This window comes from Pseudovibrio sp. Ad5, assembly GCF_001623095.1.
Lineage (GTDB): Bacteria > Pseudomonadota > Alphaproteobacteria > Rhizobiales > Stappiaceae > Pseudovibrio.
Window position 1 is genome coordinate 1 of record NZ_LMCH01000001.1, and the last position, 57,671, is coordinate 57,671.

43 protein-coding genes (1 of these 43 running past the window's edge) are annotated in these 57,671 nt (G+C 50.5%); 29 read left to right on the plus strand and 14 right to left on the minus strand.

Annotation, left to right across the window (positions count from 1 at the left end; all coding sequences use genetic code 11):
• Positions 1–750: 750 nt before the first annotated feature.
• The 4 genes from PsAD5_RS00005 to PsAD5_RS00015 all read right to left on the minus strand — a co-directional run bounded on the left by PsAD5_RS00005 (position 751) and on the right by PsAD5_RS00015 (position 5,294).
• A complete protein-coding gene (locus tag PsAD5_RS00005; RefSeq protein WP_063290590.1) occupies positions 751–1,896 on the minus strand; it encodes an HlyD family secretion protein in 1,146 nt (381 codons plus the stop codon).
• Entirely contained in the window at positions 1,893–2,105 is a 213-nt protein-coding gene (locus PsAD5_RS27475; RefSeq protein WP_082596670.1) for a DUF1656 domain-containing protein, read from the minus strand. The genes PsAD5_RS00005 and PsAD5_RS27475 overlap by 4 nt, the downstream gene beginning before the upstream one ends.
• Positions 2,106–2,119: 14 nt before the next feature.
• Positions 2,120–4,270: an FUSC family protein gene (locus PsAD5_RS00010; RefSeq protein WP_063290591.1), complete on the minus strand. Its 2,151-nt coding sequence runs from the start codon at positions 4,268–4,270 to the stop codon at positions 2,120–2,122.
• A gap of 145 nt (positions 4,271–4,415) precedes the next feature.
• Positions 4,416–5,294, minus strand: coding sequence for a LysR family transcriptional regulator (locus PsAD5_RS00015; protein ID WP_063290592.1), 879 nt, complete (start codon positions 5,292–5,294; stop codon positions 4,416–4,418).
• A 277-nt stretch (positions 5,295–5,571) separates the two neighbouring features.
• On the opposite strand from PsAD5_RS00015, the gene blaPSV reads away from it, so the two are divergent.
• Positions 5,572–6,426 (plus strand): PSV family class A beta-lactamase, encoded by an 855-nt coding sequence (blaPSV, locus tag PsAD5_RS00020; protein WP_063290593.1) that lies wholly within the window; start codon positions 5,572–5,574, stop codon positions 6,424–6,426.
• Positions 6,427–6,484: 58 nt separating this feature from the next.
• Here blaPSV and PsAD5_RS00025 read toward each other — a convergent pair whose 3' ends face one another.
• Positions 6,485–7,999, minus strand: coding sequence for an alkaline phosphatase family protein (locus PsAD5_RS00025; protein ID WP_063290594.1), 1,515 nt, complete (start codon positions 7,997–7,999; stop codon positions 6,485–6,487).
• A gap of 214 nt (positions 8,000–8,213) precedes the next feature.
• Between PsAD5_RS00025 and PsAD5_RS00030 the strand changes: the two genes are divergently transcribed.
• The 7 genes from PsAD5_RS00030 (at position 8,214) to PsAD5_RS00060 (ending at position 16,477) form a co-directional block, all read left to right on the plus strand.
• Positions 8,214–8,987 (plus strand): DeoR/GlpR family DNA-binding transcription regulator, encoded by a 774-nt coding sequence (locus PsAD5_RS00030; protein WP_063290595.1) that lies wholly within the window; start codon positions 8,214–8,216, stop codon positions 8,985–8,987.
• Between the two features lie 232 nt (positions 8,988–9,219).
• Positions 9,220–10,041, plus strand: a complete 822-nt coding sequence (locus tag PsAD5_RS00035) for an EamA family transporter (protein ID WP_063289343.1) — start codon at positions 9,220–9,222, stop codon at positions 10,039–10,041.
• 205 nt (positions 10,042–10,246) lie between these two features.
• Positions 10,247–11,143, plus strand: a complete 897-nt coding sequence (locus tag PsAD5_RS00040) for a LysR family transcriptional regulator (RefSeq protein ID WP_063290596.1) — start codon at positions 10,247–10,249, stop codon at positions 11,141–11,143.
• Positions 11,144–11,247: 104 nt separating this feature from the next.
• Positions 11,248–11,724, plus strand: coding sequence for a formate dehydrogenase subunit gamma (locus PsAD5_RS00045; protein ID WP_057463683.1), 477 nt, complete (start codon positions 11,248–11,250; stop codon positions 11,722–11,724).
• Positions 11,724–13,280, plus strand: a complete 1,557-nt coding sequence (locus tag PsAD5_RS00050) for a formate dehydrogenase beta subunit (protein ID WP_063290597.1) — start codon at positions 11,724–11,726, stop codon at positions 13,278–13,280. The genes PsAD5_RS00045 and PsAD5_RS00050 overlap by 1 nt, the downstream gene beginning before the upstream one ends.
• Before the next feature lie 4 nt (positions 13,281–13,284).
• A complete protein-coding gene (gene fdhF / locus PsAD5_RS00055; protein ID WP_063290598.1) occupies positions 13,285–16,155 on the plus strand; it encodes a formate dehydrogenase subunit alpha in 2,871 nt (956 codons plus the stop codon).
• A 103-nt stretch (positions 16,156–16,258) separates the two neighbouring features.
• A complete protein-coding gene (locus tag PsAD5_RS00060) occupies positions 16,259–16,477 on the plus strand; it encodes a formate dehydrogenase subunit delta (RefSeq protein ID WP_057463687.1) in 219 nt (72 codons plus the stop codon).
• A gap of 78 nt (positions 16,478–16,555) precedes the next feature.
• On the opposite strand, the gene PsAD5_RS00065 is transcribed toward PsAD5_RS00060, so the two are convergent.
• From PsAD5_RS00065 to PsAD5_RS00075, 3 genes are all read right to left on the minus strand, one after another.
• Positions 16,556–17,353: an enoyl-CoA hydratase-related protein gene (locus tag PsAD5_RS00065; RefSeq protein WP_063290599.1), complete on the minus strand. Its 798-nt coding sequence runs from the start codon at positions 17,351–17,353 to the stop codon at positions 16,556–16,558.
• A gap of 73 nt (positions 17,354–17,426) precedes the next feature.
• Entirely contained in the window at positions 17,427–18,278 is an 852-nt protein-coding gene (locus PsAD5_RS00070) for a carbon-nitrogen hydrolase family protein (protein WP_063290600.1), read from the minus strand.
• Between the two features lie 24 nt (positions 18,279–18,302).
• Entirely contained in the window at positions 18,303–19,181 is an 879-nt protein-coding gene (locus PsAD5_RS00075; protein ID WP_063290601.1) for a MurR/RpiR family transcriptional regulator, read from the minus strand.
• A gap of 604 nt (positions 19,182–19,785) precedes the next feature.
• Between PsAD5_RS00075 and dctP the strand changes: the two genes are divergently transcribed.
• From dctP to PsAD5_RS00120, 8 genes are all read left to right on the plus strand, one after another.
• Positions 19,786–20,820, plus strand: coding sequence for a TRAP transporter substrate-binding protein DctP (gene dctP / locus PsAD5_RS00085; RefSeq protein ID WP_063289337.1), 1,035 nt, complete (start codon positions 19,786–19,788; stop codon positions 20,818–20,820).
• Between the two features lie 85 nt (positions 20,821–20,905).
• On the plus strand, positions 20,906–21,508 hold the full coding sequence (locus PsAD5_RS00090) for a TRAP transporter small permease (RefSeq protein ID WP_063290603.1): 603 nt from the start codon (positions 20,906–20,908) through the stop codon (positions 21,506–21,508).
• Complete coding sequence (locus PsAD5_RS00095) at positions 21,505–22,794, plus strand: TRAP transporter large permease (protein ID WP_063290604.1); 1,290 nt, start codon at positions 21,505–21,507, stop codon at positions 22,792–22,794. The genes PsAD5_RS00090 and PsAD5_RS00095 overlap by 4 nt, the downstream gene beginning before the upstream one ends.
• Before the next feature lie 655 nt (positions 22,795–23,449).
• Positions 23,450–24,814, plus strand: coding sequence for a TolC family outer membrane protein (locus PsAD5_RS00100; RefSeq protein ID WP_063290605.1), 1,365 nt, complete (start codon positions 23,450–23,452; stop codon positions 24,812–24,814).
• Between the two features lie 88 nt (positions 24,815–24,902).
• Positions 24,903–27,080, plus strand: coding sequence for a type I secretion system permease/ATPase (locus PsAD5_RS00105; RefSeq protein WP_063290606.1), 2,178 nt, complete (start codon positions 24,903–24,905; stop codon positions 27,078–27,080).
• A 1-nt stretch (position 27,081) separates the two neighbouring features.
• Positions 27,082–28,389, plus strand: coding sequence for an HlyD family type I secretion periplasmic adaptor subunit (locus PsAD5_RS00110; protein WP_063290607.1), 1,308 nt, complete (start codon positions 27,082–27,084; stop codon positions 28,387–28,389).
• 28 nt (positions 28,390–28,417) lie between these two features.
• Positions 28,418–29,323, plus strand: a complete 906-nt coding sequence (locus PsAD5_RS00115) for a transglutaminase-like cysteine peptidase (RefSeq protein WP_063290608.1) — start codon at positions 28,418–28,420, stop codon at positions 29,321–29,323.
• Between the two features lie 370 nt (positions 29,324–29,693).
• Positions 29,694–39,758, plus strand: coding sequence for a DUF5801 repeats-in-toxin domain-containing protein (locus PsAD5_RS00120; protein ID WP_063290609.1), 10,065 nt, complete (start codon positions 29,694–29,696; stop codon positions 39,756–39,758).
• Positions 39,759–39,837: 79 nt separating this feature from the next.
• On the opposite strand, the gene PsAD5_RS00125 is transcribed toward PsAD5_RS00120, so the two are convergent.
• The 6 genes from PsAD5_RS00125 to PsAD5_RS00150 all read right to left on the minus strand — a co-directional run bounded on the left by PsAD5_RS00125 (position 39,838) and on the right by PsAD5_RS00150 (position 45,725).
• The gene (locus PsAD5_RS00125) at positions 39,838–42,063 is read right to left on the minus strand and encodes an FHA domain-containing protein (RefSeq protein WP_063290610.1); all 2,226 of its coding nucleotides are present in this window, start codon (positions 42,061–42,063) and stop codon (positions 39,838–39,840) included.
• A 181-nt stretch (positions 42,064–42,244) separates the two neighbouring features.
• A complete protein-coding gene (locus PsAD5_RS00130) occupies positions 42,245–42,535 on the minus strand; it encodes a hypothetical protein (RefSeq protein WP_063290611.1) in 291 nt (96 codons plus the stop codon).
• A 27-nt stretch (positions 42,536–42,562) separates the two neighbouring features.
• Entirely contained in the window at positions 42,563–42,802 is a 240-nt protein-coding gene (locus PsAD5_RS00135; protein ID WP_063290612.1) for an EscE/YscE/SsaE family type III secretion system needle protein co-chaperone, read from the minus strand.
• A 35-nt stretch (positions 42,803–42,837) separates the two neighbouring features.
• The gene (locus PsAD5_RS00140; RefSeq protein ID WP_057463702.1) at positions 42,838–43,623 is read right to left on the minus strand and encodes a Crp/Fnr family transcriptional regulator; all 786 of its coding nucleotides are present in this window, start codon (positions 43,621–43,623) and stop codon (positions 42,838–42,840) included.
• A gap of 372 nt (positions 43,624–43,995) precedes the next feature.
• Positions 43,996–44,370, minus strand: a complete 375-nt coding sequence (locus PsAD5_RS00145) for a hypothetical protein (RefSeq protein WP_063290613.1) — start codon at positions 44,368–44,370, stop codon at positions 43,996–43,998.
• A 65-nt stretch (positions 44,371–44,435) separates the two neighbouring features.
• Positions 44,436–45,725: an HrpJ domain-containing protein gene (locus PsAD5_RS00150; protein WP_063290614.1), complete on the minus strand. Its 1,290-nt coding sequence runs from the start codon at positions 45,723–45,725 to the stop codon at positions 44,436–44,438.
• 213 nt (positions 45,726–45,938) lie between these two features.
• Here PsAD5_RS00150 and PsAD5_RS00155 point away from each other — a divergent pair, with 213 nt between their 5' ends.
• The 13 genes from PsAD5_RS00155 to gspD form a co-directional block, all read left to right on the plus strand.
• Positions 45,939–46,337 carry a hypothetical protein gene (locus PsAD5_RS00155; RefSeq protein ID WP_063289325.1) on the plus strand — a complete coding sequence of 133 codons (399 nt, stop codon included), beginning with the start codon at positions 45,939–45,941 and terminating at the stop codon, positions 46,335–46,337.
• A gap of 15 nt (positions 46,338–46,352) precedes the next feature.
• The gene (locus PsAD5_RS00160; protein WP_208988419.1) at positions 46,353–47,990 is read left to right on the plus strand and encodes a hypothetical protein; all 1,638 of its coding nucleotides are present in this window, start codon (positions 46,353–46,355) and stop codon (positions 47,988–47,990) included.
• Positions 47,991–48,066: 76 nt separating this feature from the next.
• A complete protein-coding gene (locus PsAD5_RS00165) occupies positions 48,067–48,447 on the plus strand; it encodes a type III secretion apparatus assembly protein SctX (protein ID WP_063290616.1) in 381 nt (126 codons plus the stop codon).
• 5 nt (positions 48,448–48,452) lie between these two features.
• Positions 48,453–48,827, plus strand: coding sequence for a hypothetical protein (locus tag PsAD5_RS00170; RefSeq protein ID WP_057463707.1), 375 nt, complete (start codon positions 48,453–48,455; stop codon positions 48,825–48,827).
• 233 nt (positions 48,828–49,060) lie between these two features.
• On the plus strand, positions 49,061–49,612 hold the full coding sequence (locus PsAD5_RS00175) for a hypothetical protein (RefSeq protein WP_063289322.1): 552 nt from the start codon (positions 49,061–49,063) through the stop codon (positions 49,610–49,612).
• Between the two features lie 41 nt (positions 49,613–49,653).
• A complete protein-coding gene (locus PsAD5_RS00180) occupies positions 49,654–50,718 on the plus strand; it encodes a hypothetical protein (RefSeq protein WP_063290617.1) in 1,065 nt (354 codons plus the stop codon).
• A 12-nt stretch (positions 50,719–50,730) separates the two neighbouring features.
• Positions 50,731–51,717: a hypothetical protein gene (locus PsAD5_RS00185; protein WP_063290618.1), complete on the plus strand. Its 987-nt coding sequence runs from the start codon at positions 50,731–50,733 to the stop codon at positions 51,715–51,717.
• A 100-nt stretch (positions 51,718–51,817) separates the two neighbouring features.
• Positions 51,818–52,315, plus strand: a complete 498-nt coding sequence (locus PsAD5_RS00190; protein WP_208988421.1) for a type III secretion system chaperone — start codon at positions 51,818–51,820, stop codon at positions 52,313–52,315.
• Positions 52,316–52,371: 56 nt separating this feature from the next.
• Positions 52,372–52,839 (plus strand): tetratricopeptide repeat protein, encoded by a 468-nt coding sequence (locus tag PsAD5_RS00195; protein ID WP_057463711.1) that lies wholly within the window; start codon positions 52,372–52,374, stop codon positions 52,837–52,839.
• A 45-nt stretch (positions 52,840–52,884) separates the two neighbouring features.
• Complete coding sequence (locus PsAD5_RS00200) at positions 52,885–53,478, plus strand: hypothetical protein (protein WP_063290620.1); 594 nt, start codon at positions 52,885–52,887, stop codon at positions 53,476–53,478.
• Positions 53,475–54,152 carry a hypothetical protein gene (locus PsAD5_RS00205; protein ID WP_063290621.1) on the plus strand — a complete coding sequence of 226 codons (678 nt, stop codon included), beginning with the start codon at positions 53,475–53,477 and terminating at the stop codon, positions 54,150–54,152. Before PsAD5_RS00200 ends, PsAD5_RS00205 begins: the two co-directional genes overlap by 4 nt.
• A gap of 235 nt (positions 54,153–54,387) precedes the next feature.
• Positions 54,388–55,383 carry a hypothetical protein gene (locus tag PsAD5_RS00210; protein WP_063290622.1) on the plus strand — a complete coding sequence of 332 codons (996 nt, stop codon included), beginning with the start codon at positions 54,388–54,390 and terminating at the stop codon, positions 55,381–55,383.
• 100 nt (positions 55,384–55,483) lie between these two features.
• Positions 55,484–57,671: the 5' portion of a type II secretion system secretin GspD gene (gspD, locus tag PsAD5_RS00215; protein WP_208988423.1), read on the plus strand. 80 nt of this gene lie beyond the right edge of the window; the window shows 2,188 of its 2,268 coding nt (coding positions 1–2,188); the start codon lies at positions 55,484–55,486; its stop codon lies beyond the right edge, outside the window.

A 57,671-nucleotide genomic window follows, 5' to 3' on the forward strand; every position in this document is an offset into this window, starting at 1 on the left:
GAAGTGAAACGCCCCTGCGCCAATGGTACTTCGTCTTAAGACGCGGGAGAGTAGGGCGCCGCCGGGCATGAATAATACACACCGACAAATCTCTACAAAATAAAACAGAACAACATATCAGACAAAAAGCCCTCAATGCATAATGCATGGGGGCTTTTTGTCGTTTTGGGATTAGGCCGTCTTGAATGAGAGGGCTGAAAACACTGCGAGTAAAGCTCCAAACCGCCTAGAACCGAGGCACTCCCTTATCCCTGAATATACAGCCTCAAGTTTGCCTCAGTGAAACCGCAGCAATGGCTTCAAGGGATGGAAACGCTTAGCCTAACGATGCTGTGATGAGACAAACGCTGCAGCAGCCCATGTATCACAATGAGAAGGAGGGTGAGCCTGTGGGAAGGGCACATCTCATGCCCCAACCAAATTAGTGATAAGTGAACGAGAGGCGATGGTTATTAGCTGATGCCCTTCGCTAGGTGAATGTGTTCAGCTGTAGTCGGAACGACGTTGCGCTGCTATCTGCGTTCGTTGGCGGTATTTGCACTCGAATTTGTGCTGCTAAGTCGGTGAGATGGTGAAAGTGAACATACCTTGACCTAAGGGGCATTGTACTGGTTGCGAAGAAAGTATGCATAGGAGTCACACAGGCTTTAATTGCTGTAAGGGGTGAGAGAAAAGATATCCCCTCGTGTCCCAATGAGCCTCAAAGATTTCTTTGAAATGAACAGGGGGATAGAGGGGGAATAACTTGCTTTACTGAAACAATAGCGGTGCTGGGGGTTCATCTGGGGTGGTTTTGTCGGCGGCGGTGTTGGTTAGGACCAGGACGGATACGGTGGTGCCGACGCGGAGGAGGATGTCTTTGGGGATGTCTGCGATTTTGACTCGGACCGGGATGCGTTGGGCGAGGCGTATCCACTCGAAGGTCGGGTTGATGTTAGGGAGCAGGTCGGAGCCTGTGCTGCCATCGGATTGAGAAATGCCCCAGCCGATGCTTTCGACCTCTCCGTGAACCACCTGATCAGGATAGGCCATCAGGGTCATGATGACTTTATCGCCGATGTTGATCCTGCTGATTTTTGTTTCTGGAAAGTAGGCGTCGATCCAGAAGCTGGTAATATCTACGAGGGCAAGGGCTGGCTCATTTTCAACGGTTTGACTGCCCAGGCGTAGGTTAAGGTTGGTGACGTAGCCGGATACAGGTGCAGATACACGAGAGAAGCCAAGGTCTAACTCAGCCATGCGTAACGCTGCTTTTGCAGAGCGGAGTTGTGCGTTTTCATCGCCTGTTGCGCCAAGTGTTGCAATGACCTTGGCAAGGGAGGCTTGAGCTTCTACAAGAGCTGCTTCTGCTTGAGCGAGACCTGACTGAGCTTTTTCGGTGTCTGAGAGGGCGACGATATAGCTCTTTTCAATCTGATCATATGTGCGCTGCGTGACATAACCGTCTTTGAGCAGCTTGGCGTTCCGGTCCAGATTTCCCTTGATGTTTTTCAGGGTGGCGATGGAGGAGCGAAGTTCTGAACTGGCTTGCTCCACGTTCGAGCGATACTGGGCAACGTTTGCTTCTGAGGCTTCGCGTTCTTTTCCAAGCGCGTTGAGTTGATCGATCGTTTGATCAAGATCCGCTTTCTTCTCAGCAAAGGTTGCTTCAAATGTTCTTGGATCGATGCGGAAAAGCAGTTGCCCTGCTTGGACGCTTTGATTGTCTTTGATTGGAAGGTCTACGATTGGGCCGGAAACGCGGGTTGCGATTTGGATAACGTTCGCTCTGACCTGACCATCGCGTGTCCATGGATTTTGCAAGTAGGCATAATATTTATAAGCGAAGGCGAGAACTGCGACGCCAACGATCGTGCCCGTTATCATTGCTTTATGTATGGGTTTCAATGCTCTCATATCGGAATGACCCAACTTCCAATTACTGCGGTGTAGATGACGGCCAAAGCCAGGAAGACGCCGGGTGGATAGAGGAGGAATCTGGAAAGCCGGTATCTGTTTAACAAACGTGATGTGATCCAGCTGAGAAGCAAACCTAAGAAAGACGCGATCAGAAATGGGGGGAAGTAAACGGCCCCAATGGCCCATTCACCAGGATATCCATTCATTGACGCATACTCCTTTAGAAACGAGCTTCTTTCAGATAAGGCCAATCGACTTTTTGAGATTGCTCTTCATAGTCTTCTAATGCCTGATAAACACTGCGAATACCTCCAAGAATGCGATAGATATTTAATCTTTCCCCTAACTCTCCATCATATTTACTCTGTTCTTGCTCTGCCTTTGAGATTTTATCTTCTATTTCCGGGAGTCTTGTTTCGCGTAGTTTTAAAGTCGCTTCTAACGTTTCACATGAGGGCTCTTCCACCAGTTTTGTGAAGTCAGTCATCAGCTGAGTGCTCCAGCCATGAATGTCATGCTTTAGCGTCTCATAAAGTTGGCTGTTTTCAGCAGTTTTGAACTCATCCATCAGGACTGACAGGCGAATGGAAAGTGCCTCAAGAACAACGGTGATCTTGATCAGTTCACTTTTCTCAATGTCTTGAGAGATCTCCGGTATCCAGCCTCGAATGATATGAGGGATGTTTTCGATCTCGTTTATGTAGTGTCGTCTGAGGTAGCGTTGCCAGGCGGAATCCTTTGTTGTGTGTTTGTTTTTCTGATCTGACAAAAGATAGCTCGCACCTTTAAAGAAGCGGCGTAGCAGGTTGAGATATTGAACCTCTGGGCGCAGGTTAAATGTGAATGTAGACACACACGCAAAAATTGCCACGACTATGATGAAAACGAGTAATTGATCGACTGCATAATTGAAGCTGTATGTCTGGGTGTTGCTTATGCCTGTTGTCATTACGAAATTCGCCAAGCCAAACATTCTTCCCAAAGTTGCCTCAGGTGAATGAAAGAAATAGGAGATGGAAAATACTGATATGAAAATGACAGCCCCAAGAGACCAGAAACTATGCAAATGCGGCATTATCAAAAGGTAGATGCAGGCTGCGAATATGTTTGATGAAACGCCAATCTTCAACAACCTGAGAGGCCTGATATACGGGTCGGTTGATAGGGAGATGCTATACACGCCTACTAAGATCAAAAGTACGGGGCCAGTTGGAAGATTTGGGGAATAGATATAGGCGATATAAGCGATCCAAAGACACAGGAAGGCGCGAAAAGCCCCCTTCAAAGCGCCGATATTTATGATGTGCTTTTTAGGCGTAGGCGCGACTTTAAAGGTGGTGTCAGTACGTTGGCGCAAGCCAAATATGACGGCGTTTATCTCATATAGCTGATATGTAATATGTTCGATGTTTCTGAGTTGATTGACGTAAAGTGACAGGGCTGCTTTTTCGAGTTGCTTGAGACCTGCAGTATTGGTTTTATTGATATGAAGTTCGCGTTGTGGGCTGGTGTAGTCCGAATGCTCTCCCAAAGACATCTTGGTGATAGCCGTTAAGCGCTGCTCTACTTCATTGATGTATTGGGTGCGCCAAGGCAGGTGTTTTTTAAGCTCAATTGTTTGAACGTCACCTATGTTTTGCCGGCACGCTTCTATTGCCCGTTCGTAATCAACCCACAGTTTCGCGGCATCTTTCCATAAATCGTGAACCTCCCAGATTTCATAGTTTTCGAGTTGGGCAATATTGGAAAGCTCCTCGAATCTGGCCTGTAATGATGAGAAGTCACCTTGTTGCTTCAGGTACTGTTGGGGAGCGCGTGAGAACCCGTTGTCCAATGTTTCTTGAAAAATCCCAAGAGCAGCGTGGCTCAGGTGACTGGCTGTGCTGTAAAGCGCTTTCGCTGATGTCTTAGGCCAAAGGACAGCTGAGACCACACTGTAGGTGATCACACCTAAGGCAGTCTCCTCAATCCGCAGCATTGCGGTATAGAAGGCAGGCTCATTGCTTGTTGATGAATCCACAACCACAATAATTGTTACGAAAGCTGCCACGTTCCAAAAATAGGCGTTGCGTGTTGTGCTCTTCATATAGGTGCAAACTAAAACAAAGCTGGATAAGACAAGCATAAACATCCAGCGTTGTTGCGGATAGAGGGAGAGGATCAGGAGTGCTGCGACCGCTGCAAGGAGTGTTCCGGCAATGCGCTGCGCACCCTTGTTGAAGGATTGTCCTGATGTTTCCAGCGAGATAAATGCAACGGCTAGACCAGCCCAATACGGGCGGTCCCAATCCATGTAGAGCGCAATGGCGTAGGCGATCACCATTGCTAACCCAACCTTAATTGAATCCTTTGCTCTGTCGCTGAGAAACATATCCTCACTCGCTGACGTTTCCAGTCATGCCTGAAAAGCACTTCAGCCAAGATAGGTTGAAGAGGTGTGAGATAGGTTTTGGTTTTTCTTTCAATTCGTTGCGTTGTTTTATCAAGACACGGACGGTGACTTGGATTGAGTTTCCTTAAGGAGCGGGCTTCGGTGCATCAGCGAGTAGCCAGTTTTTGAAGAGGGTGGTTGCTGGGGTGGCGGATTTGGATTTGAGGTGGGTGAGCCAGTATTTGCCGGTTGTGACTTCGAGGGGGAACGGTCTGACGAGGCGACCTTCTGACATTCTGCGCTTGAACATATCATGGGGCAGAAGGGCGATGCCTAAACCTGCTTCAACCATGTCGGCCATGGCGAGGGATGAATCGAAGACTGGGCCTGTGATTTTGGGGCAGGCTGACGCTGCGTGTTGGAACCATAACTCCCATTCATCTGAACGATAGGATCTGAAAAGCGTGTGATTGGTGAGGTCCTGAGGGGTTTTGAGAGAGAGGCCGATATCTGGTGAACACAATGGGGTTAAAGGGGTGGTCAGCAATGGTGTTGCTTGCAGGCCCGGCCAGAGGCCTTCGCCAAATCGTATTGCGATATCAAGACCTTCTTTGGTGATGTCGACGCGGTTGTTGTTGGTGAACAGGCGCAGGTTCACACCGGGATGCTTTTGCTGAAAGTCCGGCAGGCGCTCGATGAGATAGCCAGTTGCAAAGGTGGTCACGACGCCGACATTGAGGGTTTCCTGATAGCGACCATCAAGGAAACGGTCGAGGATGTTTCCGATCCTGTCGAAGCTTTGGGTGAGGATGGGGTGTAAGGCTGTGCCTTCATCGGTGAGAATCAGGCCTTTCGGGGTGCGGTGGAAAAGAGGTGTTCCCAGTAGTTCTTCCAGAGCGATAAGTTGATGACTTACAGCGGCTTGTGTGACTCTCAGCTCGATTGCTGCGCGGGTAAAACTGCCTTGCCGGGCGGCGACTTCGAAGGCGCGGAGGGCGTTGAGGGGGATGTTTGGTCGGTCCATGCCTATTAGTTTTTCTAATATTTGTGTCGAGAATTAGTCGTTTGTGGCTCTACCTAAAAGTGTTTAGGTCTGAGGATGCATCTGATTATACCGGTGCTCACCACATTAAATTTCTAGCTTAAGCGCTGGTTTTGGCGAATTTATGCTGCTGAGTGTTCTGCTTTACAGCAGGGGATAGGCTGTACCTGTTTCATGAAATTTATTTGTTGATGGGGCCGCTGCTCACCATGAAAGGAATTGGAGAATGTTGCGTTTTTTAGAGGAAAGCTGCGTTCCTATGAGACGGTTTGCATGTGCGTTGGCCTTCACGTTGAGCTTGCCCTTAGCCAGCGAGGCGGGGCCACTGATGGATACAGTCAGTCAGTTAGAGACTGAGGTTGGAGGGCGCATTGGTGTGGTGCTGCGCCATACCGGATCTGACTGGGCCGTTGAGCATCGGGCGGATGAGCGGTTTCCTATGGCCAGCACGTTTAAGGCATTGCTCTGCGGAGCCGTTTTAAGCCGTGTTGATCGCGGTGAAGAGAGCCTTGGTGATCTTGTCACTTACAAAGCAACCGAGCTTGTCTCTTATTCTCCTATTACGGAGAACCATGTGGCTTCTGGAATGAGTGTTGGTCAGCTGTGTGAAGCGACGGTCACCATGAGCGATAACAGTGCTGCAAACTTGCTTTTGAAACGCGTTGATGGGCCGGAAGGGCTGACCAGATTCTTACGTGGGCTTGGTGATCGGGTGACGCGTCTGGACCGGAATGAGCCAGCTATGAACGAAGCCAGGCACGGAGATCCCCGTGATACTACTTCGCCTTCTGCTGTGCTCAAGACATTGGACAGGTTGCTGTTTGAGGATGTGTTGCTTCCGTCTTCCCGCGCACAGCTGCAGCAGTGGATGGTGGATGACAAGGTTGCGGATGAGTTGATCCGAAAGCATCTGCCGAAGGGCTGGCGCATTGCAGACAAGAGCGGTGGAGGTCAGAATGGTTCGCGTGGGATTATCAGTGTTATCTGGCCGGATGCAGGAGCACCATATTTGGCTTCGGTTTATATGATGGGCAGTGATGCGAGTTTTAGGCAGCGCAATGCGGTGATCGCTGAGATTGGTAAGGCGATGATTGAGGAGATTAAACAGCGTTGATCAGCTGCTGTCTGTTTGTGGTGAAAAACGGGGCATGGTGTGATGCCCCGTTCCTAGGTCAGTGTTTCGGGCCGTCTGTGGTGATCATCCAGTTGGACAGGGTCTTGTCCATGTTCTTCATACGATGGCGGAGGAGTTCGCGGGTCATACGTGCCAGTGTTAGAGCATGCTCTGGCTTTTGCGTCAGATTTTCCATTTCACCTTTGCCCTTAGCATCAAACAGCATGGGGGGCAGATCTGCTGCAAACTCCACAAGTGTGAAACGCTCATCGCGCAAGATGCTCAGGCAGGAGTTGTCCAGTTTGGTTCCAAGCTGTTGCTGCCAGAGTGTTGGCTGTAACGGGTCAGCGAAGTCCAGCTCTGACATGGAGACCGTGCGCCAGTTCTCAGGTGTTTCACCTTGGAGGAACGGGAGCAGGGACTTGCCATCCACGGAGCCTGGAACATCCTGCCCGACCCATTCCAGAATGGTTGGCATGATATCGATGGACTCGGTGATCTTTGAGACCTGCGTTCCGTGCTCTCCGTCTGGCATGCGGATGATGAGAGGGGTGTGGTAGGCCGCATCATAAACGGTCATTTTCCCCCAGCTGTGATGGTCGCCCAGCATTTCGCCATGGTCAGCTGTGATTATCACCATGGTATCGTCGTACTGTCCTGTGTCTTTGAGGAACTGCACAACACGGCCTACATGGTGATCCACTTCTGTGGCTAGCCCGAGATAGATTGCGCGCAGGGTACGGATGTTCTCGTCTGTTGGTTCCAGATCCGGGAAGCCCTCAACAAAGCTGGCTGCGCTGTTGTTTTGCATGACCGGGGTGAAGAACGGATGTTGGGCCTGCTCGTCTTCTGCGCTTTCCAGTCGCTCTGGGAGCGGCAGGTTTTGCGGATCGTACATGTCGTTATACGGGGCAGGGGCGACGAGCGGAGGATGCGGACGAATGTAGGTAAGATGCGCGAACCAGCTTTGCTGACTGTAGGCTGGCATTGTCTTGAGGAAGGCATCTGTTAGAAACGCCGTGTCGCTGTCTTCAGCTGCATAGAGCGCAGGATCGTTGAGGCGTGGGGCTTTGCCTTTGGGTGAGATGGGCTTGTAGACGTCCCAGTACTTCTCAAATTTATACCCCTGGTTCATGAGGTGAGACTGCCATGGATAGGACATATCCATGCGCATCTCCGTTATCTCATGGAAGCCGTTCATCGGGTATTCGTAGGTTCTGACTGCTGGGTCGTTCGGATGGAAGGCACGGGGATCCTGTGAGGTGTCCGTGTATCCAAACAGCATGGGCAGATAGCCCGCCTTGCGCATTTGCGTTGCGATGTTGGGCGTGTCGTGCCTCAGCGGTGTGCCATTGCGCACGGAACGATGGTTCATGGCGTATTGCCCTGTCAGCAGTGACGCTCTGGACGGGCCGCATGGATTGGTGACGGAGAAGTGACGCGTAAAGGTGACGCTGTCTTCCATGAACGCGCGTAGGTTTGGCAGGTTTACGTGTTTGCCAAGTTCACCGAACACACAATCCGCGCGCAGCTGGTCGATGATGATAAAAAGCACATTGCGTTTGTTTTGCATGTTCCTGATCCCCCAAAGCCACAGGTGTGGCGCAGTCCGACAGACCGTTACTCCGGCAATATGAAAGAGAGATGTAACTGTGGTCGTTTGCCAGCAAATAATCCACAGCTACACACAAATTCCAACATAAATCGACATATGTGTTGGAATTTGACTGTAGTTGTGGAGTAAGGCAATCACAGAACGTGATTATCCGCGCAAACGTGAGGGGCAGATGTCTCATAGCCACCGCGAACTGGAACTGCTGGAAGTTCTGAAACGACTTGGCGGATCGGCACGCAATGCTGATCTGGCTAAAGCACTGGATGTTTCTGAAGAAACTGTGCGCCGGACGGTGAAGTCTTTGTCGATGACTTCAGACCTTGAGCGAGTGCGCGGCGGGGCGTATCTGGCGAACTCGCAAAACGACCCAAGCTTCTTTCGCCGTATTTCGCAGCGGACCAATGAGAAACGGCTGATCGCCGCTGTTGTGTGTGACGTGGTTGAAGATGGCATGACCGTTTATCTGGATGTCGGCTCAACCACGGCATATGTGGCGGAAGACCTGAGATTGCGCAGGAACCTGACGGTGGTCACAAACTCCATTGGTGTTGCGCAGACACTGGTGAATGTGAACGGCAACCGCGTGCATTTGCTTGGTGGTGAAATGCAGGTCAATGACCGGGGAACCTTTGGTCACGACACCTATTGTCAGGTACAGCGGTTCGCGCTTGATATGGCCATCTTCAGCCTTGATGCGGTCTCTGCCAGCAAGGGGTTTCTCTATCAAAGCAGTGCTGAATCCCAACTGAGTGCTGCCATTGCAAAAAAAGTGGATCGGGTGCTGGTTGCGTTTGATCATGGCAAGCTGAGTGAGACAGCGCCGTATGTAGGACCGGACCCACGACAGGTGGATTATGTGGTGACCGACAGCCCGCTTGACGAACCGTTTGTGACTGCCTTTGCGGACTGGGGCATTCAAAGCTTCATAGCCTCCCGAAAAAGCTGAGTTGAAACAAGACTACCTGCCTGTGATTTGCTTAAAGCTGCACGCAGGCAACCAGATGCAGAAATCGAAAACCTTCGAAATTACAGCATTTTAAAAGATAGATAAAACAAGATGGAAGCCGGTTTTCTGGCGTTGCGAGGTCAGTCGCAAATCAGATGATGGAGCTTTACAAAAGCTGCCCGGCAGGCTTCCACACTACGAATGGTTTTGATTGATGAGCCTATCCATCATAATGATAATCCTTGCAGCTGCACTGTTGCATGCGATCTGGAATGCGATTGTTAAAACAGCGGGTGACCGTACACTTACTCTCGGACTTGTGGCGTTTGGGCATGTGATCCCGGCAGGTGTCATGATCATGATCCTGCCTTTGCCTGCACCTGAGAGTTTTGGCTATGTGGCGCTCTCCACCTGCATTCACTTTGTCTACTACTACACGCTGGGGCAGGCGTACCGTCATGGGGACCTGAGTGTGGTCTATCCCATCGCACGCGGTATTGTCCCGGCTCTGGTTTCCTTATGGGCCATGCTGTTTGTGGGCGAAGTGCTGCCGTTTTGGGCGTGGTTTGGCATTGGCTTGATCGGGTTTGGTATTCAGATGTCCAGCTGGTCTGCCTTGCGGCAAGGTGTTGGCGGTGCGGCGCTTGGGTTCGCGGTTGCCACAGGTGTTTGTATCTCCGCTTACTCGCTGGTTGACGGTGTTGGTGTCCGGCTTTCTGGCAACACGTTGAGTTACTGGGCGTGGGGTGCGTTTTTGCAGGTCTTTATCGCAGCCTTCATTGGTGTGCGGCGGTGGTCTGTTTTGCCAAGCCTTTCCAGGAGAACATGGGCACTGGGCCTGACGGGCGGTCTTGTCTCCATGATTGCTTATGGTCTGGTGCTTTACGCCAAAAACTTTGCACCGCTGGGCGCGGTCTCAGCCTTGCGCGAAACTTCCGTCATCTTTGCCGCCTTAATCGGTTTTGTCGTCCTGGGTGAAGGCAACTGGGTGCGCCGCATGCTGGCCGCCATATTCATGGTCGCTGGTGTAAGCTTCATTGGTATGAACGTCTGATTGCAGAGTTTATCCAAACCGCGCTGTGTTCTTGACGTTCCGCGTTATCGTTCTTGCTCTGAATATGCTAGTTCATTTCAGAGCTAAGAAAAAACATCTAAGGGATTGCTTGTAGGAGGATATGAGCAATCCCGAGTGGTATCGGCCTGACAAGGCTGGTGCCTGCTGATGGATGGTGTTGCGGGAACGTTTGCGAGGATAACCCATGATCGATAAGCTGGAGATGTTTATTGCGTTGGCGCGTGAGAAGCATTTTGGGAAGGCGGCGGACGAGTGTGGTGTGACGCAACCGACGCTTTCGGCCAACATCAAGCATCTTGAAGAACAGCTTGGCGCTCTGCTGGTTTTGCGTGGCTCGCGTTTTCAGGGGCTGACGCCTGAAGGGGAGCGGGTGCTGGAATGGGCCCGCAAGCTTGTGGCTGATACGCGGACCATGAAGCAGGAGCTGAAGGCGGTCAGTGATGGTCAATCGGGTACGTTGCGGATTGCCTCCATTCCCACAGCTCTGACATATGTTCCAGAACTCACCACATGCTTTAGCGAGGAAAACCCGGGCGTTGATTTTGCAGTGTTCTCGCGTCCGTCCTCTGAGATTCTGGCGCAGTTGGAAAATCTGGAAATTGATGTGGGGCTGACCTATCTGGACAACGAGCCTTTGGGGCGGGTTTTGCAAATTCCTCTTTATCGGGAGCGCTATTGCTTTGTGGTGGCTGAAGGGGGGCCGCTTTCTGGCCGCGAGCATGCCACGCTGGAGGATGTGAGCGGGGTTCCGTTGTGCTTGCTGACCAGTGACATGCAATGCCGGCGTATCATCAACAATATCCTGCATGATGTTGATGTGGTGGCAAAGCCTGTGCTGCAGTCAGATTCCATTATGTGCCTGCTGGCGCACGTGCGTACCGGGCGGTGGGGGACGATTATCCCGCAGGCCGTGGCGCAGACAATTGCCTCTGATCACCTGGAGATCATCCCGATCTCTGATCCTTATGCCAGTATTATGGTTGGATTGATTGCGACGCAGCGTGAGCCTCGTGCGCCGCTTTTGGACATTTTTTTGAAGAGAATTACTAGAATTTCGCAGGGCAAAGAGCTCTCTACGTGATTTCCTTGATAGGGATGTGCAATCGCCCAACGGATATATCATATTGATTGCCTGCGACATATTGTGCCAACACGAAGCATTGACGTGCGAGGAGGGAGGATTTTATGGCCTTGCAGACGCAATCGCAGGATATAGAAAAAGAAACGGCCGCGATTATTGATGTCCACGAACATCAGGAAGGGCCGCTCCTGCCAATCCTGCACGATGTGCAGGGGAAATTTGGTTATGTTCCCGAGGATGCGCTTTTAAAGATCGCAGATCGGTTGAACCTGAGCCGTGCTGAAGTGCACGGCACAATGAGTTTTTACCCCGACTTTCGTACAGAACCTGCCGGACGCCATGTGTTGAAGGTTTGCCGTGCAGAAGCCTGCCAGTCGATGGGCGGCGAAAAGCTTGCAGATGATATTCAAAGAGACCTTGGTATCAAGTGGCATGAAACCACGCCTGATGGGAAGGTGACGCTGGAGCCGGTCTATTGCCTTGGCCTGTGCTCGTGTGCACCAGCTGCCATGATGGATGGCAACCTGCATGGCCGCCTTGATGAAGAGGCTGTGCTGAAGCTTGTTGAGGAGGTGAAGTGATGGGGGCTGTCCTTTACGTTCCTTGCGACGCTGCTGCTTTGGCGGTTGGCGCTGACCGTGTTGCTGAGACGCTGGCGCAAGAGCTGCGTGCGCGCGGTGTGGATGCGACAATCATCCGTAACGGATCTCGCGGTATGCACTGGCTGGAGCCGCTGGTTGAGATTGAAACCGAGCTGGGCCGGATAGCCTATGGTCCGGTGAAGCCATCTGATGTGGCCGGACTGCTGGATGCGGGCCTGCTGGATGGTGGTGACCATCCTTTGTGTCATGGTTTGACCGAAGAGATGCCTTATCTGAAGCGACAGACGCGTTTGACGTTCTCTCGCTGTGGCATCACTGATCCGCTTTCTCTTGAACATTACGAGATGCATCACGGTTTTCTTGGCCTGAAGCGTGCGCTTGAGATGACGCCTGCGGAGATTGTGCAGGACGTGACCGACAGTGGTCTGCGTGGCCGCGGTGGCGCTGGTTTTCCGACAGGTATCAAATGGAACACTGTGCTGAAGGCGCAAGGTGCGCAGAAATATATCGTCTGTAATGCAGATGAAGGTGACAGTGGTACGTTTTCTGACCGGATGATCATGGAGGGCGATCCGTTCGTTCTCATCGAAGGCATGACCATTGCCGGGATCGCGGTTGGTGCGACTAAGGGATACATCTACACCCGTTCTGAATACCCGCATGCGGTTGCGATTATGCAGGACGCGATCAAGATTGCGCGCAAAGCCGGTATTCTCGGAGCTTCCGTGATGGGCTCTGATCATGCGTTTGATATGGAAGTGCGTGAAGGGGCTGGTGCTTATGTGTGCGGTGAGGAAACCTCGCTGCTCAACAGCCTTGAAGGCAAACGCGGTATTGTGCGGGCGAAACCTCCGCTTCCTGCGATTGAGGGTCTGTTTGGCTGTCCGACTGTGGTCAACAACGTGATGTCGCTGGCGTCTGTGCCGATCATCATGGATCGCGGCGCACGGTTCTACCGCGATTATGGTGTTGGTTCCTCCCACGGGACTATTCCGATCCAGTTGACTGGCAACATCAAGAACAGCGGGTTGTTTGAGACGGCTTTCGGTCTGACACTGAACGAGCTGATTTACGATATCGGCGGTGGCACCTTGAGTGGTCGTCCGGTGAAGGCTGTTCAGGTTGGCGGTCCGCTGGGGGCTTATTTCCCGCCGTCTTTGTTTGACACGATCTTTGATTATGAGGCGTTTATTGAGCGTAATGGCATGATTGGCCATGCGGGGATCGTGGTGTTTGACGACACGGTCGATATGCTCAAGCAGGCACGCTTTGCCATGGAGTTCTGCGCCATTGAGAGCTGCGGCAAGTGTACGCCGTGCCGTATTGGGTCTGTGCGCGGTGTGGAAGTGCTGGACCGGATTGCCGAAGGGGATCAGCCAGAGCAGCAAGTGGAGTTGCTCACTGACCTTTGCGATACGATGAAAATGGGCTCGCTGTGTGCTCTTGGCGGGTTTGCACCTTATCCTGTGATGAGTTCTCTGACGCATTTTCCGCAGGATTTTCATGTAAAGCCATTAACTGACGCGGCGGAGTGAACCCATGACCCTGATTAAAGAAACAGACTTTGGTACTCCTCAATCGACCGCTGAAAAGACTGTCACTATCACCGTTGATGGTTTTGATGTGAGCGTGCCTGAAGGAACCTCTGTGATGCGAGCTTCCATGGAAGCTGGTATTCAGGTTCCCAAGCTGTGCGCGACGGATATGGTTGATGCCTTTGGCTCCTGCCGCCTGTGCCTTGTGGAGATTGAAGGACGCCGTGGAACGCCTGCCTCCTGTACCACGCTGGTGGAAGAGGGGATGCAGGTTCGCACCCAGACGGATCGTCTTAAAGGCCTGCGCCGTGGTGTGATGGAGCTTTACATCTCTGATCACCCGCTGGACTGTTTAACCTGCGCTGCCAATGGTGACTGTGAGCTGCAGGACATGGCTGGAGCCGTTGGTCTGCGGGATGTGCGCTATGGCGCTGATGCGCAGAACCACTTCAAAATGCGTGACGGCGGCGGTGAGGTGAATGCCTGCTGGAAGCCAAAGGACGAGAGCAATCCGTATTTCACCTATGACCCTGCCAAATGCATTGTCTGCTCGCGCTGTGTGCGGGCCTGTGAGGAAGTGCAGGGTACTTTTGCGCTGACCATTACTGGTCGTGGCTTTGACTCTCGCGTGACTGCGGGGATGTCTGAGAGTTTCCTCGATTCTGAGTGTGTGTCCTGCGGTGCCTGTGTGCAGGCGTGCCCGACAGGAACGCTTCAGGAAAAGTCTGTGATTGATATCGGACAGCCGGAACGTTCTGTGGTAACGACCTGCGCTTATTGTGGTGTTGGTTGTTCCTTTAAGGCAGAGATGCGCGGTGATGAGCTGGTGCGCATGGTGCCGTATAAGGACGGCAAGGCGAACCGCGGTCATTCCTGCGTGAAAGGCCGCTTTGCTTATGGCTATGCGGCGCATCAGGACCGTATCCTCAACCCGATGGTTCGTGAGAGCGTTGATCTGCCATGGCGGGAAGTTTCCTGGGATGAAGCCTTGAGCTTTGCGGCGAACAAGATGAAGGGCATTCAGCAGCAGTACGGCAAAGAGTCTGTTGGTGTGATCACGTCCTCTCGTTGTACCAATGAAGAGACTTTCCTCGTCCAGAAGCTGACACGAGCCGTGTTTGAGAACAACAACACGGACACTTGCGCACGCGTATGTCATTCACCAACCGGTTATGGCCTTGGTCAGACGTTTGGCACCTCTGCGGGGACGCAGGACTTCGACAGTGTTGAGCATTCCGACGTGGTGCTGGTGATCGGGGCGAACCCGACAGACGGGCATCCGGTGTTTGGTTCTCGTTTGAAGAAGCGCTTGCGTCAGGGTGCAAAGCTGATCGTGATTGATCCGCGCCGGACTGATCTGGTGAAGTCTCCACATATCAAGGCCTCGCACCATCTGGCGCTGCGTCCGGGAACGAACGTTGCGATTGTGACTGCGATGGCGCATGTGATCGTGACTGAAGGCTTGTTCGATGAGGCTTTCATTCGTGAACGTTGTGATATGGATGAGTTTCAGGATTACGTTGAGTTCGTCTCTGATCTGGCCAACAGCCCTGAAGCTGCTGAGTTGCTGACGGGTGTTCCTGCTGAGGAAGTGCGCGGTGCAGCACGGCTTTATGCGCGCGGCGGTAATGGCGCGATCTATTACGGCCTTGGCGTGACGGAACACAGTCAGGGGTCCACGACCGTTATCGGCATTGCGAACCTTGCCATGCTGACTGGTAATATCGGCAAGAAAGGCGTTGGTGTTAACCCGCTGCGTGGTCAGAACAACGTGCAGGGCTCCTGTGATATGGGGTCGTTTCCGCATGAACTGCCGGGCTATCGCCATGTGAAGAATGCTGATGCGCGTGATATCTATGAGCAGATCTGGGGTGTGACCATCTCTGACGAGCCGGGCTTGCGTATTCCGAACATGCTGGATGCAGCTGTTGAGGGAACGTTCAAGGGCATTTACGTGCAGGGTGAGGACATCTTGCAGTCTGATCCTGATACGAAGCACGTTGCTGCTGGTCTTGCTGCCATGAAATGCGTGATTGTTCATGACCTGTTTTTGAATGAGACCGCGAACTATGCGCATGTGTTCCTGCCGGGTTCCACCTTCCTGGAGAAGGATGGCACCTTCACCAACGCTGAGCGGCGTATCAACCGCGTGCGCAAAGTGATGGCGCCGCGCAATGGCTATGCGGATTGGGAAGTGACCCAGTTGCTTGCGAATGCCATGGGTGCGAACTGGACCTATACGCATCCTTCTCAGATCATGGAGGAGATTGCGGCAACCACTCCAAGCTTTGCCAATGTGACTTACGACCTTCTGGAAGAGCAAGGCTCTGTTCAATGGCCTTGTAATGAGGAAATGCCGGAAGGCACGCCAACCATGCATCTGGACGGGTTTGTTCGTGGCAAAGGCCGTTTCATTCGGACCGACTATGTTGCGACGGATGAGAAGACCGGTCCACGCTTCCCGCTGCTTTTGACCACGGGCCGTATTCTGAGCCAGTACAATGTTGGAGCTCAGACTCGGCGTACAGACAATGTGGTCTGGCATGAGGAAGATGTGCTGGAGATCCATCCACATGATGCAGAAGTGCGCGGCATTAAAGATGGTGACTGGCTTAAGCTTATGAGCCGTTCTGGCGAAACCAGCTTGCGGGCGAATGTGACGGATCGTGTTTCAACGGGTGTTGTTTACACCACGTTCCACCATCCGGCGACACAGGCAAACGTGGTGACGACCGACTATTCTGATTGGGCGACGAACTGTCCGGAATACAAGGTGACGGCGGTTCAGGTTTCTCTTTCCAACGGTCAGACAGACTGGCAGGAAGAATATCAGGAACATGCTGCTCGGTCTCGCCGGATTGAAGCTGCGGAATAAGTGTATTTGACGCTGGGCTGCATGAGTGTCCTCTGACTTCAGAGAGGCTTGTGCAGTCTGCGCGCAATGGAACTGAGAGTTTAAAAGGGAGGAGAGCTCGGGTATGGCACCAGAAAAGCTCACCTACATGGCAAACCAGATCGCTGGTTTCTTCAAGCATAAGCCGCATGAAGAGGCGGTTGCAGGTATTGCCGATCACATTAATGATTTTTGGGAGCCGCGCATGCGGCTGCAACTGTTTGATATTGTGAAGGATGGCGGAGAGGGGCTCAATCCGCTGGTTTTGGAAGCAGAACCATCCATCCGCAGGCCAGCGAAGTAGGGCATTTCTTGTTTCTTGAATGAGCGCTGTACGCTGCCGGGTATCCGCCAGTCTGCAGCGCTCTTCTTGTTTTGATGCTTATTTCATCTTTTCCATGAAAGCGAGCACAGCTTCCAGATGTTCCGGCTCATTGTGGCTCATGCCCTGGAAGCATGCGGACAGGTCGAGGAAGTCTTTTAGCTCAGTGCGCTGGGCCATCTTCAGCAAGCGTTTGGTGAGGCGGGTGGCCTTTGGGGGCTGAGAGGCGAACTGCTGAGCCATCTTGCTGGCTTCCGCCATGAGGTCGTCTGGCTCGTACACATCCAACACAAGGCCGTATTCCTTGGCTTGCTGGGCGTTGATAACACGTCCCGACAGGGTAAGCTCTGCTGCGCGCTGGTAGCCGATCAAACGCTGCATGAACCATGCGCCGCCATCGCCGGGGATGATGCCAAGGTTCAGGAAGGTCTCACCAAACTTGGCTTTGGTGGAGGCCAGGCGGATGTCGCACATGTTGGCAAGGTCAAAGCCCGCTCCGATGGCAGGGCCATTGACGGCTGCAATGATCGGCACTTCCACATTTTGCAGGGCGAGAGGAATGCGCTGGATGCCGCGCCTGTAGTGGTTCTCCACCTCAGCCACATTGCCAGCAAAGTCACCGCCACGTTCTGCCATGTCTTTGATGTTGCCACCTGAGGAGAAAGCGGAGCCTGCACCTGTCAGAAGTAGAACTGAGACATCAGGGCAGATATTGACCCATTCCGCCGTTGCCACGATGTCGTCAATCAGCGCAGAGCCGGTGAGGGCGTTGCGCAGGTCATGACGGTTCATGGTGAGTGTGGCAACGCGATTTTCAAGCGTAAGCGTTGCGTCCGTGAGCTGTGGCAGATCTGTCATGGCGTGTTTCCCCTCCAGAAAGTTGTTTTGTTGCAACCGATACTAGAGGGAAAACTGATGGGAATAGAGCTAGCTATTGGTTGAGCAGCTCAGGTTCCTGATGCTTGAGCTGGGAGTAGTCTTCCAGCAAATCCTTGCGGAATGTGTAGTCTTCGCGCACTTGATCAATCACAGCCGTATCCAGCTCAAAGCTCTCAAAATGCTCGTGGGTTTGAGGGAAGATTGTGCGTGGTGTGTTCTCATCTGTCCAGGGAGGACAGAATGTGGAATTACCGAAGTTCTCGCCAGCGCGATTGAGGCTGAGGAAGAAGATCTGGCTTTCCAGAGCGCGGGTGACCACGAAGTCGTGCCAGCTGAAGAAGCTTTCATCCCGGGCATACGCGCCGCTGTGCAGGATCAGGTCAACGCCGTGTTGCAGGGCCAGTGTGCGGCTGAGTTCAGGGATGCGGATGTCATAGCAGATGATTGGTGCAACCTTTATGCCCTTTACGGAGAACGAGAAAAGGTGGTCGCCTTTCTCGAAGTATTCCTTCTCCATAGATGCGCCATACTGGCAAATGTGGAGCTTATCGTAGCAGCCAATGACAGCTCCGTCCGGCCCGACAGCGACCTGAGAGATCTTATAGTGATCCTCTGCTTTGCGCGGCATGCCGAAGACGATTGTGGTGTTGTGCTGTTTTGCCAAAGCGCCAAATGCTTTGACGGAGGGGCCGTTCAGGTCTTCTGCCAGCACGCCGAGTTCAGCGAAGGCAGCTCTGGAGTAATCAACGGTCGAAAGCTCAGGTAGAACAACCAGATCATGTGGCTTTACAGTGAGTTGCTGATGCAACCTGGTGGTCACGGAGCGCACATGTGCGTCTCGCTGGTCTGCTGTGGTCATCGCAGGAATGTTGATCTGACCGGCAAGGAGACTGAGCTTTGTCATAGGGTATTCCGAGTTCTTATTGGTTTATTGGTCTGGCCAGTATTCGCCGAGTTCATTGCGGCAGCGCTCCAGCCTTGTGATGTTGTCGATGACGACCTGCCCGCTGTCTGCCACCAGTAAGCCAAGGATCATTTCCAGAAGGGCCGCAGTGGCGACATAACTCTCAAAGAAATGCGGGCTTTGAACAGGGGTGAGCAGGAGGTCGGTTGAATAAGTGGCAAGTGGAGATGTTCTGGTATCGGTGATGCCGACGACCGTTGCACCCACTTCATAGGCCCGTTTTGCAACGAGTACTGTGTCTGCAGCGCATGGGTTCAGGGAGATTGCGACGACAACGTCATCGGCGTTGATGTACTCAACCTGATCTGCGATTTCGCCATTCTTGCGATTGATGAGCCGCCAGTTACGAAAGCACATGGAGGCAACATAGTGCAGGTAATTTGCGAGTGAGTGGGATGCATGCATACCAACAACAACCACGTTCCGGGCGGTGGCCAGTGACGAGACGATTTGTTGGAGATGATCCCGGTCGACGGTGTCGAACAAATGCTTCAGATTGCCAAGAGCTGCGCTTTTGAAGCTTTGCAAAGAGGCTTCAATATCCGAGGTGCCATGTGTGGCCTGCAGCTCTCCAGCTCGGGAAGGGTAGTTGGAGGAAAAATCTTCGAACCCGCCGCGATAGACATCACGCAGGGCATTGTAGGTTCCAAACTCAAGAGATTTTGCAAGTCTGTTCATTGTGGGAGGAGGGACGTCTGCACGGGCTGCAACCTGACGCATGGACAGGGTGGCAACATCACTTGGATATTCCAAGACATAAGCCGCGCTTTTCTTGAGCTGCTTGCTTAGATTTGGATAGGCTTTCGTGAGTTGATCAACCGTCTCCTGGTAGCTTCTCGTCATAGTTTCCCCTCCCAAACGAATCATTGTTTTAAGTTTTTTGGTGCAAATGGATCAAATGTATCAGCCACTCAAAATTCTCGATTTTTGCATGTAGCGTTTCTGCATCTTCGATGTTCCTCTCGATTTTCGACCGATATTAAATTGATATATCAGTGTCTTTTTTTGATGCAGAAAATTGCTGCTGCCATTTGGTTTGCCTAAAACCCTATAATTTGAAGAGCTTTCCGCCCAAAATTTCTTCAAATTCAGTAGATATGACTAGTTCATAAGGTGACAAATGGTCAATAGTGAAAAAAATATGGATCATTTGAATTATATCTAGTATGTTTCCCGAGTTAGTAAAAGTATGCATGTGAAACGCACTGCGCTTTATTGCCAGTTCTTCGCATCTATTCGGCACAAGGGGATAAGCACTTACAGGGACATCACTCATCAAGAGCAATGAAAGATGTTTCTGATCGCGGCCCCTGAGCTGTAGCAATCTAAAAATCTTGAGTGACACGATTTGACGCAAGTCACCTGTGTTGCGAGAGGCATAATCGGCCATCCGGGAGCCAATGATAAGCAATAGATGCGTATCTGGATGGTTATTAGGGAGACAAGAATGAACAAACCTAGCCTTAAAACTGTATCAAAGGGTTTCCGTCGCGTATTGAGCGTAGGTGCAGCAAGTGCAATTGCTTTGACACTGGCGTCCTCCGTATACGCTGCTGATCTGCGTCTGAAAATCGCTGGTACGGTACCTGTCGATCACGAAGGCACCAAGATGCTGAAGCAGATCGAAAAGGAAATTGAGGCTGCTGATGTTGGCCTGAAAGTTTCTGTCTTCCCTGCAAGCCAGCTCGGTTCCGGTGAGTCTCTGGTTGAAGACACCATCCGCGGTAACGTGGACTTTGTGATGGCGTTCATCTACTCCCACAAAGATCCTGTGCTCGACATCATGTCCATGCCATACCTGTTCACCAGCTGGGATGATCTGGAAAACGTGATGTTGAACCCAGATTCTGAGTACAACAAGATCATCAATGAGCGTCTTGAAAACCTCGGTCTGAAGCTGTTCAACCACAACCCTGAAGGTTTTGTTGGTGTTGTTGCGAACAAAAAGCCTGAAGACTACGCAGGCTTTGGCGACAAAGGCATGAACATCCGTGTCTGGTCTTCTGCTGTTGTTAAAGACATGGCAGAAACTCTGGGCTACAACACCACCACGATGGCTTGGGGTGATATGTTCCCTGCAATGCAGTCCGGTATTGTTGACGGCACCTTGTGCTGCACCAAGCAGGCTGCTTACACTATCTTCGCAAAGTCCAATGTTGGTAAGTACTTCGTAGAGTACAACGCGATCTCTGAAATCAACTCTTTCTATGGTTCTCTGAAAACCTGGAACAAGATGAATGATGAGCAGAAAGCTGTTGTAAAAGCTGCGTTTGATAAAGCTTCCAAGCAGTACTTCCAGTTCAACAAAGAGAACGATGCGAACTTCAAGCAGAAACTCGTAGAGTCCGGTTATGAAGTCCTGAGCTTCACCCCTGAGCAGGAAAAAGTTCTTGCTGAGCGTGTACGTGAAAAAGTTTGGCCTGCAATGGCTGAAGTTGTTGGTCAGGACACCATTGACCGTCTGAAGAAAGACTTCCAATAAGCCCTTCTCTTCAAGGCCGACGCATACCCTGCGCCGGCCTTTTCTATGACTTATTTGGTTTCAAGAAACGAAGGGCAAATATCAGATGAGTATTCTGACGAGCGAACTTCCAAGGCCAGTGGCTAAACCGCTGAACGGCGTCATTAAACTGATGAACTTCATGATTACAGCCGGCGGTGTAATCATGGCGCTCACATTTTTTATGGTTGTGATTGTCCGTTATGGTTTTGGTGGCAACCTTTTTGCCTATGAAGAATGGCTGATGACCATCAGTTTCTGGATGTTCTTCATGGCTGCTGCTGTCGCCTCAGCACGCAAAGAGCATGTCAACGCAGACGTGCTTGGCTTTCTGATCAAAAACCCACGCATCATCTGGTGGCGTGAGATGGCTGTAGAAATCATTGAAATTGGCGTTTTAAGTGCGGTCACGTATTGGGGCTGGCTCATGCTTGAGGAAGAACTTGCCTCCTACCCAATGTGGCAGACGACCGTTGCGCTGAAGATTCCATTCTTTGCGCCTCGATTAGCTATTTTCCTGGGCTTCCTGTTCATGACCATGTTCGCCGTGCTGCACTTTTATCTGTTGCTGCGAAACGGTCTAAAATGGCCGGAACGGGAACCCCGCGAAATTGCGGAAAACGTACACCCTGAAGAAGAACCAATAAAAGCTCAAGGGGCAGCGCAATGATTATTGTTGGGTCAATTGCCATTCTATGCGGCCTTTTGCTGCTTGGTGTAAGCGTACACCTAGCATTTGGCGCAATTCTTATTTTCCTTGCCTATATGGGCGGCCATGATGTTGCTGGTTATCTACCAACCGGCCACTGGAAAATGAACAATGTGGTTCTGCTGGCTATTCCGCTGTTCATCATTGCTGGCGGTATTATGGAAAAAGGGCGTATCGCTGCGCCTCTTGTCAGCGTGGCGGAGCTGTTTGTCGGGCACATCAAAGGTGGTTTGTCTGCTGCAACTGTGCTTGCGTCCGGTGTCTTTGGTTCAATTTCCGGAAGTGCAAACGCGACACTGACTTGCATTGGTGGCATCATGATGCCGCATCTGCGCAAGGCCAACTATCCTGAAGGCCAGTCAGCTGCGCTGATCGTTAGCGCTGCACCGCTTGGATTGTTGATCCCACCAAGCGCTTCTCACATTTTGTATGCCTGGGTCGCACAGCAGTCCGTGCTGCGTGCATTCCTTTCCACCGTCATTCCCGGTTTGATCCTCATTACGCTGTTGATCATCGTAAACCAGGTGATGCTGCGCAAGCATAAAGACATCAATCTGGAAAAGCGTCCAGATGACTTCAATTACGAGTTCAAGCGTCGCGGCCTGAAAGCGTTTCCTGCATTGATGATGCCTGTCATCATCCTCGGCGGGATCTATGGTGGCATCATGACACCAACGGAAGCCGCTGGCGTTGCTGTTGTTTATGCGATCCCTGTTGCGATCTACGTTTACCGTGGCCTGACCTGGAAAACCTTCCGTGAAACCATTTTGAACTCAGGTATCACCATTGGTGTTGTTATGGCGATGATCTTCATGGTGTTGATCGTGAGCCGCTTCCTGATTTTTGAAGACATCCCGGCGATTGCAGAGGAGTTTGTCTACTCCGTCTCTGAAGATCCAATCATGATCTTGCTGATGGTGAATCTGGTGATGATCATCATCGGTATGTTGATGGATGATATCTCCGGTATCCTGCTTTCAACGCCGCTGCTGCTTCCAATCGTGCAGGGCGTTGGTATGGACCCGATCCATTTTGCGGCTGTTTTGGGTGTGAACCTGGGCATGGCGAACATTACGCCACCGACTGCTCCACTGCTGTATCTGGGATCCAAGGTGACGGATACCTCGGTTGACAAGATGCTGAAGCCGACGCTGATGTTCATCTTCTTTGCATGGTTGCCGACACTGGTGCTGACCACGTTCATTCCGCAGCTGGCTCTGTACATTCCAAACCTGCTGCTGAACTAATCGTTTTGCAAAATGATGCAGATTTTAAAGAGGCGGATGTCGAAGCATCCGCCTCTTTTTTTGTGAGGGAGCCCCTGAGTTTTAAGGGGGTCTTGAGCTTGAGAACGAAGGCTATAGATGAGGGGAAACTAAAAGAATCAGTATTCGGTTTTTGGGTCTTATAGTTAACATGTGGGAACTGTTGGATTTCACAGAGTCCACTTGCGTAAATAAAATTCAATGACAGGTGGTATTTTAGAGAGTGTGAATGAATATCTGTAAAATTTTATCTTTCTATATATACTCAGTACTTTTTTAGGCTGAATACAGTTGACTCTTTTTCTTCGTAATTCTCTTTTTCTGGAGGTGTTTCGCTAATTTCGTTGTAATGCGTTTTGCATAATTTGTTTTAGTATTTGAGTGTTCTTGTGTTTACCTATGTATTTGCTTTGGTTTAGTTTGTTTGTGTGTAGGTGATATCTTGAGATTTTGGGGTACCATTTATACTATGAAAAAATATATTGATATAAATCTCTACACGTGATTTTACTCTGTTAGATTTTCTTTTTGTTTTTCCCATGACCGGAAAATCAGGGGCGCTGTAATGATGAAATTCTGCTGCCTTTGGTTGTTTGAGGTAAACGCCGTTCATGGAAAAGTCATTGGGGTGTAGGCAATGCTTTTTCGAGGTACTTCTGTTGCACTGTTGATGTGCGCGTTGGGAGTGACGTCTGCTCATTCTGCGTCTTTACGAGATGCTGTTGAAACCGCCGTTCTCACTAATCCAGACATTGTAGAGTCCGCTGCAAACAGAAGGGCGCGTGATCAGGAATTGCGTGCTTCTCAAAGTGCGTTCATGCCGAAGTTGAGTGTGAATGCTTCTTTTGGTGCGGAGCGCTTGCGCAGGGCACAATCCAACACCACTGAGCAATGGCGTGCAGCCAAGCAGGTGAGTGTTGAAGCTGAGCAGCTGTTGTTTGACGGCTTCGGTTCAGTGAATGAGATCTATCGCCAGAGCGCCCGTGTTGATGGTGCTGCTCTGCGTGTTCTGGAACGCTCTGAAGCGATCGCACTTGATGCCGTTGAAGCCTATGTCGATGTTGTGCGCCATCAGAAGATTCTGAACAAATCCAAAGAGAACACTGCACTTCACCAGCGTCTCGCACGTGAAGTGAAAGAACGTTACGATGGTGGTGAAACTGGTGCTGCTGATCTTGCTCAGGTGCAGGAACGTGTTGCCGCCACTCGCATGATTACAGCAAGCGTGCGTAAGTCGTTGCTGGATGCAATGGCTAAGTATCGCCGCGTCGTTGGTGTCGCTCCAAGCAATCTAGGTGCTGTTTCTGCTGCAAACTCAGCTGCTGCAAAGAGCTTGTCTTCTGCACTGGCAATGTCTCGTCAGAGCAATCCGTTGATCTTGTCAGCTGAGGCTGACACGGATGCTGCTGGTTTTGCGATTGAGCAGAGCAACTCCTCCTTCATGCCTCGGGTTACTCTGAATGGGTCTGCCAATTTCGGAGATGACCTGAATGGTTATGAAGGTCGTAGCGATGACTACCGCATCATGGTTCGTCTGAGATGGAACCTTTACAATGGCGGTTATGACAGTGCGATGCGTGGCCGTGCGGTTGAGCAGCATGCAGAAGCACAGGCACGTGTTGATCGTATGCGCCGCGAAACTGATGAAGCTGTTGAGCAGGCATGGGCGTCTGTTCAAACAACACGCGAGCGCATCTCCGCTCTGCGTCAGACCGTTTCTGCCAACCAGCGTGTTGTGAGCGGCTACCGTCAGGAATACAACATTGGCCAGCGCTCATTGCTGGATGTGCTGAACGCTGAAAACGCGTTGTTTAACAGCCGCATCGATCTGATCTCTGCAGAATATATTCTGAAGTTCTCTACCTATCAGCTGCAAGGTACCACTGGTAACCTGCTGGCGATGTTCAACATCACTCCACCAGCTGAATCAAGAGCCGATCGCCGCGGGAACACATCGATCTTCCCTCAAGCTGCGGGTTTCCAGATTGAACCACTTCGTTAATGGTGTAATCTGCACGCATAGCCGAAATTTTCTTCAGGAAGGGAGCCTTTGCGGCTCCCTTTTGTCGTTAAGAATGATGAGACTGTAAATGACCGTCGAGACTGAAAACTCAGCTGAAGTGAGCATCAAAGATCCGCTTGTCGAGGCGATCAAGTACATCGCCAGAAGCTACGGTAACTACGCAACCGACTCTGTCATTCTGGCTGGGTTACCTTACGATGGTCAGCGACTTTCCATCAAACTGATTGAGCGAGCATCCTCTAATTGTGGAATGAGGGCGGTCACGGTCAGGAAAAAGGCTGGAACAATACCTGCGATCTCATTGCCTGCAATTCTTGTGTTTGAAGATGGAAGCCTTCGTATTTTGAAGGAGCTAAATGAGAGCACAGGTCATGCTTCGATTGTTGATGCGGAGAGGCCAGAGGAGCAGCAAATTCTCTCAATTGCTGCTCTTGAGAAGCTATATAGCGGACATGGCATCTTCTTTAAGCCCGTCAATATGACTTCTGAGACTAACGGCATGGGGTCTGGCAGGGACGGGCACTGGTTCTGGAGCGTTATTGCAGGCTTCTGGAAGGATTACATTCACGTTGCTATTGCTGCGCTGGTCATCAATAGTCTGGCGCTGGCCTCACCGCTATTCATCATGAATGTTTACGACCGTGTGCTGCCAAACTTCGCTATTCCAACACTATGGGCGCTTGCGGCGGGGGTGCTTCTTGCTCTGGTGTTTGATGGAATTTTGAAGACCGCGCGCAGCTCCATCATAAACATGACAGGTAAACAGGCAGATCTTGCTATCGCATCGCGAATTTTTTCGCACGCGCTCGGCCTTGATCTGGAGAATCGACCGGGATCGACCGGACAGTTTGCTAATCACATCAAAGAGTTTGAGACCGTTCGTGAGTTTTTCACGTCCTCCTCCTTGGTGGCATTGATTGATATGTGTTTCATCGGCCTGTTCATCATGGTGCTTTTCCTGATTGTTGGACCGATTGCTTATGTGCCGCTTGCTGCTGTTCCGGTGGTTATTCTGATCAACTTGCTTGTTCAGCCAGCGCTTGCCGGTTCTGTTGATCAGGCCACAAAGGAAAGCGCGATGCGCCATTCTGTGTTGGTGGAAAGTATCGCGAATATCGATACCATCCGAGCTCTGAATGCTGAGAGCTCTATGCAGATCAAGTGGGAGCGGTCTGTTGCCTCCAGTGCGGCAGCTATTTTGAAGGGGCGTTACTGGTCCACATTGGCCCAATCACTGACAGGCTTTGCGCAGGCTCTGGTGTCCATCTGTATCGTTGTCTGGGGTGTTTTTCTAGTCAATGACGGGGCGGTGAATATGGGTGGTCTGATTGCTGCGATGATGCTTTCAGGGCGTGTTCTTGCGCCTTTGTCATCTATTGCGGGTACGCTGACACGACTGCGTCAGACCATGCATTCCTACAAGATGCTGTCTGGTCTGATGGAGTTGCCTGCGGAGCGCAGACCAAACCGGACTTATGTGAACAGCCGCATCACGTCTGGTGCGATTTCCTTCCAAAATGTGTCATTTCGCTACCCTGAGGCTGCTGAAGACTCCTTGCGCAATGTGAGCTTTGAAGTTCGGCCTGGAGAGACCATCGGGCTTATTGGCCGTGTGGGCGCTGGTAAGTCGACGGTGGGGCGTTTGTTATCCGGGCTTTACACGCCCTCAGATGGTGCAATTCTGGTCGATAAGATTGATACGCGGCAGTACGATCCTGCAGATCTGCGCGACGGTGTTGGGTTCTTGTCACAGGACAACGTGTTGTTCAGTGGCAGCTTGCGAGAGAACATCGTTGTTGGGAGGCCTCAGGCTTCCAACGAAGACATCTATCGTGCAGCTCATATTGCAGGTGTTGAGGATTTTGTTGCGACACATCCTCATGGGTTTGACATGCAGGTGGGAGAGGGTGGTCGTTTGCTCTCTGGTGGGCAGAAGCAAAGCGTCGCGCTCGCCAGAATGTTGCTGCGCCAACCACGTCTGTTGTTTTTAGATGAGCCGTCTAGTCATCTTGATACAGCGTCAGAGCGCCGGTTGCTGGAGCGCCTGCGGGAATACAACTCCCCTGATACGACGATGATTATTAGCACGCATCGAACTTCCTTATTGCAGCTTACAGACCGTTTGGTTGCCCTTGATAAGGGGCAGCTTGTGGCAGATGGACCACGGGATTTCGTGATTGAGAAGCTACGTACCCTTGGTGCGACGCGGAACGAAGAGCGCCAGCGTAGCGCAGAGGGTGTGTGAGATGAAGAACTGGGATTACGCAACCGATATCCGTGCAAGTTTGCAGACCCGACCTCCCCGTGCTGCAACGCGTGTCATTCTGATTGTCTTTGTGGCTTTGGCTGCCGGGATCACATGGGCCTCTCAAGCCGAGCTTGAAGAGGTTACACGTGGTGAGGGACGGGTTGTGCCGTCCAGCCAGATCCAGATTGTACAGGCGCCTGAAAAGGGCATTGTAAAGTCTCTTCTCGTGAAAGAGGGACAGATCGTTCAAAAGGGGGACGTTGTTGTCCGGGTGGATGATACAGGCTTTTCTTCGCAGCTAGGTGAGCTTCAGCAGCGCCAGTGGAGCCTTTTGGCACGTGCTGAGAGGTTGATGGCGGAAGCAAGTGGTGTGCCTCTGGAGCTTTCTGGTGAGCTTACAACCAATGCACCGGGTCACACGTTTGAAGAAGAGCAGGTCTATCTGGCGCGCAACCTGCAGCTCACAAGTGAAATCTCTCTTTTGAAAAATCAGCGATTGCAGAGAGAGCAAGAGCTGGAAGAGTTGCTTGCTGAGAAACGTAAAACCGTTGTCACCATGGAAACGTTGGCGCGTGAAGTGGAGATTAACGAGCGTCTCTTCAAGCGCAAGGTGCTTCCTGAGATCGAGTTCCTGCGTCTTAAGCGCCAGCTTGATGAAGCGCAGGGCAGCCTGGAGGTGTTGAATGCCTCTATCCGACGTGTCACGTCAGCCGGACAGGAAGCGGAAGAGCGCATTACAAATGCAAAGACAGTGTTTCACGCCAAAGCGCGTCAGGAACTTGCGGCTGCGCGGGCCGAACTTGCGGTAATAAATGAGACTATTAAGGCGGCCAGAGACAAGGTTCAGCGGACGGATCTTGAGGCCCCTGTCTACGGTGTGGTTAATCAATTGAATATATCCACAATCGGGGCTGTGGTGCAGCCTGGAGAGCCTTTAGTCGAGATTGTTCCGCTGGAAGATACGCTTCTGATTGAAGCGCAGATCAGTCCTCAGGACGTGGCATTTCTTAGGCCAGGTCAAGAGGTTACGGTCAAAATCACTGCCTACGACTATTCCATTTATGGAGGTCTGAAAGGCAAGCTGGAAAGGATCGCTGCGGACTCCACCAAGGACGAGCAGGGTAATCGATTTTTTAAAGTCAACGTCAGAACAGATAAAAACTATCTTGGGACGGAAACGGATCCTTTACCAATAATACCAGGAATGGTGGCCTCAATTGATGTTTTAACCGGTTTTAAAACCGTGTTGGATTATATCCTTAAGCCTATAAACAAAGTGCGTTCGGAAGCACTTCGCGAGAGATAATTCCGAACGCCTGACAAGGGGCGTCAGGATGTTTTGTAATAGGTTTTGGACCGCCGGCAGACGCCGTGCGGTAACGAAGGATTATTGCGTCTTCAAAGCTGCAGTTCTCGGATTTGCCGGTATTGCGCTCGGATTTTCTCAATTTGTTTCCGCGGCTGCTGCATTGGAGCCGCAAACTCCACATTTTCCAATTGATCTTGCTTCTGTTGCTACTCCTGAGCCGGTTCTTGTTGCCAAGGCACGTATGCCCGTTCCAATGGCCAAGCCTGAGTTGCCTGCCATTGAAACAGCATCTGCGCATGGTTCTAATGCTGGATTGAGTACTCCCACACGTAATCTGCGGCGTATCGTTCGTTCTACTGCCGGAATTTCCATCGACAGGCGCTGGAACATCATTACAACTCAGATGGACCGGATTACAGATACTTCTAAGTGTTTGAATAGCAGTGATAAATGCGAAGTAAGCGTTTTAAATACCTGGGGCAACCTGATTAAAGCTGCGCGCAAGCTTCCGCGTCACAAGCAGCTTTCCTATGTAAATCGTGGGATCAACGCATTCATCAGCTATCAAAGTGACCAGCAGGTTTGGGGGCGAAGTGATTATTGGGCCTCACCAATTGAAACGCTGAGTCAGCGCAGAGGGGACTGTGAGGACTATGCTGTCTTAAAGTACTGGACTTTAAGGGAACTGGGTATTCCTGCTGAGGATATGAAGGTGGTTGCAGTCTATGACACCAAGATCGGTCAGTATCATGCAATCCTCAATCTCTCCTACAAAGGTGGAGAGTATGTCCTTGATAACCGCTTTGGCCGGGTTGCACTCAAGCAGGACACCAAAAACTATAAATGGGTGCATGTGGCCGGTAGTGGCCAGCAGCTTCTGCAAAAGGTGAAATTTACATCTCTTGCAGCAATGACACGCACGTTTAATTAGAACTGCGAATCTACTTTTTAAAAATCTATTCAGAGCGCGTTGCAAGGGGCAAAGAACGCGCTCTTTTTTTGTTTGAAAATGCCCTTCTTTCCTGAGCTTTACTCTCCAGAAAACAGCATTTCCCGTTAATAACTTCGCCACCCTGTATAGGGAGCGGTGTTTAACAAAAAGTAAAATACTCAATAAAATTTAATCAAATTAAAACCTTGGTCGCAGAAACGCGCTAATTCAGGGTGTTGCTGGACTGTGACGGAATTAACGGTGTTAAAAATTCCTTAAGGAAATGATTTGACTTTTATCATGATTGGCAAAATTATCGGCGCAATTGCTAAAATTTTATTAAAACTGTTTATGCGTCGGGTTTGCTAAAATGTCAGAGCGTAAAGCGTCTACTACGATCACAGTCACTAACACTTCCCAGGCAGTTGTTCCTTCACAAGTGCTGAAGATTGGGATTGCCACCCAAGGCCAGTCGGAGGTTCTTGTTCGGCAGCCGGGGCAGTTGGTTGATTTCAGCCAGATGCTGGAAGTGCCAGTTAGTCTCTTCCGCTACGGTGAGAGCTTGCAAATCCTGTTTTCTGATGGCGGAACGCTTCTTGTTGAAGGGTTCTTTGCCGGAGATCAGACGGATGGGACGCTGATCCTGAGTGAAACCCAGACGCTGACAATTGAAGAATTTGGTGCGCTTGTCGAAATCTTGCCGGTTGATACGCTCCAAACCGCTGCAGGTGATGGGACACCAATTGCCGATCAGCTGGAAGATCCAAACAGTTCAGGACAAGATTTTGATGACAACCCTGATGGCGGTCCACTGGGGCCGGGTCTGAATGTCAATGATCTCCTGAGACCAGAAGACAATGTCGGAGCTGCGGCTGCGGCAGATGATCCCGAACAGGACGTTGATGATGTACCTGTGGCTGGCATTGCGGAAGTTGGCGCGCTTGATGAAACTGATTGGGCTGATGCTGGCAAAGGGCCGCTATCCTTCACAGGCAATCTGAATGTCGACTTTGGTCTGGACGGTGTGAGCGAGCGTTCGTTGGCGTTCCAACTTGATGCTGGCGTGCCTGTTGACCGAGCTGGGACCCCAATCCGCCTGACTGCTGACGGGCAGCCGCTGATTTATGAAGTACAGGACCTTGTTGCGGATGCCGCCAATGAAATTGGTGCGGGCAGCCAGCTGCTTATTGCCAAGCTGCCTAATGGCGAATTGGTTTTTGAGGTTCTGCTGAACACTTTCCCGGAAACCGGTGAGTTTACTTTTACACTCCATGGCAATCTGGATCATCTGGAAGCAGATGTGAAAGACATTCTGGAGTTGGAATTTGGTTTCCAGGCGTTTGATGCTGATGGAGATTCCGCAGACTCGTTCCTGATTGTAAATGTTGCTGATGACCTGCCGGAGATTGGGGCGCCCACAACAGGTACTGTTGATGAAGATGGCATCCCGGATATCGGTAACGGTAATGACACCGCAGATGGTGATGCCCCAGCAACCTCTCATAAAGTTACTGCCTCTCTCGATATCGATTGGGGTGCGGATGATGCCGACAGTGATGAGGGTGGTATTGGGGATCGTTCAGTCAAGTTTGACGGAACTCCAATAACTTCTCAGGTCCTGACATCTGATGGTGTTGCACTTGTTTACACCCTGAGTGAGGGGGATACTGTTCTTACAGCGACGAAAGAGGGCAGTGGGGATGCGGTCTTCCAAGTAACTTTGTCAGATGATGGGTCTGGTTCTTATAGCTTTGAGCTGTTGGACAATCTGGATCATTTTGTTGCTGGTACTGAAGATGATATTGAACTGACCTTCGGCTTTGTCGCAACTGACAGTGATGGTGATACAGCCAACTCCAGCTTTACCGTGATTGTTGATGATGACATGGCGGCGATCACGTCTCTTGAGCTGAACAGGTTCGTTCAGGTTGATGAGAGTGCTGGTCTGGATAACGATGACACCACTGAACCAGCTGTTGCTGCCCTGTTTGATGGTGTTTCCGGTAAAGGTTCTGATGAGGATATGGCTCCTCAGTTCGCCCGCGATAACGTGGTGGACTTTGCCTATGATGACGGCGCTGATGGCGCGACCCATAAGGTAACGCTGAGCATTGATGATGCAGCCTCAGGTCTTCAGACCACAGCTGGTGCTGACATTCTGCTTTATCTGGAAGGTGGTCTTGTTGTTGGCCGCGTTGGTGGCGAAACCGGCGATGCGGTGTTTGCAATCTCCATTGATGGCGACGGTGAAGTCAGCCTTGCGCAGTATCAGTCCATCAAGCAGCTTGATACAGACAGTCATGATGAGTTCGTCAATCTGAATGGCAAGATCTCTTCTGTTCTGACAGTCATTGATGGTGATGGCGATGTGACCAGCCAGAGCATTGAAATTGGTGAGAAGATCCGGTTTGGTGATGATGGGCCAACGATCACGTCTCTTGAGCTGAACAAGTTCGTTGAGGTTGATGAGAGTGCTGGTCTGGATAATGACGACACCACTGATCCAGCTGTTGCAGCCCTGTTCGATGGGGTTTCCGGCAAAGGGTTTGATGAGGACATGGCTCCTCAGTTCGCCCGCGATAACGTGGTGGACTTTGCCTATGATAATGGCGCTGATGGCGCGACCCATAAGGTAACGCTGAGCATTGATGATGCAGCCTCAGGTCTTCAGACCACAGTTGGCGCTGACATTCTGCTTTATCTGGAAGGTGATCTTGTAGTTGGCCGCGTTGGTGGTGAAACCGGCGATGCGGTGTTTGCAATCTCCATTGATGACGACGGTGAAGTCAGCCTTGCGCAGTACCAGTCCATCAAGCAGTTTGATACAGACAGCCATGATGAGTTCGTCAACTTGGACGGCAAGATCTCTGCTGTTCTGACAGTCATTGATGGTGATGGCGATGTGACCAGCCAGAGCATTGAAATTGGTGAGAAGATCCGGTTTGGTGATGATGGGCCAACGATCACGTCTCTTGAGCTGAACAAGTTCGTTCAGGTTGATGAGAGTACGGGTCTGGATAATGACGACACCACTGAACCAGCTGTTGCAGCCCTGTTTGATGGTGTTTCCGGCAAAGGTTCTGATGAGGATATGGCTCCTCAGTTCGCTCGCGATAACGTGGTGGACTTTGCCTATGATAATGGCGCTGATGGCGCGTCTCATAAGGTGACGCTGAGCATTGATGATGCAGCCTCAGGTCTTCAGACCACAGCGGGCGCTGATATTCTGCTTTATCTGGAAAACTGTTTTGTTGTCGGCCGCGTTGGTGGTGAAACCGGCGATGCGGTGTTTGCAATCTCCATTGATGACGACGGTGAAGTCAGCCTTGCGCAGTACCAGTCCATCAAGCAGCTTGATACAGATAGCCATGATGAGTTCGTCAACTTGGACGGCAAGATCTCTGCTGTTTTGACGGTGACTGATGGTGATGGTGATGTGACCAGCCAGAGCATTGAAATTGGTGAGAAGATCCGGTTTGGTGATGATGGGCCAAGTGTAACCGATCAGCAGCAGGATGTGACTGTTGATGAGGACAACATCGACACGATCCTGTCAACGGGTACGAGCCCTGATGACTTAGGTGGTACAGGTAATAGCAACTGGATTCAGTTCTTGAGTGGCACTGCGATCAAGACAGGAAGTCTTCAGGGCACTGTAGATTTTGGTGCTGATGGGGATGCTGGCGCCGACTCGTTCACTTTTGTTGGAGACGCGGCGCAGCAACTGACAGATCTTGGCTTGTCTTCTGATGGGGATGCGGTTCAGTTCCAGCATGCACAAGTAGGCACAAATCTGACATTGATGATTGGTGTTGCAGGTGGCCGCCCGGTCATCGGCTTGCTTCTGAACAATGAGACCGGTGCATTTGAAGTGTTGCAAGCTGATCAGCTGGACCATGTGACCGGTAATGGTGAGAACACTGACCTTCAGCTTCTCAATGGTGATGAGCTTGCTGCCATCGACTTTGGTTCTGTGATTATTGCGACAGATGGAGACGGGGACACCGTTGCTCTGGATGGCAAGCTGGATGTGACGGTTGTTGATGACATCCCAGCGCCAGAACTTTGGGTTGATGATCATATTCGCATTGACGAGACCGAGGGTGATCACAGTGATAATGTTCCGCCGAAGTGGCGCATTCGCAAGCTGTTTAAAGATGTTGACGAAAAGGGCAGTGATCCTGATCTGAGCGGTCCAATCTACGCGCGGAATGATGTTCTTGATTTCCATAAGCATGTTGGTGCTGATGAGCGCGGCGGTCATGAGCTGGTATTTCGCATTGATAACGCAGATTCTGGCCTGACCACGACTGAAGGTTTGGCGATCACGCTTCATCTGGAAGATGGTCAGATTGTTGGTCGTGTACCAGACGGAGATGCTGCGTTTGCAATCCACTTGCATCAAAACGGTAAGGTCTCAATGGTTCAGTACATGTCCATTGAGCACCCGGACACCGGATCTTCTGATGAACATGTCTCGCTTGATGGCAAGGTGAGTGCAATCCTGACTGTCACCGATGAAGATGGCGATGCGGTTTCAACTGAGATCTCTGTCGGCAATCTTCTGACGTTTGATGATGATGGACCACGTGTGACTAATCAGCAGCAGGATGTGACTGTTGATGAGGACGACATCGACACGATCCTGTCAACGGGTACGAGCCCAGATTACTGGGGCCTTGAAGCTGATGGCAACTGGACTGAATTCTTGAGTGGTTCTGCGATTGCAGCGGGAGATCTTCAGAACACTGTTGACTTTGGTGCTGATGGGTATGCTGGCGCTGGCTCGTTCACCTTTGTTGGAGATGCGGCACAGCAGCTGAGCAACCTTGGTTTGTCTTCTGACGGTGATGTGGTTCAGTTCCAGCATGCGCAGCTGAGTGCGACTATCACATTGATGGTTGGTGTTGCTGGTGGTCGTCCGGTTATTGGGCTGCTTCTGAATACCGAGACTGGTGAGTTTGCTGTGTTGCAGGCCGATCAGCTGGACCATGTGACTGGTAATGGCGAGAACACCGCGCTGCAGCTTGTCAATGGTGATGAGCTTGCTGCCATCGACTTTGGTTCTGTGATTATTGCGACAGATGGGGACGGGGACACCGTTGCTCTGGATGGCAAGCTGGATGTAACCGTTGTTGATGACATCCCTGCGCCAGAACTCTGGATTGATGATCATATTCGTATTGACGAGACCCAAGGGCCGCATAGTGACAACATTCCACCTTGGATCGGTTCTGATACATTCAAAGATGTTACAAATACAGGTGGCGATTTTGATTTGAATGGCCCCATCTATGCTCGAAATGACGTCCTGGACGGGTCCTTGAATGTAGGAGCTGATGAAGCCGGCAGCTACGAAGTCACTCTCGAAATTGCCAGTGATGGTATTTCATCTGGTCTGTTTACGACTGAAGGTGATGAAATCTTTCTCTCTGAAGAGAATGGGATGATTGTTGGTCGTCTTGCGGGGGGGGATGGCCGACCTGAGGGACTAGCCGTTTTTGCTATCCATGTGCATCAAAATGGTGATGTGTCTATGGTTCAGTACATGTCTATCAAGCATCCAGATACGACGTCTTCCGATGAGCATGTGTCACTTGATGGCAAGGTAACAGCAGTTTTGACTGTTACGGATGAAGATGGCGATGTGGTTTCCACGCAAGTGCAGATTGGTGAGCATCTGACGTTTGATGATGACGGCCCGCACATTCACGGCTTCACCGTAACTGGTGAAACTGTAGAGCTGGATGAGACTGTAGGACAGCAACTTGATGAAGTTGTTGCTGTCCCAGATTCTGACATCCGGACTTTGTTTGCCTCACTGGATAGTCAGGCTGCAAATGATCCGGATATGGAGACAATTTACGCTCATAATGTGAACTTAGTTGAAGCCAATATCTATATTGGAGCGGATGGAGTTGATGCTCCGGAAGTCACCCTGGAAATTGCTGCTCAAGGCACAGATTCTGGTTTGCAAACGACAGATGGCTCTCAAATCAACCTTTATACTGAGGGTGATTTGATTGTTGGTCGTGCGGGTGATGCCAATGCTGCTGTTGTCTTTGCTGTCTCGATTGATGAGTACGGTAGCTTGAGTGTTGTTCAATACGCATCTTTGAAACATGTTCAGAACGAGAACGACCATACGCTGGACTTAGCAGGCAAAATCTCTGCTGTTTTGACCTTAACTGATGGAGATGGGGACACAGACACTGCATCTGTCGATATTGGTGACAAGATCATCTTCCATGATGATGAGCCCACTGCCACGGGAACTGGTTCGAAGATCACAGTAAGCGAGGCAGATGATTTTGGCGTGACGACTTCCGGCACGCTTCAGTTTGAAGGTGGCTCAGATGGAGCTACCGTAACTGCTGCACGGATCGTTGATGATCAAGGATATGCACGCCGTATTGATCTGGAAGAACCTAAAGGTCAACGGAGTGACTTCCTGACTGTTGGCGGGGAGAAGGTCGTTCTTTCCAGCACGACAGCACCAGATGGTGTGATCACCATTGAAGGGGCCACTGAAACTGGCGGTGCTACCGCATTTACTGTGATTGTCCAGCCTGATGGGGCCTATGAATTTACTCAGCACCTTGGTTTTGATCACCCTGATGTTGGTGAGGCTGGTAGTGACGATCGTATTGATCTGCGATTGCGTTTCACTGTCACAGATGGGGATGGTGACACATCAACTGCGACAGCTGTAATCTCTGTCGAAGATGATGAAGTTGTCCTAACAGGCGCGTCTCAAACAGCAACAGCGGATGAAGATGATATCGTCAACTTGAACTCTGGCGTGCAGGGGAATGCCCCTCGCGATGGGGATCAGGATGGTTCGACGACAGGTGAGAATGACAACAACGGACCAGCTTATCTGACTGATAATATCAGTGCTCTTGTCGATTTTGGCAATGATGGCGGTACGTTTGATATCTCAGCTGATGCGGTTGCGAGTTTAACACAGATGGCTCTCACTTCAGGTGATGAACCGCTGTCCTATGTGGTGATTGATGACAAGATTGTCGGTTACGTCGAAACTGATGGCAACACAGAGTACAGTTTCCAGAATGATCGCCCAGTGTTCTCGCTGGACCTGACATCTGACAGTGGTGATGTGGTCTTCAAGCTGTTTGATCAACTGGATCATGTTGCTGGCAATGGTGAGAATGATGTTCAGCAACCTCTAGTGATCGACTTTGGATCCGTGATTGATGCGGTTGATGGCGATGGTGACAGCGTTAATCTTGCTGGAAAATTCTCTATCAAGATTGTTGATGACATGCCTATCATCGATAGCAGCTCTTATGAGACAAACCTTGTTGTCAACGATTCCTTTGAAGAGCCGGATATTGGGTCTTCCGGACATAAAGCCATCGATACAATGTTTGGCTGGATGTCAACCAATGGAACCAAATTTGAACTGCATTCCGACAGCTTCAGTCCATCATCTGATGGGGTTCAGTATCTGGAACTGGATAAGGATGGAGACGATTCTGGTGAAGTTGATGGTATCTACCAGAATATCCAGACGGAAGCGAATACACAGTATGAGTTGACGTTTGACCTTGCTGATCGGGCTGGTAATGGTCCAACCAGTGATGTGAGGGTGCTTTGGAATGGTGTTGAGGTTGGTGAGTACTCAACCAACAGCACTAATTGGACAACTATTACTCTCAATGTAGTCGGTACTGGTCAATCTGGTGGTGATCGTCTTGAGTTTATTGAGCTGACGGCACCCGACCAAAACAACGGTCTTGGCACCTATCTGGATGACATTCAGCTTCACAATGTTGGGCTTGTAGTTGATGAGGCAGACCTTGCTAGCGGGAATGCAGAAGTCTCTGGCAGCCTGCACATCAATTGGGGGACTGATGATGCCGACAGTGATGTTTCTTCTCCTGTGCATGGTTCAGATCGCAGCGTTTCCTTTATCAATGTTACAGATGGGGAGCAGGCGAAGACTGGTGGCAACATAGCACTTGAATCAGCTGGTGCTCCTGTCTTGCTCCAAGCGTTTGGTGCAGTTCTGATTGGCTACACCGGTTTGGCTCCTGCGGGTGCCAATGATCTGAGCAATGCAGTCTTCAAAGTGACATTGTCTGATGATGGTTCAGGCACGTATACATTTGAACTGCTTGAACAGCTGGATCATGAAGGTGATGAAGGAGAAGATCTTTCTTTGTCCTTCGATTTTGAGGCGAAGGACAGCGATGGTGATAGCGTTGCTGGTGACTTTACCGTCAACATCCTTGACGATGTGCCAGCTGGTGCCGCTGATAATGTGATTGGCTCTGAAGATGTTGCATTCGATATCAATGTTCTGAGCAATGATGCTGTTGGGGCTGATAAAGACGCAACAGTTCTGCTTGAAAACGCTGGGGTTACTGTTGAGGGCGGCAGTGTTGTTGTAAACTCTGATGGCACTGTGAGGTACTCACCTGTTGCCGACTTCAACGGGCAGGATAGCTTTAGCTACCGTATTGAAGATGCTGATGGTGATGTTTCTGATGTGATCACTGTGACAGTTGATGTCACTCCAGTGAATGATCGTCCAGTCCTGACTGTTACAAATGTTCAGTCCAATTTTGCAGAAAACGGGGTCGGACCGGTTGCTGAATTTAGTGCCTTTGATGTTGATGGCGATGCGCTGACATACTCCTTGACGGGTGAAGATGCTCATTTGTTCGAAATCAGAGGCAGTGAAGTTTACTTCAAAGCTGCACCTGATTTCGAGAACCCGTTGGATGTGGACGTTGATCAAGACTACAACTTCAATATCGTTGCGAGTGATGGAACTGAAGACGCGAGCGAAGACGTTGAAGTGTCTGTGACAAATCAGGCTGCTGAACTTAATCTGTTCTTCAAGCCAGGTAGTTCGGACAAGCTCAAAGTTAGAGATGATTTTGAGGAGCACAACGGTTCCTACGATTATGGTCATGGACATAGCAACGGTGTTGTTACTTGGACTGGAGCGTGGACTGAGAACGGAAACCTTGATGGGGATTCCGATTATGGAGATGTTTATGTTCCGCAGCAGGGCGGAGCGATCTCCGGTCATCTTTACTTCCCGTCCTGGACACCAAATGGTGAGGGATCCGTTTCCAGATCGGTTGATCTGACGAATGGAGAAAATCTAAAGCTGGAGGTTTCAGTTGGGAACCGTCTGGAATTCGGTGATGATCAGTTCGATCTCTTGATTGAATGGGATGGCGGAAGCGCCCGTATCCCAATGTTTGATCAATCGACGCAGAGCAGAAGCGAAGTCATTACGATTGACATAAGCAATCTGCCTGGTTGGAACCCTTCTGAAACTACGATCACTTTTGAAGTGTCTGGTATGGAAGGAACGGACGATTATGCCCGAGTTCTCGATGTGAAGATCACTGGAGACAATGTTATTGATCCTACGACCGAGCATGACATTGACTTTACTCTTGGTGGGGAAGGTGTTGCGATTGCTGATATGCTTGGCGTTAATGATGCCGATAATGACACTTCCAAACATCAACTTTCCAGTGCAGTCATAACGCTAAAGAATTATCAGCAGGGGGATGCTCTGAGTTATCTCCCACAGGGAGCGTTCTCTGGTATCTCTGCCAGGGCAGCCGTCGTAGGTGGCAATCTGGTTCTGACCCTCTCTGGAGATGCAAGTTACGCAGCATATGTTGCGGCAATCAAATCCATTGAATTCAACACCTCTTCAGACATTGACACGAGAACTATTGAAATGGTTGTCAGCAATGGCGCTGAAGAAAGTGGTGTTGCAACCACAACGGTCAATGTGATTGAGAATGCGGATAATCTAAATACCATCGTTGTCGATTATAATGAGCCTGCGTATTCTCAGAACAAGTATTACGAGAATGATCCAGACAAGAACTCAGGGTGGCATTATCGCTTAAATGGTACCGATCAGAACGACAGAATTGAAGGGCAGGGTAACTGGCATAATGATCTGTCTGGTGGTGATGGCAATGATCTTTTGATTGGGGATGATTGGCATCCGTCAAGTAGCCGCAACTATTCTGATACGTTCAATGGTGGTGCGGGTTATGACCGGATGACCAGCGGTAGTGAAGATGATCTTGATGCATTCATCTTCGACGTTCTGGATGGAAGCTTTGATACAATCACCGACTTTGATGGTACGGCCCAGGGGGAAACAGATCAAAATGTTGATCGCCTCGATATTTCGGATCTCCTGAACAAGGCTTTCGGAGACGATGAAGTTGATGCTGCAGAAGCTGGACAGTACGTGAAGGTCCAGGAAAATGGTTCTGGAAGTGATGTGCTTGTTGATGTGGATGGGGCTGCCAATGGCGAGAACTGGTCGAAGATCGCTCACCTTGATAACATCAGCAATACAGACACCATTAAAGTGGTGCTGGATGATGATGGCTCTTATAGTCAAGTAGACGTTGTGGCCTAAGAAAAAGCCGGGTCTCATATGAGACCCGGCTTTTCGTATGTTTGTACAGTAAGTGCTCTACTGTTTGTTGAGCGATGGCTTACTGCCTCGCGTTTGCTTCGCGGACGACCCAGGCTGTCTGATCGCCATATATCGCGACAGAGTATCCTTCATACTCACGGATCAAAGCACCCAGCTCGCCGACAGCAAGGAGGCGGCTGCTTTGGTCGATGGACTGGCCGATTTTGTAGCGTTTGTTTTCGCTGTTCAAAACATAACGCTCGCCGATCAGGCTCGCTCCGGTGACAGTCAGAGACGGATATGAGAGGTCCCGCGTCAGGAAGCTGATGAAACCAGGGTTTCGCAAACTCTCTCTGATGAAGTTGGAGTAGGGGATCAAATCAATGTTGTTGCTTTTTTCTGATTTGATCAGGCAGTCGCGTGTTGCAGCTGGATTGACTGCAGCTTCCAAAATGTAGCGCTGGCGTTCCTCTGGAAACGTTGTGAGAGCGAGGCTTTCGCTGCTGCTTAGGATATCGAGCCACAGTACAGTCACAGGGATCTGTGAGACTGGTACTGAAAGATTTTCAGAGCAGAGAGCTCCCTCAGAGGGCGGCGTTACAAGCAAGGGCAGGAAGTTCTTTTTTAGCTCTTCAGGTATCACGCCTTTGGCCTTAGCGGATTCCATCCAAGCAAGGAACACGACTTCAGCTGCTTCGTTAAGCTCAGGATCGTCCAGAGCGACGTTTTGGAACCGGACATCTGCTTTACTTTGAGAGATTACGCCCTGTTGCTTTTCGCTTTTTGCTTCCAGCTTTCCGTTTGTTGTCTGCTGGCCTGCATCTGTTTCTTCTAATGCAGTTGGCTGACTGGTTGGTGACGTTGATGCTTGAGCGGATGCAATGCCGATGCTGCTTAGCAAACGTTCAGTTGCTTTTTGAAGCGGCGTTGCGGGTGCTTCAGGGCCAGTTTTGGGTTGTCCTGCCGCATTGCTTTTGGCGAGGCGGCTGGAAGATTTTTGATTTGGTTGGCTAGCTACAAAACCGTCTTGTTGTTTGATTGCCCGCGCCAGTTCCAATACTTTGGTTTGGCGCTCTTCGACCGGTTCATTCGTGAGTGGATCAACAGCAGCAAGCAGGGGTTCAATACCGCCATCAAAGTTGGCTTTGAGATCTACGACCTGTCCGTTTTCTTGTACCAACTTGACGAGAGAACGCAGTGGAATAAACGTAGCGTACTGCCTGGAGTATGAGCGTAAGAAACCAGACCAGCGATCAATATCCTGGCTTGCTATGATACCGCTGACTTCAAGAGTTTCATCGTCGAGACGGAAGATGATGGTGTCATCAATCAAAGCACGCTTGGCCAGTTTGCGCACATCCAGAAGATAATCATCTGCAGTTTTGATGTTTGATGTTACGCCGGAGATGCCATTCAACCCGCGTAGGTCCGCGATTAGTTGGTCAGCACTTGTTTTATCGAGAACAGAACCGCTCAGGGTTAACTCTCCGTCATCCGCAAGTGCGAAGCTTACGTTGGATCCGCGAGATTGCAGATAACCAGCAATATCTTTCTTCAGTGTTTCGATCACGCGCACGCGCAAGCGGACAGGTACTTCAGTGCGTTCTACTGCTTCTGTTATTGCCCGGCGCTGAACAGGTTCGCTGACATAGCCTGTCAGATAGATCTGATCATCCACGTCCTGACGCAGGCTTAGCCTTTCTGCAAAGGGGAGATCTGCCAGAGCGAGACGCACTGCATCAATGCCTCCATTAGGAAGGGCACTTGCTGTGCGAGGAGATATTTTACCTGAGCCAACGAGGTAAAAACCACCGAGAACGACGGCGCTTGCAACTGTCGCAAAAGCTATGCGTTTGCGGTGTTTTGCGATTGGAGCGAATATCGCGTCAACGTGCTTTGCATTCTCGCCAAGGATTGAGTTTGCAGCAGAGTTCTCTGCTGTTTGCTCGTCATCTTCATGGGGAGCATTCAATGCTTTGCTTAGTGTTGCCCATTGAGCGTTTTTGGCGCCAAGTGCAATTTTGATGACACCAATGCTGATGACATCAAGAGGCTCAATCTCGACCCATTCGTCATTGCCACTACTTAGAGAGACACCGTTTTCTGTCCGGACATCTCCTGCCTTTGCAGAGATTTCGATTTTGTTGTCTTGCAGGCGTAGCTGCATATGGCTTGCGGCAACGCTCAGATCTGCCAGTTGCAAATCGTCGTTTCTGTCCGAACCAAGTGTATACTCACCCGGCTCGAGCATGACTTCCGCGCCAGCCTGTTGGCCTACAAGAATTTTGAGGATGAGTTTACCCATTCGCCGTCCCACCTAAACAAGCGCTGGAGTTCGCCAGATTGACTATTTGCCAAAAGCGAACTGGAAAATGCCATGGAATGTCAGCGTTCGGGAAGACCGAACCTGTCTCATGGACCTGAATATACAAAGGCTCTCTTCCACACTCGCTTTGGCAACCGGAAGAGAGCCTTTTTAAAAAGGTTTAGGCAATGTTACGTGCGCAGGCTTTAACCATATCGGCGTGCGCCTTCACCATGCTGGTTCGTGTCTGACCCATGGTGGTATAAGTGTTCACGAGCAGCTGCAAAGTGAACATTTTTTCAGTTTCAGCCAAGTTGGAGTTTTGCGCTTCAATGATCTTGTCATTGATCTTGTCCATCTCGGTCTGGAAGCGGACGCTGATGTCGAGCGCATTCATGCCCGCTTTGTTCGCCAGTGCTTCGGGAGCTGCTGACGTGTAGGACGCTGTAATGCCTTGAGTAAAAGACGTCATGTTGACTCTCCTAATGTTTGCGCGGCTCTAACACTGGACTGGAAATTTGCGCAGGACGTCCTGTGCTGCAGTGATGCCGTTTATCACTGTTTGAATACGTTGGTAGTCAGCCTCAGTTTGAGGCTCCTCGGATTTTTTACGAATCCAAGAGGAAAGAGCGTCCAATTTCTTTTCGAGTTTTTGGGCATGTTCTGAACCTTGCTGACTTTTTAAAGTCTCTTCCAGATCGGTGACATACATCTCGTTATTGGTGTTCTCGTCTTGCACGCGTCAGTCCTTTGTTTCAACGCTTCCAGTTTTTTTTAAAAATTTGACTCATTATTGAGCAAGTTCCGCTCCAGCATTGTCCTATTCAGCACAGTGATAGAACGATCCTTAATTTTTATGATGCCAGCGCGTTCCCACTCTTTCAGGCGGCGATTGATATTGCTGCGTGTTCCGCGTGCCATTGCACCCAGGTCACTCTGTGTAACGATTGCGCCAGAGATCACAGACTTGTCCTTTGGGTTGTCGCCCGCAGGGGTGCCGATCGACTCGAGCAAGCTGAGCAGCGCATGTGCCAGGCGAGCCGAGAGGCTTGGCAGTGACAAGCAGCGTGTCGATTCGATGTAGGAGCGATAATGTTTCGCTACAACTACAGCCAGCGCGCGACAAATCTCGGCACTCTGCTCGTTGATCACATGAAATGCAGAGCGTCTGATTTTGTGAACGACTACGTTTCCTAACGCGCAAGCTGTATCTGCGTGAACAGATCGCTGAAAGACACCTAACTCGCCGAAGCTTTGGCCTGCTGTGATGATGGCATAAAGGAAGGTAGATCCATCTTCGCGCAAGTGACTTAAGCGAACATGTCCACTCTCAATGATGTAAAGAAATTCAGCATCATCTTCCTGAAGATAGATGTTCTCGCCGTTTGAGTAGGTTTGGCGAATTGCTGATTGCTCTAAAGATGCACATAATTCATCATTCAGCTCTTGAAACAATGCTGCGTTTTCTTTCCAGCTGCTTTCACCTGAGGATGAGGTGCCAGTATTATGAGCTCTTGATGCGCCTCTACCCAGGCTTGCATCATATACTGCCTTTTCCATAGAAATGTACCGTGTCCTCTTACTTAAATAAGTGCAGCTATTTTAGAGGATGAAGATATACTGGTCTCCGCAGAGCAAATATACTTCGTCTTTTTCTTATTATACTCTACCAATATTCCACCCCAATCTCACTCGTACACAATTGCGAAGAATTGTGCTTCAGAACACGGACAAAACTATAATTAAGACAGCTAATAAGCGAGTCAAGTCTGGCTGTCATCATCTAACTTATATTTTAATGGATATTGACTGTATCCCTCGGGATTGTGATTTTAAGTGCGAAAAAGTCACGATTTCCCTCCGTAATGTGAACAAGTGTGAGTCATTATAAGATTGAAACTGGTGTATACCTGCATGCACTGATTGTAGTTTTTATAGTGAACTCAATTCACCTATTAGATAATCGACCGTTTGCTCGAGTTTTGCAGGGCTAAGTTGTCCTGCTTCGTATAAAACCGCCAGATGTAACGTTCCATCTTTAGATTTCCCTGTATGCAGATTGGTTCCAATTTCAGGTTTGAAGCCAGCTCGGGTTAAAAGAGCTTCATTTGCTGAATTCTGGTCACCCGTTGTGGTTCGACCAAGGCTGACAACAACGCTGTTGCCACCTTCGACAGGGGTAAACGTCAGTTCACCGGATTGTGAAAGGAGGTAAGACAGACTTCCATCCATCTGCGGAGAAAAGGGGATCTTCATATTGTTTGCGAACGCTTCCAGGCTTGACTGGATGGCACTTGAAAACTGCATTCAATCCTCTCCTTTGTTCTTCCTTGGTTTCATGTTGCAGCAGCTATTTCATTAGCGATGACGGGTCAGTGAACAGTAGCTGACGCAGCGCTGACCTGAGCAAAGTTGTTAACCGGCGTAGCGTCGGTTGCTGTTTGATATTGCTCTTCTTCCAGGATCGTTAGCTGTTCTGACAGTACCAGTAATGTTTCGAGTTGCTGATTGCGGATGTTTTCGTTTGTGAGGATGGTGTCAGGAACCTCACGGTGCAATGCAAGCAGGTTGTTTGTGTAGTTCAACGATGCGCTGGCCCCAGCAGGAGCGAGTGGCGCAACAAGACTTTGTGCGTCAGCAGGTGATGTGACTGCTTTGCCCAGATAATGGAACAGTGAGCTTGCCAGCTTCTCTGTGCCCAGCTCTTCCACGACACGTGTGAACTCTGAGAAGCTGCGACCTGTCAGTTTGGTCGCGACATGCACACCCTCATAGACGGTTCGCAGGCTCTTCAGTTTGCCCAGCTCGGTCAGGACCGCTTCCAGATGAGTAGGCTCATCCTGGGTATCTGCAATTTCCAAGCCCTGACTTGCGGCGGTTGTAAACAGGTCCACAACATCATCAAAAGAGGTGAGGGGTGAGCTTTCATTGCCGTTTACATCGTGATGCATTGAATGTGTGCGTGCGATCAGGTCATTGAACTTATCGAAGATGATTCCGAAGTTCGCTTCACTGCGCAGCATGTCGCGGTAGTGCTCGCGGATGACGGCAGGATCGGTTCCCAAGTCCTCGGCTTTGTCATGGGCAAGTTCCGCGACTGCAAAGCCTGCGCGCACATCACGTCCAGTCTCACCGCTTTCCATGTATTCGCGGGCATTGAGCAGAGCGCCCAGAAGAGCGTCATTTGCTCCTGTGGTCTCAAAATGCTCGATGGCGATCTGCAGGGCGGCATACTGGTGCGTTACGTCACCATCAAACTGCTGCAAAAAAGCAAACACGTCCTGAGGGCTGAGTTGCCCTGAGCCTTCACCGTTGGTGCTTTGGTTGTGCTGATAATCCTGTAGCCGCTGTACCAAACCTTGCAGCTTATCCTGAGAGGGCATGTCAGGCAGCTTATCGTAATAGTCGGCAATCCGTGTGATTGCTTCTATGTTAGCGCCTTGCCCTTGCCGGATTGAGCGGCTTTCCAGTGATCTTTTGTCGAGGCGTGAGGATACGGCCTGGCCAAGCTCTTCAGCGGCGTCCGTCAGTTTAGATGGATTGTTGAGCTGCATGACGCGCTCAGCGCGGCGCTGCCCTGTGGCTTCCGCAACCAGTGGAGCGCCAACTGGCGACTCAGCGTTGTGAGTGGCAATCGTTGATCTTAAGACCTCTAAGCTCATTGAAAAGTCCTCCGCTGATACTACGAATAAGAATATGTCATTTTCATACTTCTTTTAGCGAAATTGCTTTGTGTCGGGCGACACAAGTGGGCTCACCCATTTTGCTAATTCTGTCATTGCTAAATTTCGATTTTGAAGGTGTGTCGTTCGGAACAGCGGTGCCCCGGTCTGCCCGTTTATAGAGGGCGTATAGTGTTTTGATGGGAATGTTGTATGGCGAAGACCGGATCCAGCAAGGAAGAGTTGCTTCCCCAGTTCACTGTAAGTGGTGATGCAGGCGCGTTGAGTGCCTATTTGGATGATGCATTAAGCCTTTGTAACGCTGATAAGAACTGGCCTTCAGAAAATGAATGGCAAGATGTGTCTTACCAGATGGTTGCGAGCTTGCAGGAGTTGCTTGATCTTCCTGCCGTTCAGAAAGATCCGGTCGCGCTGAGCTTGATTAACGGACTGCTTGCTTCGAAGAGTTTTGATGACTTTTTGCAGGGGTATGATGCGATTGCTGAGCATTTCACGAAGCGATTGAAAGACAACGAAAATAATAGCGGTGCTGCGCGGTCTCAGTTTGCGAAGCCCCAAAAGAATGCGGGTCGTACTCGCCTTATTTTGTGATGTGAGGAGATGAAAATGATTAATGGTGTTGGCTCAGGCTCATCTACTACTGTAGACCCAGATACTCTTGCTCCTCCAAAAGATGACGACACAGCTAAAGCAGCCTCCGGTGGTGCTGGTGATGGTGCGCAGGAAAGGGCGGCGCAGCAAGGTCCCGCGCTGCAGGCTGCAGAAACGCAGACCAGTGTTTGGGATAGTTTCTTATCCAATCTGCCGGAAGCCGATCCTGATTTTGAGAATCCTTTGTTGTCGATTCCAGGGACGACGAACTACGCGACCGACCCGAGTAAGTATAATGTTTATGTGGCCAGTGTTTTGGTAGATCCGGCTGATACTGTTGCTGATGAAGACTTGCCAGCGAACTATAGCAATCCGTCACCGCATGAATTTGTCTCCTGGCATCCGGCAGTTCAGCTGCGTTATTTGCGCGATAATTTCACTGAGGCGCAGATTCAGTCAGGAAACACAGTCATTGGTACAGGGTCCAATCAGGTTGGTGTAATTCGCTCCGATGATAAACGCAGTGTGACCATCGTGAATGAGTTGACAAAATCTCGTATTTTCCAGCTCTCGAAGACGGAGCAGGAGCGACTCGCAAACAACTCCATCTTTAAGACCAGAATTGCGCCGCTGTTGGATCTGCTGCCAAATGCAGATACAGACCTTGCTGCCAGCCGCGCTGTGATTACGGCCCAGATCGACAAAGAGATTAATGACGTTAAGAACAAGACGTTGACTAACAAAACCTCAGGTTCTGACCGTGATAAGTTCAATGAGGACAAGCAGGCCTACGTCAAGCAGTTGGAAATGCTGAGAGATAATGTTCCTAATACCGGAATTTATGCTCGTTCAGATCTGGCTACCGAAATGCAGGAAATTGTGAAGCGTTTTGAGCGGGCGCATGCTTATTTTGATGTGAAGACACCAAATCTGGCTAATCCAGCGCGGAACTCGAGAGATGTTCTAACGCCAGATAATAATGCCTCGATCAACCGTGGTTATGCTGTTTTTATCGAGCAAGAGCAGCGTATTCTGGCAATCAAGCAAGCTGAGCAGCAGATGTTATCTGCTGGTGGTATCACAAACTCAGATGGTACAATTTCCCGGTTGGATTTGCCGACGCTGGTGGCGCTCATTCAGAATCAGGCCAGTTTGAAACAGCAGGCGATCATTACAATGAGAACAGAGCAGCTGACCCAGCTCAACCAGCTGTCTCAGGCCTATGCGGAAATGCAGCGTATTGTGAACGAAGCACTGAAGAAGTTCGATGATACCGGAAAGGACGCGGATAAAGAAAAGCACTCTCTTTCTGTGTCTTTTGATAATCCTAGCCAGTTCAGTACTGCTGTTGCGTATATGTTTGAAGACTTCGCTTCGGGTAAGCCGCACCCTGTTGAGAAGGAATTCAATATTACCCGGCCAACGCATGATATGATTAACAATAGTAGTGGAAGCAAGAACTCCTTTAAGCGGACGCAGTGGGAACGCTTCTCAACGCAGTTGAGTGATGCGGTTACGCTTCTGAACCCTCAGTTGCTGACCAATGATATCAATCAGGATAACCGTGAACAGAACCGTTCGTACGAGCAGGCGACTGGTACTGTGCGCCGTAGTTTTGATCTGAATATTCAGATTGCGCGTGGCTTCTCTTAAAAGCTTTTTTTTGTGATGGCAGCTCTGGCATGTAAGTCAGGGCTGCGTTTTATTTTGACTGGGTACGGGATTCGGAATGCGGGTTGCATCGATTACAATTGGCGTGAATGAGGTTTCCAACTGGAAGGTTGAAGACCAGGTTCAATTGCCAGAGGGCAAAAAGCTTGCTCCTGTATTTTTGCCAGAAGTGCGGCCCTTAAATGAGGTCTTGTACCGTCCGACACTGGATGAGCGCCTACCTTCTCTTTTATTGCCGGATTTATCTGAAACAGACATTCTTTTGCCGACTGAGTTGAGCGAAATGCGCAAGGAGCTTCAGCGTTTGTTTGCTGCGGCAGCTTTGCGTGAGCAGGGTGAGCGGCAGCGTGTTCTAAAAGGTGTTGCAGACCTGTTGATGGGTGATGTGTTGCTTGATGAAGACCTGCAGGCAGCCCTTGCCATGTTGTTGCAAGGGTGAATTTGATGACAGCGCTCAACAGTCGGCAGCGAGACTTCCTTCTTCTCAGTATCTACATCATGACGCAAAACTGCAAATATGCAGAGGCGCTCACTATGGTGCAGGGTATGATGGTGATGGAAGATCATTCCAAAGACGTGCTTCTGGCTCGCACGGTTCTGCTTTTCCTTCTCAACCGTTTTGACCTTGCGCTCGAAAGTCTGCGGGAGTTGGACCTGTTGGATCCACTTGAGCAGTTTGGTAAGTATACGCGTAGTGATGAGCAGTCCATGCGTCATTACATTCGTGCGCGTTGCCTTTATACGCTCCATGATGCTGATAAGGCTAAGGATGCGATTGATATCTATCTTGGCAACCGCCGGCAGAAACTCTCCCAATAACTCCAGATTGTGATCGAAGGGGAGGGTTTGCTTCCTCCTCTTATGCAGACTGAACTGCCTTTTGTTGGTGGCAGATCAGCCTGTTGGCTGTGCTCACATGTTCGTGATGCATAAAAAATCACTGCACAATGCGTATTGCCTATTCTTGTGTTCTGTTTGGCACAGAACACCTTCTGATTGCGCTCTATTGTTTTCTTAAATGCTGAATTAGTCAGAGATAAAGAAAGGGCGCCATGTCACTTCTCGATATGCCCAAACAGTCACCAGAGCTCTTTGCTGAGACGATTAAAGAGATCGCTGAGCCGCTCGTTGAGCATCTTGATTCACTGGGTTTCAAGGATGAAAAATTCTACCAGTTGATGAAGCAGGGTGTCTCCATATCCGAGATGCTGGGTTTGTCAGAGGAGGAGCTCGCAGCTGTCTATGAGATGGCTCGCCGGAACATCTCCGTCGGTCAGGTCGAGAAGGCGAAGTCGCTCTTTATTATGTTGGTGCAGATTGCTCCGATGGAAGAGCAATACACCTATGGCCTCGCGATGACCTATCAGATTCAGGGCGACGTTCGCATGGCCGTGAAGCTCTATCTGCATTTCATCAGTATGGATGCGACCAACCCGCAGGGGTATCTGCGTCTTGGTGAATGTTTGCTTGCTGCAAAAGAGTACCAGGAAGCTGGTGACGCGTTTGAAGCCGCACTGCGCATGTTTGATGATCCCGTCAAAAATTATGACGACAAGAAGTATGCGCAAACCATGATGAAAAGCGCACGCCAAAAACTGGTCTGACAATAGTTTTGATCTCAATTATTTAAGCATGGAGAATAGATATGGAGCTTCCTAAAGGTCTGGGCCTTGGTCTGAATAGCAACAGTCTGGGCGATATTTTTGATACGACCTCTGAAATGGCTGGCAAGGCTGGTGATGTAAAAGGTGCAGGTAAGATTGGGCCGGGAGCACTTGCATCTGTTGGTGGTACGCCGATGATTGCAACCATTGCGTTTGCGCAGCACATCACGCGTCTTTCAAACAGCCTTACTCAGGTTGGTCCTGAAACTCCGCTGACCACTTCCAGCTTCCAGGATATTGAAGTGCTTGTTGCGTCTGTTCTGGATAAAATGCAGGGCACTCAGGAAGCGGTTGAGAAGAACAAAGTGGGTCTTACCCAAGCGAAGCAGAAAGGTGCTTTGCAGGATAAGGCGATCAAGCTTGAAGAGTCTATCCGCAAGCAGGAAGAAGCTGAGAAGAAGCAAAAAGGTCTCAGCATCTGGCAGAAGATCTCTCTGGCATTTCAGTGGGTTGCTGCGGCAATCTCCATTGTGGCCGGTACAATTCTGGCGGTTATTCCAGGGCTTCAGGTTGTCGGGGCGTTTATGATTGCTGCCGGGGTGGTGCAGCTTGCCATGGCCATTGATGCCACGGTGCAGGCCGCGACTGGCCAAAGTATCGCCGGACACATTGCTGTGGCCGCTGGTGCGGATGAAGAAACCGTCATGAAGGTTGATATTGCCATGAAAGTGGTTGCGGCCGTTGTTGGTATCACTCTGGCTGCTGCGTCCTTCTTTATTCCGGGTGCTCAGGCCGGCAGTGTTGGTGCGATGATCCAGGCGATCTCTTCCATTACTTCCGCGATCATTCAGATCGGTAGTAGTGCCGGTGCGATTGCAGCGGGTGCTGTTTCTTACACAGCTAGCCAGGACGTTGCGCAGTCCAAGGAACTGCAGGCAGATGCCGCTGACCTTGATGCGTTTATCCAGTTGCTCAGTCAGATCATCGATCAGCTGCTCTCCATTTTAACCAAGGCAGGCGAACAGTTCGCTGATGCGTTGGATGGAACCGTGAGTTCCATGAATGAGCGTGCCGATACGCTGGGTAGAACAAAGTTTGCAGGTTAAAAGGAGGTATTTATGTCAGCAACCGTAGGTGCCAGTTACAATCGTGATTATCTGCCGCCCAGTTTCTTTCAGGACGGCAAACTTGCCGTTTCTGAAGAGCGGGCAACGGAGTTCCAGCAGAGCGTAGAAGCGCGTCTGGCAACATTGCCACCAGAGCATCACGGAACATTCCTGTCACTCGTGTCTTTGCCGCAGTTTGCTGCAAGCGCGAATTTTGACAAGGCGACAACGGACGAGGCGCTGGGTCGTCTGGAAGCGGCGACTGTTGCGATCGGTTCTCTCGACAAGGTCGACAGCACAGGCAACCTGTCTCGTCTGATTGCACAGGCTCTTTATAAGTCTGCTGTCAATCAGCGCAATAACGAGCTCGAGTCCCGTTTGATTGCACGTGAGACTGTGAAGACGCAGATGCACGCTCAGGCCGGGAAGAGCCGCGATGCTGCTGAAGAGACCCGTACGGGTGCGATTATCAGTCTTGTTGTGACTGTTGTTTCTTCTGCTGTCTCCATTGTGATGTCAGCAGTTGCGATTGGTAGTGCTGCAAAAGGCCTGGGTGCAGCGAAGAACTCTGCAAATGCCAACTCACAAGCTGGCAAGATGGATGCGAAAGCTGCTGATGTCGGGCCGGGCAAGGGTGGCAAGCTGAATGACTTCTATTCGCAGCGTGCTGGTGATTACCGCGCGCAAGCGAAAGGTTTTGATGCTGTCGCAAGTGCATCCGGATCTCGTGCACAGTCTATCGCGACGATTGGTGGTGTTGCCAACACTTTGGGTAACACGACCTCTCAGGGTGCGAGTGCCTTCACTCAGGCAAACGCAAAAGAAGATGAAGCGATTTCTCAGGAGCTGGCAGCAGCTGCTGAAGAGGTTCGTAAGGAGAATGATCAGGCTGAATCCATCCAGAAAGCTCTGGACGACATCATCCGTGCGATCATTCAGTTCCTGAAAGAATCTCGCGAAATCGAAAACGAACGGGCAGCTGCGATTACTCGCGGTTAAGCCACAAAAGCAGGTGTGCGTTTATTACCCTCAACGCACACCTGTTTTTTCGCGTTTGGCGACTGATTGCTGATCTTGCGCATGTCAGAGAGGATTTCTCGTGTTCTCCTTAAACTTTTCAGGGTGCTTGGATAAGCTCTGGCGAAAGCTGGGATTAGGTGCACCGATTTTCTCCGAGCAGAACACCGCTTCGATGAATGTTGATGGTGTTCAACTCGTGTTTTCTGATGCCCTTGATGGTGGTGGTATTGAAGTCACGACGGTTATTGGCTCACTGAGTGAAACGGTGGGAACCCGAGGCCGACAGATTGAAGATATCCTGCATTTGAATCTGGCCTGCCTGTCGCAGTTCAGAACACTGGCGGTTTTACGCAAGACTGATGATGGCACAGAAGAGCTTGTGCTTTCGGTGAGCTTTCGCGGGTACACAGAACTGGAGAAACTGACCGGACTGGTTGAGGAGCTCTTGTCTGTTGTGAGCCTTTATCAGCCGTTGGTTTCAGCGGACCCAAGTGGTTATCAAGGCAATCCGTTGCTGGGTGCTGCGCAAACCTCTCTTTCTGATGAGCTGGATGGTGCCATGGTGTTTCACCTTTAATGCTGCGCTGCCGCTCCCAAACTTTCTTATTTTCTTAAGCCGTAAAGAGGCACGATATGACTGAGCTCGTTTCAGAACTGGGCAACTCTCCAGAACAAGACATCAAGGCAATCGCAAAAGGCGCAATTGGCCGTAGTCTGGGGCTTACGAAAGATGACATCAATCCAGGTCTGGTGATGGCCAAGGGCTTGATGGATACAGGGCGGACTGAGAAGGCGCTGGAGATCTACACTGGGCTTGTTCTGCTTGAGCCGATCAATGTGGATGTGCAGCTTGGGCTAGCGAATTGTGCAGTGCAGTTGCAGCAGTACACACTTGCTGTGCAGGCAGCTTCCGCTGCAATGGTGCTCGACCCGACCAACCCGCGTCCATACTACTTCTCTGGTGTTGCTTGTCTTGCTTTGGGCCACATTACAGAGGCTAAGGAAGACCTTGAAGACACTTTGACATATGCCAAGGACCGCAAGGATGCCGAGATCCATCAGGCGGCTCAAAAGCTATTGACCGGGCTGAACAACGCCTGAGTTCAACTTACTACACTTACTGAATTTTGAGGCCGGGGATAAACGATGCCGCTCGCACCTGTTACTGACAATACTCCGGCTTCTGCCACCTCCGAAGATCAATCGGGAGAAGCAGATGTCAATCTTGATACTGTTTTTCGCGCTCTCGGTGGTGGGGATGTAAGTGCGCAGGCCGTTCTTGAGGCTATTAAATCCCGGCAGGGGCTGTCTGGTGTTTTGAAGGCTGATGGTAAGCTGGAGAAGGTTCTTTATCAGTTTGCCTATCAGGCTCTGCACCTGCAGCAGAAAGCATCTGCAAAGGAGCAGTTTGAAGTTCTCTGTCTGCTTAATCCAAACAATGTTGAGTATTGGCTTGGGTTGGCGTTGAGCCATGCAGACTGGCCACTTGGCGGGGAGGACGTCAAGAGATCGCTTCGCAAAGCAAAGCTGCTTGATGAGGCACATCCAGCAGTCGCCCTCAGGCTTGCTGAGCATTGTTTGTGGTCACGGGAGCTGGATGAGGCGACTGTGGAACTGGTGCGCTTTTATCAGCTGATGAAGGTGCGGCCTGTTCCTGAGCTTATCGAGTATTCCAAGCGGCTTGCGTTTGCATTGGAGGCGCAGAAAAAATCTGCTGCACGAGACAGTGATGTGTCATGATTGCGACTTCCGGCTATCCACATCTACCCTATGATCTGGGTGAGGATGAGAACGGAGTTGTTGAGCTTGCTGGTCCGACGCAGGTGGAGAAATTCTCCAAGATTTCCGGTGATATAGGGATCCTGTATCGCGAACTGTCGTTTACGGCTGGCTTACTGACATCTGCGCGGAAGGTCGAGAGTGTCAAATCGCTTGGTGCTGGCAGGATGTCAGTCGATCACCAGATTGCGTTGCAGTATGGGACCGAACTGGCGCGGACCAGAGTACTCTCTCAAGACCATCGCTTTGAGTATGAACAGCGGGCGACCCGGACGGTCAATCGCCTGAAGGAAGCTGATCATCTGTATCTCAAATACAGTGCGCAGTTTGATCTGTCTCGCTGGTTTGCCTACGAGAAGCCCAGCCTGACGTTTTCTGACGAGAACCGCATCGGGCTAACAACCTTTGAGGTGGCCTCTTACTCGCCTGTCGATTTGCATGAGTTGATTGCGAAAATCGAGAATCGGTATCATTTGCTGCAACGCCTTTATACGCAGCTTCCTCGGTTGAATGAGCATAAGCGGCGGCCTGGTTATGCTTATGCTTTCATGCTTCTCACAGATGGTGTCCTATCTGCCCTCAAGGCGGCCCTTGCGAAGCGGACTGCTGGTTCTGGGGACGACAGTTCTTCCTAAGGCGGTCTTTAGGTGCCAATCCTACAGCTTGCTTGGGCGCTGATCTCATTCTTCGTGTTTGATCAGAAGGATGTCGCAGGTGTTGTACGTTCAGCACACACATGTAAGTAACGATTTTTTCACTCCGTAATTGTCCCAATAATGTCCATAAGAGGGCGGGTTCTGTGTTTTAAGGCACAACACGACCTCTGGGTTATCTGCGAGATATAGGGAGAGATAATTCAAGGAGTCTGAGATGACTGCAGTTACGCCAATTGGTTCTTCATCTGTATCCAATGCCATTGATAACAGTGCACAGATTGTTCGCCCGGCCGCGAACAAGAGTGTTGAGTCTATTCCGTCTGCCAGTCAGCTCCTCTCAGTCGGGGTGTCGGCAGCGTTCGGTTTGCAGCCACCGCCAGACAGCGGAAATCTGGAAGTGCTGGTCGGGCAGGTTGTTGCCCGGTTTGAGGAAATCCAAACCTCGCTGAAAGAGCAAAATCTGATCGGGCAATCTGAGAAAGTGCGTTCTGCACGCTCTGAGTTGCTACAGGCGCTTGCTTTGCAGGAAGATATTGCAGCCGACATTAAGGCTTTGGACTTGCAGCAGCAGGAACAGGAAGGCCAGTTGTCTGATCTGCAGACCAGCCTTACCTCCAAGCAAGATGAACTGGCAAATCTTCCAGCAACTGTGCCAAGCGATCCAGATGATCCAGATAGCGAACTCGTTCAGGATCCTAAAGAAGTTGCCCGTTTGAATGGTGAGATTGCCCAGATCAATACCTCGATCAGTGAGGTAGAGACTGCGCTTGCTGATACCGTCCAGCAGCTGGACGTCAAACTTGAAGACCTGAGTGAAAGTGATGCGGTGCAATCTTTGCTGCGTACTGCGCTTGAGGAAATGGCTGGTGCGCCGAAGACTGGTGAGATGGACGAATACGGCCAGTCTACCCTGGAAGGTGCTTTGTCGGATGCTGCCAGCAAGCTGAACGGGACTAAGCCTGAGTTTGATGAGCGTCACACCATTATTGAAGAACTGCGCGAGGAAGTGCGTGTGTTTGCTGAGGATCGTGTGAAGGATGAGAAGGCTTTGATGACGCTTCTCCAAGCTGAGTATGCCCTGCGTCTGGTCGGCTTTGTGTCCAGCTCAATCTCCAAATCACTTTCTGTGGCGGAGCAGTCCGTTACTGGTCAGGACACTTCGGATACGACCGGCAGACTTCAGCTGCTTTTAGATAACGGCCGCGTTTAACGTAATCGAATAAAGTTCGGGCAGCACAAGTGCGATAGCCCCGGGTTCGTTTAGCCCCGGGGATCGTGTTGGGCGCTTGTGCTGAACGCATAGGTTTGAAATGATTGGTGCTAAACTAAGTTCAATGCTGCGCAAGACAGCAGGGGTACTTTCTATTTCTTTGATCCTGTTGGGGTGTACCACAACCCAGCCAGCTGATCAGGAATGGGATAATACAGCCCCACCAGCGGGGTTGTCTGACCAGCTTCAGCGGTTCTTTTCAGAAGAGAACCAGCGCGAAAACCATCTTGCCCTTTCAGGTCAACCAAGATTGGCATCCAATACGCGTGGCGTATTGGGCCGTGCGATCAACACCCGTTGGGTGAACAGTGAAAATGCGGAAAAAGGCAGACCCGGCGCGGCTTTCTACTTCAATGATGAAGAAGCTAAGGTTTTGCTTGCAGATTCCCGGCTGAATAACGCCAACCGGCAGGAAATCCGCGTTGCGCAATCCAGTGATGCCAAAGCAACCTCCGATGTGGTGCGCCTGAACTTCCGTGGTGAAACTCTGGAATATTTCATTCAGCAAACGCTGGGTGGGATTTTGCAGGTCAACTATGTGATTGATGAGCCGCTGGAAGGCGCTGTCACGTTCCAGACGGAAAAACCAATTGCCAAAGACCAGATGCTGTCATTGGTTCGTGTGCTTCTGGGCCGCAATGGCTATATTCTGAAACTCATTGATCAGATCTTCCACATTGGCCGTCCTGAAACCATTCAGGCGATTGAGCAGTTTTCTGGTGTTGGGTCTGCGGGCGATCTGAAGCTTCGGATCTTGCCTGTTCGCTCAGCTTCCCCTGGTGATGCGGCGAAGGTTTTGCAGGCTATCCTGCCAGCTGGTGCTTCTGCTGTTGCGGTTGAGGGATCGAACAAGATTGCGGTTCGGGCGCGACCAGAAGATATTGGTGCGGCTGAAGAGTTGGTGAACAGCCTTTACAATCGCGACAATGACAAAACGATTGTGTCTGTGTTGCGCCTGCAGCAAAGCTCAGCAAGTCAGGTTGCCAAGCAGATCACCACACTGTTCCAGCAGCTTTATCCAAACCAGGTCAATTCGCCGCTGACCGTTATTCCGCTTGAGGCGCAGCAGTCTTTGCTTGTGGCTGTGCAGAGCCGCGAGATGTTGCAGCGTGTGCGCCGGATTACGAAGGAAGTGGATTATAATCTTCTGGATACGCCTAAGGTACGGATCATCTCGCTGAAGTATTTGCCTGCAAATGAAATTGCAACGCAGCTCACGCAGATCCTTGCGGGTGAAGGGGGCAGTGGTTCCGTTGCTCCACCAGCTAATGAGCAGAAGCAAAAAGCTCAGAATAATGGCTCTTCCGCCCGCAAGTTCCCAGTCTCTGCTACTGGTGTTTCCGTAAATCCAGGTGGAGATTCAATCAACAACCGCTTTAACAACGCGAATAAGTTGTTTGACGATATTGCTGAGACGCGCGGTGCTAAAGTTGCCGTTGCCAAGAAGGTGGGCATCGTTGCTGATAGCCGGAACAATGCGTTGCTGGTGAACTCAACCTATAAAGAATTCAAGCATATCCGCGACGTTGTGCAAGCACTTGATCTGCCGCTTTCTCAGGTGGTGATTGAGGCGACAATTGCTGAGGTGAACATTAATGACAACCTTTCCTATGGTGTCCAGTGGTACCTGAGTAAAGGCAATTTTGCGGGTGGTGTTGGTACAGTCGCAGAAGGTGCCTCTCGTCCAGCTAGCGCTGGTGGTGCTCTTTCCCTCAATACTGTTGGGGTTGATGTGGTGTTGAAGGCACTTCAAAACATCACCAAGGTGAAGGTGATCTCGTCTCCATATCTGACTGTTCTGGATGGCCGTAAAGCGCGTCTTGTGATTGGCGATCAGGTGCCGTTTGCGTCTCGCAGTCAATCTTCCAGCAATGATGGCAACGTGACTGTGACCAATGAGGTGGATGTAAAAGACACCGGTATTGTTTTGCAGGTTGAGCCGAATATACGTTCCAACAACTCCGTTTTGCTGCAGATTCAGCAGGAGGTGAGTAATGTGGTGCAAAACAAGACTGAATCATCGCTGACACCGACCATTGCAACAAGAACCATCAACTCGGATATCGTTGTTGAATCCGGACGGACCATTTTGCTGGGTGGCCTTATTCAGGAGCGCAAAGAAAAGGGTGAGTCTGGTGTGCCGATCCTGCGCAAGATCCCGGTGTTTGGTGAGCTCTTTAAGGACAATACAACGAATGACACAAAGCGAACTGAGCTGTTGGTGATGA

Bases quoted from the DNA above. Each gene is read 5' to 3' on its own strand.
- PsAD5_RS00005 (WP_063290590.1), bottom strand. From the start codon at position 1,896: ATGAGAGCATTGAAACCCATACATAAAGCAATGATAACGGGCACGATC.
- PsAD5_RS27475 (WP_082596670.1), bottom strand. From the start codon at position 2,105: ATGAATGGATATCCTGGTGAATGGGCCATTGGGGCCGTTTACTTCCCC.
- PsAD5_RS00010 (WP_063290591.1), bottom strand. From the start codon at position 4,270: ATGTTTCTCAGCGACAGAGCAAAGGATTCAATTAAGGTTGGGTTAGCA.
- PsAD5_RS00015 (WP_063290592.1), bottom strand. From the start codon at position 5,294: ATGGACCGACCAAACATCCCCCTCAACGCCCTCCGCGCCTTCGAAGTC.
- blaPSV (WP_063290593.1), top strand. From the start codon at position 5,572: ATGAGACGGTTTGCATGTGCGTTGGCCTTCACGTTGAGCTTGCCCTTA.
- PsAD5_RS00025 (WP_063290594.1), bottom strand. From the start codon at position 7,999: ATGCAAAACAAACGCAATGTGCTTTTTATCATCATCGACCAGCTGCGC.
- PsAD5_RS00030 (WP_063290595.1), top strand. From the start codon at position 8,214: ATGTCTCATAGCCACCGCGAACTGGAACTGCTGGAAGTTCTGAAACGA.
- PsAD5_RS00035 (WP_063289343.1), top strand. From the start codon at position 9,220: ATGATAATCCTTGCAGCTGCACTGTTGCATGCGATCTGGAATGCGATT.
- PsAD5_RS00040 (WP_063290596.1), top strand. From the start codon at position 10,247: ATGATCGATAAGCTGGAGATGTTTATTGCGTTGGCGCGTGAGAAGCAT.
- PsAD5_RS00045 (WP_057463683.1), top strand. From the start codon at position 11,248: ATGGCCTTGCAGACGCAATCGCAGGATATAGAAAAAGAAACGGCCGCG.
- PsAD5_RS00050 (WP_063290597.1), top strand. From the start codon at position 11,724: ATGGGGGCTGTCCTTTACGTTCCTTGCGACGCTGCTGCTTTGGCGGTT.
- fdhF (WP_063290598.1), top strand. From the start codon at position 13,285: ATGACCCTGATTAAAGAAACAGACTTTGGTACTCCTCAATCGACCGCT.
- PsAD5_RS00060 (WP_057463687.1), top strand. From the start codon at position 16,259: ATGGCACCAGAAAAGCTCACCTACATGGCAAACCAGATCGCTGGTTTC.
- PsAD5_RS00065 (WP_063290599.1), bottom strand. From the start codon at position 17,353: ATGACAGATCTGCCACAGCTCACGGACGCAACGCTTACGCTTGAAAAT.
- PsAD5_RS00070 (WP_063290600.1), bottom strand. From the start codon at position 18,278: ATGACAAAGCTCAGTCTCCTTGCCGGTCAGATCAACATTCCTGCGATG.
- PsAD5_RS00075 (WP_063290601.1), bottom strand. From the start codon at position 19,181: ATGACGAGAAGCTACCAGGAGACGGTTGATCAACTCACGAAAGCCTAT.
- dctP (WP_063289337.1), top strand. From the start codon at position 19,786: ATGAACAAACCTAGCCTTAAAACTGTATCAAAGGGTTTCCGTCGCGTA.
- PsAD5_RS00090 (WP_063290603.1), top strand. From the start codon at position 20,906: ATGAGTATTCTGACGAGCGAACTTCCAAGGCCAGTGGCTAAACCGCTG.
- PsAD5_RS00095 (WP_063290604.1), top strand. From the start codon at position 21,505: ATGATTATTGTTGGGTCAATTGCCATTCTATGCGGCCTTTTGCTGCTT.
- PsAD5_RS00100 (WP_063290605.1), top strand. From the start codon at position 23,450: ATGCTTTTTCGAGGTACTTCTGTTGCACTGTTGATGTGCGCGTTGGGA.
- PsAD5_RS00105 (WP_063290606.1), top strand. From the start codon at position 24,903: ATGACCGTCGAGACTGAAAACTCAGCTGAAGTGAGCATCAAAGATCCG.
- PsAD5_RS00110 (WP_063290607.1), top strand. From the start codon at position 27,082: ATGAAGAACTGGGATTACGCAACCGATATCCGTGCAAGTTTGCAGACC.
- PsAD5_RS00115 (WP_063290608.1), top strand. From the start codon at position 28,418: ATGTTTTGTAATAGGTTTTGGACCGCCGGCAGACGCCGTGCGGTAACG.
- PsAD5_RS00120 (WP_063290609.1), top strand. From the start codon at position 29,694: ATGTCAGAGCGTAAAGCGTCTACTACGATCACAGTCACTAACACTTCC.
- PsAD5_RS00125 (WP_063290610.1), bottom strand. From the start codon at position 42,063: ATGGGTAAACTCATCCTCAAAATTCTTGTAGGCCAACAGGCTGGCGCG.
- PsAD5_RS00130 (WP_063290611.1), bottom strand. From the start codon at position 42,535: ATGACGTCTTTTACTCAAGGCATTACAGCGTCCTACACGTCAGCAGCT.
- PsAD5_RS00140 (WP_057463702.1), bottom strand. From the start codon at position 43,623: ATGGAAAAGGCAGTATATGATGCAAGCCTGGGTAGAGGCGCATCAAGA.
- PsAD5_RS00145 (WP_063290613.1), bottom strand. From the start codon at position 44,370: ATGCAGTTTTCAAGTGCCATCCAGTCAAGCCTGGAAGCGTTCGCAAAC.
- PsAD5_RS00150 (WP_063290614.1), bottom strand. From the start codon at position 45,725: ATGAGCTTAGAGGTCTTAAGATCAACGATTGCCACTCACAACGCTGAG.
- PsAD5_RS00155 (WP_063289325.1), top strand. From the start codon at position 45,939: ATGGCGAAGACCGGATCCAGCAAGGAAGAGTTGCTTCCCCAGTTCACT.
- PsAD5_RS00160 (WP_208988419.1), top strand. From the start codon at position 46,353: ATGATTAATGGTGTTGGCTCAGGCTCATCTACTACTGTAGACCCAGAT.
- PsAD5_RS00165 (WP_063290616.1), top strand. From the start codon at position 48,067: ATGCGGGTTGCATCGATTACAATTGGCGTGAATGAGGTTTCCAACTGG.
- PsAD5_RS00170 (WP_057463707.1), top strand. From the start codon at position 48,453: ATGACAGCGCTCAACAGTCGGCAGCGAGACTTCCTTCTTCTCAGTATC.
- PsAD5_RS00175 (WP_063289322.1), top strand. From the start codon at position 49,061: ATGTCACTTCTCGATATGCCCAAACAGTCACCAGAGCTCTTTGCTGAG.
- PsAD5_RS00180 (WP_063290617.1), top strand. From the start codon at position 49,654: ATGGAGCTTCCTAAAGGTCTGGGCCTTGGTCTGAATAGCAACAGTCTG.
- PsAD5_RS00185 (WP_063290618.1), top strand. From the start codon at position 50,731: ATGTCAGCAACCGTAGGTGCCAGTTACAATCGTGATTATCTGCCGCCC.
- PsAD5_RS00195 (WP_057463711.1), top strand. From the start codon at position 52,372: ATGACTGAGCTCGTTTCAGAACTGGGCAACTCTCCAGAACAAGACATC.
- PsAD5_RS00200 (WP_063290620.1), top strand. From the start codon at position 52,885: ATGCCGCTCGCACCTGTTACTGACAATACTCCGGCTTCTGCCACCTCC.
- PsAD5_RS00205 (WP_063290621.1), top strand. From the start codon at position 53,475: ATGATTGCGACTTCCGGCTATCCACATCTACCCTATGATCTGGGTGAG.
- PsAD5_RS00210 (WP_063290622.1), top strand. From the start codon at position 54,388: ATGACTGCAGTTACGCCAATTGGTTCTTCATCTGTATCCAATGCCATT.